Raw genomic sequence first — 48,925 nt, 5'->3', positions numbered from 1 at the left:
AGCATCTGACGGGCAAAATTTTCACCCAACGCATTGAACGTAATAACCTGACGCTCCGCACCCGCATTAAACGGTTGGCTCGTAAAACAATCTGCTTTTCGCGCTCAGTTGAGATCCACGAAAAAGTCATTGGAGCGTTTATCGAGAAACACATGTTCTACTAATTGGAGGCATCACCCTTTAATGCCATGGAAGCCAATAACAATCCGTATAGCATGATAGAAGGCCAGAACGGCGCGGTTTACGTCGATGAGGAAGAGTAATTCAATCGAAACAGAGTGAACCGGGCAATAATGACGCAGCCAGAGACACATGTTGTTTTATCAAGCCCCGCACGCCTGATGCTTGCGGGGCTTTTTTTTGTTTTTTAACTGTGAAAAGTGTTATCACTCAATTAATTATAATGATGGTTAATACATTTTAATACAAAAATGGCGTTAACGGTCTGTTAGCTCAGAAATCAGATAAACCACCGGTAATTGATTTGAGGCAAAGTTTGCTGGTGATTTTTTTGTCTTAAACACCATAAATGTGCTCTGGATCAAAAAAATATCCCTAATAATGTACAGGAAAAGTGCGATCTTTCTGTCAGAATATGCCTGGTCCTTGTGAGGCGACTGCCTGCGTAGCCGCCGCAGGGATCTTTTCTATCCTTAAGCACTGACTCGATTAAGCCAAATTTCTTCGCATCATCTGTTAATAACCTGGTGTGTATGTAAATTAGCGTGTGGATGATTTTGTCCAGGTTGACAAAAGGTTATAGAAAAGGGTAAAAAACCCCATAAAACTGCTGGCTACTGGACAATTACCAGCACTATTTATAAGGTTTTTTTCCTTCCCTTGAATCGTTGTGGCAAGCGACACGCCGTTAATCAGGGCCTGACGCTAAACGTCACGTTTGATGAGTAAGCAATGAGTATGTCTACAACCACTGAAGTCGTCGCTCATCACTGGGCATTTGCTGTATTTGTTATCGCTTCTGTTGGCCTGTGTTGCCTGATGTTAGCGGGTGCCTGGTTCCTCGGTGGCCGGGCAAGAGGAAGAAACAAAAACACCCCTTTTGAATCGGGCGCCAATCCGGTGGGTAGCGCCAGACTACGTCTTTCCGCACAATTTTATCTGGTTGCCATGTTTTTCGTCATTTTTGACGTTGAGGCCCTCTTTTTATACGCCTGGTCGACTTCCATTCGCGAAAGTGGCTGGGTTGGCTTTACGGAAGCCGCTATTTTCATTTTGGTGTTGTTAGCGGGTCTGGTTTACCTGGCCCGTATTGGCGCGCTTGACTGGACCCCGGTTCGTTCACGTCGGATGCCAGAGATAACCGATCTCTCCCACACCAACCATCATACGCAGTAACAGAGAGGCATTCAGATGGACTATACGCTCACCCGCATAGACCCTAACGGTGAGGGCAACGGTAACGACCGCTATCCTCTGCAGAAGCAGGAAATCGTCACCGACCCCCTGGAGCAACATGTTCACCGCAGTGTCTACATGGGCAAACTTGAGCATGCCCTGCACGACATGGTGAACTGGGGACGCAAAAACTCTCTCTGGCCGTATAACTTCGGCCTTTCCTGCTGTTATGTGGAAATGACCACTTCATTTACCGCAGTGCATGATGTGGCGCGATTTGGTGCAGAAGTATTGCGTGCCTCGCCACGTCAGGCCGATTTTATGGTGGTTGCCGGCACCTGCTTTACCAAAATGGCCCCCGTCGTCCAGCGTCTTTATGATCAAATGCTGGAGCCGAAATGGGTCATTTCGATGGGTGCCTGCGCTAACTCCGGCGGGATGTACGACATCTATTCTGTTGTGCAGGGAGTGGACAAATTCCTGCCGGTCGATGTGTATATTCCTGGCTGCCCGCCACGTCCTGAAGCCTATATGCAGGCTTTATTACTGCTGCGTGAGTCAATTGGTAAAGAGCGTCGTCCATTGTCATGGGTGGTCGGCGATCAGGGCGTGTATCGTGCCAATATGCAATCTGAACGTGAAAGAAAGCGTGGTGAACGTATTGCGGTTACCAACCTGCGCACGCCGGATGAAGTGTAAAAAGAATTAAACGTTATCAGCGCGAATAAACATACCATGTAAAGCGCAGATTAGTTTACTTACGCCAACACTGAGCGCCTGACGTGTTCAGGCCAGCATGGTGAATAAATTATGACTGATTTGACCACGCAAGACCTCGCCCAGCCCGCATGGCAAACATGCGATCACCAGGATGACCCGGTGATAGGCGAGCTGCGTAACCGTTTTGGGCCGGAAGCCTTTACTGTCCAGCCGACGCGTACTGGCGTGCCGGTAGTCTGGATCAAACGTGAGCAACTGCTGGAAATTGCGGAGTTCCTGCGTAAACTGCCTAAACCCTATGTCATGCTTTATGACCTGCATGGCATGGATGAACGGTTGCGTACCCATCGCGCCGGTTTACCCGCTGCCGATTTTTCTGTTTTCTATCATCTGCTATCCATTGAACGTAATCGCGACATTATGCTCAAGGTGGCGTTGTCTGAAAATGATTTACACCTGGCAACGATAACCAAAATTTACCCTAACGCTAACTGGTATGAGCGTGAAACCTGGGAAATGTTTGGTATCACCTTCGATGGCCATCCCCATCTGACCCGCATTATGATGCCGCAGTTCTGGGAAGGACATCCGTTACGCAAAGATTATCCGGCGCGTGCCACCGAATTTGACCCCTATTTGCTGACTAAACAGAAAGAAGATCTGGAAATGGAGGCAATGACCTTCAAGCCGGAAGAGTGGGGGATGAAACGCAGCACGCAAAATGAAGACTATATGTTCCTCAACCTTGGGCCGAATCACCCCTCGGCACATGGTGCGTTTCGTATCATTCTGCAACTGGATGGCGAAGAGATTGTTGACTGCGTGCCGGACGTTGGCTATCACCACCGTGGCGCAGAAAAGATGGGGGAACGACAGTCCTGGCACAGTTATATCCCTTATACAGACCGTATTGAATACCTTGGCGGCTGCGTCAATGAAATGCCATATGTGCTGGCGGTTGAAAAGCTGGCGGGTATTACCGTACCTGACCGCGTCAATGTTATTCGTGTGATGCTGTCGGAACTGTTCCGTATTAACAGTCACTTACTTTATATCTCGACGTTTATTCAGGATGTCGGCGCGATGACGCCGGTATTTTTTGCCTTTACCGATCGCCAGAAAATTTATGATGTGGTTGAAGCCATCACTGGTTTCCGTATGCATCCGGCGTGGTTCAGGATTGGCGGCGTGGCCCATGATTTGCCGAATGGTTGGGAACGTTTGCTGCGTGAGTTTCTTAACTGGCTGCCAAAACGGTTAAAAGAGTATGAAACCGCGGCGTTGAAGAACACGGTATTAATTGCCCGCGCGAAAGGTGTCGCTGCGTACAATATGAAAGAAGCGCTGGAATGGGGAACCACCGGCGCCGGACTGCGGGCTACCGGTCTTGATTTTGACGTCCGTAAATGGCGCCCATACTCTGGCTATGAAAATTTCGAGTTTGATATCCCCACCGGCAATGGAATCAGTGATGCTTACAGCCGTGTCATGCTGAAAATGGAAGAGATGCGACAGAGTCTGCGCATTCTTGAGCAGTGCCTGAATAATATGCCTGCCGGGCCATTTAAAGCCGATCATCCGTTAACCACGCCGCCGCCAAAAGAGCGGACGTTACAGCATATTGAGACCCTGATTACCCACTTCTTACAGGTTTCCTGGGGACCGGTAATGCCTGCAAATGAATCATTTCAGATGATTGAGGCAACCAAAGGGATCAATAGCTACTATCTGACCAGTGATGGAAGCACCATGAGTTATCGTACTCGTGTACGCACCCCAAGCTTCCCGCACCTGCAGCAGATACCTTCGGTGATCCGGGGCTGTCTGGTATCCGATCTTATCGTGTACCTGGGCAGTATCGATTTTGTTATGTCAGATGTGGACCGCTAATAATGCACGATCAAAGAATTGAGATCGAAACGATCGACCCGAATGCGGATTTTGTGCTCAGCGCCAGCGAACGTGAGGCGATTGAACATGAAAAGCACCACTATGAAGATGCCCGAGCCGCTTCTATTGAGGCGCTGAAAATTGTCCAGAAACAGCGCGGTTGGGTGCCGGATGGTGCCATTAATGCTATTGCAGAAGTGCTGGGAATTCCTGCCAGTGACGTGGAAGGTGTGGCGACGTTTTATAGCCAGATTTTCCGTCAGCCGGTTGGGCGGCACGTTATTCGTTATTGTGACAGTGTGGTCTGTCACATCACCGGGTTTCAGGGGATTCAGGCCGCGCTTGAACAACAGCTGAATATCAAACCGGGACAGACAACCGCTGACGGACGTTTTACGCTGCTGCCGACCTGCTGCCTTGGCAACTGTGATAAAGGGCCAACCATGATGGTGGATGAAGATACCCATGTTCATCTGACCCCGGAAGGTATCCCTGGTTTACTGGAGCAGTATCAATGAGTGTAAAACAGATTATCCGTACGGCTGAAACCCATCCACTGACCTGGCGATTGCGCGAAGATAAACAGCCGGTCTGGCTGGATGAGTATCGCAGCAAAAATGGTTATGCCGGTGCCGAAAAAGCATTAAAGAGTATGACTCCGGACGACATTGTCACCGAGGTTAAGGATTCCGGCCTGAAAGGCCGTGGCGGAGCAGGTTTTTCCACCGGTCTTAAGTGGAGCCTGATGCCCAAAGATGAGTCGATGAATATTCGCTATCTGTTGTGTAACGCCGATGAAATGGAACCGGGGACGTACAAAGACCGCTTGCTGATGGAGCAGATGCCACATCAGCTGGTGGAAGGAATGCTGATTGCGGCTTTTGCCCTCAAAGCCTACCGGGGCTACATTTTTCTGCGCGGTGAATATATTGAAGCAGCTGTTAATTTGCGGCGGGCAATTGCTGAAGCAACTCAGGCTGGCTTGCTGGGCAAAAATATTCTCGGCAGTGGTTTCGACTTTGAGCTGATTGTGCACACCGGCGCGGGCCGCTATATCTGTGGTGAAGAGACGGCGCTGATTAACTCGCTGGAAGGCCGTCGTGCCAATCCGCGTTCAAAGCCGCCATTCCCGGCCAGTGCTGGTGCATGGGGTAAGCCAACCTGCGTGAATAACGTGGAGACGCTTTCCAACGTGCCGGCCATCATAGCTAATGGGGGGGAGTGGTATAAAAGCATTTCAAAAAGTGATGATACCGGCACCAAGATGATGGGCTTTTCCGGCCGGGTTAACAATCCGGGTGTCTGGGAACTTCCGTTTGGCATCACGGCGCGTGAAATTCTGGAAGATTATGCCGGTGGCATGCGCAATGGTCTGAAGTTTAAGGCCTGGCAACCCGGTGGTGCCGGTACCGATTTTCTCACTGAACAGCATCTCGATCTGCCGATGGAGTTTGCCAGTATTGGTAAAGCCGGCAGCCGTCTTGGCACCGCGCTGGCGATGGCGGTCGATCATGAAATCAATATGGTGTCGCTGGTGCGCAACCTGGAAGAGTTCTTTGCCCGGGAATCCTGCGGATGGTGTACCCCCTGTCGCGATGGTTTGCCCTGGAGCGTCAAGATCTTACGTGCGCTTGAGCGTAAAGAAGGGCAGCCGGGGGATATCGAAACTTTGCAGCAGCTTTGTCGTCAGTTGGGGCCGGGTAAAACCTTCTGTGCCCATGCGCCAGGCGCCGTAGAGCCGCTACAGAGCGCGATAAAATATTTCCGTGAAGAATTTGAAGCCGGTATTGCGCCGCAGGTTTTTGGCAACGTGCATGCCATAAATGGCATTCAGCCAAACCTGCTCAAGGCGCGCTGGTAACTTCACGCTCCGCCAGGCGGCAAATGAGGGCCGCGCCGGGAGCATACAACAGTATGTAACTGGTGGGACCGAATGCAGCCAACGCAGCAGCAGTGCAAAGGCGGCAGGAGAAAGAAGAATTGTGTTTAACGCTCGTCAATGACGAGACTTATGGAAGCATGTTCACTATGGCTACAATTCATGTAGACGGTAAAGAATATGAGGTGGATGGTGCAGACAACCTGCTTCAGGCTTGTCTGTCGCTGGGCCTCGATATTCCTTATTTTTGCTGGCACCCGGCGCTTGGCAGCGTAGGCGCCTGCCGTCAGTGTGCGGTGAAGCAATTTCAAAATGCCGAAGACACCCGCGGCAGGCTGGTAATGTCCTGCATGACGCCCGCTTCCGATGGTACTTTCATCTCAATTGAAGATGGTGAAGCGCGCGAATTTCGAGAAAGTGTCGTCGAATGGCTGATGACCAATCACCCGCATGACTGTCCGGTCTGTGAAGAAGGCGGCAACTGCCATCTGCAGGATATGACCGTGATGACCGGACACAGCTTCCGTCGTTATCGCTTTACTAAACGTACCCACCGCAATCAGGATCTTGGCCCGTTCATCTCTCATGAAATGAACCGCTGTATTGCCTGCTACCGCTGTGTGCGTTACTACAAAGATTATGCAGACGGTAAAGACCTGGGGGTTTATGGCGCCCATGACAACGTCTATTTCGGTCGGGCTGAAGATGGCGTGCTGGAAAGCGAATTCTCCGGTAACCTGGTGGAAATTTGTCCAACGGGCGTTTTTACCGATAAAACCCATTCCGAGCGCTATAACCGCAAATGGGATATGCAGTTCGCGCCAAGTATCTGCCACCAGTGCAGCGTTGGTTGTAACACCAGCCCGGGTGAACGTTACGGCGAGCTGCGCCGCATTGAAAATCGTTATAACGGCACGGTTAACCATTACTTTTTATGCGACCGTGGCCGCTTTGGTTACGGTTACGTCAATCGTAAAGATCGTCCGCGTCAGCCGGAACAACGTCGTGGTCATGATTTAATCCGGCTGAATGCCGATCAGGCGTTAGGTGGGGCGGCAGATATCCTGCGTCAGTCAAAACGGACGATTGGCATTGGTTCACCGCGCGCCAGCGTGGAAAGCAACTTTGCGCTGCGCGAGCTGGTTGGTGCGGATAATTTCTATACCGGGATGCCCGCTGATGAACAGCAACGGCTGACGTTAATGCTGGATATCCTGCGGGATAGCGGTATCTATACGCCGGCCCTGCGTGAAATTGAAAGCTATGACGCGGTACTGGTGCTCGGTGAAGACCTGACGCAAACCGGTGCGCGCGTGGCGCTTTCTGTACGTCAGGCGGTAAAAGGGAAAGCGCGCGAAATGGCTGCGGCGCAGAAAGTCGCCGACTGGCAAATTGCTGCCATCCTCAATATTGGTCAGCATGCAAAACATCCGCTGTTTGTGACCTGCGTTGATGAAACCCGACTGGATGATATTGCTGCATGGAGCTATCGCGCACCGGTTGCGGATCAGGCCCGGTTAGGCTTTGCGGTTGCCCATGCCCTGGATAACAGTGCCCCGGCAGTCAACGATCTCGACAGCAGTTTAGCAGGCAAAATCGATGTTATTGTTCAGGCGCTGGCTGGCGCGAAAAAGCCGCTGATTATCTCCGGGACCCACGCCGGCAGTGAAGCGGTGATTCAGGCCGCTGCCAACGTGGCGCGGGCATTAAAAAATCGCGGTGCAGAGGTTGGTATCACCCTGCTGGCCGCGGCAGCAAACAGCGTCGGTCTGGGTATTATCGGTGGCAAAACCCTTGATGAAGCGCTGGCAGATTTAACCAGTGGCGCGGCGGATGCGGCTGTCATTCTGGAAAATGATCTCTATCGCCACGCGCCAAAAGCCCTTGTTGATGCGGCGCTGAGCCAGAGTGAACGCCTGATTGTGATTGATCACCAGCGTACTGCCACCAGCGAAAAAGCCGGGCTGCTGCTTTCAACCGCCAGCTTTGCCGAAAGCGACGGGACGCTGATTAACCAGGAAGGCCGCGCCCAGCGTTTCTTCCAGGTCTACGATCCGGCGTATTACGATGAAAGCGTCGTGATGCTGGAAAGCTGGCGCTGGTTGCATTCGCTGGAAAGTATGGTCAATAGCCGCCATCCTGACTGGACCCAACTGGACCATGTTATTGATGCGGTTGTGGCGCAGTTGCCGCAGCTGGCAGGCATTAAAGATGCCGCACCCGATGCCAGTTTCCGCATTCGTGGACAGAAACTGGCGCGTTCTCCGCATCGTTACAGCGGCAGAACGGCGGCGCGTGCCAATATCAGCGTGCACGAGCCACGCCAGCCGCAGGATAAAGATTCGATGTTCGCTTTTTCAATGGAAGGGAACAATCAGCCGGGTGCTGCGCGTTCACAAATTCCATTTGCCTGGGCACCTGGCTGGAACTCGCCGCAGGCGTGGAATAAATTCCAGGATGAAGTCGGCGGACATCTGCGCCATGGCGACCCTGGGGTCAGATTGTTTGAGGCTGGTGATACCCGACTGGCGTGGTTTGAGTCGATTCCGGCAGCCTGGCAGGCTGATGCAGGCTGGACGGTAGCGCCTTACTTTAATTTGTTTGGCAGCGAAGAGATGACGCAGCGTGCGCCTGCTATTCAGCAGCGTATGCCGCAGGCTTATGCCATTGTTAGTCAGGAAGATGCTGCGCGGCTGGGTGTTAATGCTGGTGCCACTCTCGAACTGCACTGCGCGGGTGAGACGCTGCGGTTGCCGGTACGGCTTTCCGCCTCCCTGAAAGCCGGGCAGGTAGGCTTGCCGTTGGGCTTTCCTGGCATCCCGCCTTTCCTGTCAGGACAGCATATTGAAACGCTGCAGGAGGCTGCACAATGAGTTGCCTGACACCGGAAGTTATCGCTGTATTAATCGGTATACTGAAAGCGATCGTCATTTTGCTGGTTGTGGTGGTATGCGGCGCTTTCATGAGTTTTGCTGAACGTCGCTTACTGGGTTTGTTCCAGAATCGCTACGGGCCTAACCGCGTGGGCTGGGGTGGCTCATTGCAGCTGGCGGCGGACATGATCAAAATGTTCTTTAAAGAGGACTGGATCCCGCCGTTTACCGATCGGGTGATTTTTACCTTAGCACCGATGATCGCCTTCACCGCCATGTTAATGGCCTTTGTTATTGTGCCTGTTACTCCGGGCTGGGCCGCTTCAGACCTTAACATCGGTATTTTATTTTTCCTGATGATGGCGGGTCTGGCGGTCTATGCGGTGCTGTTTGCCGGCTGGTCAAGTAACAATAAATATTCGTTGCTCGGCGCAATGCGTGCTTCTGCACAGACTCTGAGTTATGAAGTGTTTCTTGGTTTGTCGCTGATGGGGGTGGTTGCGCAGGCCGGCTCGTTCAATATGATCGACATCGTCAATAGCCAGACCCATTTGTGGAACGTTATCCCGCAATTTTTCGGTTTCGTTACTTTTGCGATTGCCGGCGTTGCCGTGTGTCACCGTCATCCCTTCGACCAGCCCGAAGCAGAGCAGGAGCTGGCCGATGGTTACCACATTGAGTATGCCGGGATGAAGTTCGGTTTGTTCTTTGTTGGCGAATATATTGGTATTACAACGGTCTCCGGACTGATGGTTACCTTATTTTTTGGCGGATGGCACGGCCCCTGGCTGCCGCCATTTTTCTGGTTTGCGATTAAAACCGGCTTCTTCATGATGATGTTCATTCTGATTCGCGCTGCGCTACCACGTCCGCGTTATGACCAGGTCATGTCCTTCGGCTGGAAAGTCTGTCTGCCGTTAACGCTGTTGAACCTGCTGGCTACCGCCGCAGTGATTCTGTATAACGCGCAGTAAGGGGTTAACATTATGACATTAAAAGATATTGTCGTTGGTTTTGGAACCACGGTGCGCAGTATCTGGATGATTGGGATGCACGCGTTTGCCAAACGTGAAACCCAGATGTATCCGGAAGAGCCGGTGTATCTGCCGCCTCGTTACCGCGGCCGTATTGTGCTGACCCGCGATCCTGATGGCGCAGAACGTTGTGTGGCCTGTAATCTCTGTGCGGTTGCCTGTCCGGTAGGCTGTATTTCGTTGCAGAAAGCCGAGATGCAGGATGGCCGCTGGTATCCGGAATTTTTCCGCATTAACTTCTCGCGCTGTATTTTCTGTGGCTTATGTGAAGAAGCCTGCCCGACCACCGCAATCCAGCTAACGCCGGATTTCGAGCTGGGTGAATTTAAGCGTCAGGATCTGGTGTACGAAAAAGAAGACCTGCTGATTTCAGGGCCGGGTAAATATCCGGAATATAACTTCTACCGTATGGCTGGCATGGCGATCGAAGGCAAAGATAAAGGCGACGCAGAAAACGAAGCCCGGCCTATCGACGTCAAAGGCTTGTTACCTTAAGGAGCCAGAGATGGAATTTGCGTTTTACATATGCGGTGTCGTGGCAATACTGGCAACCCTGCGGGTAATTTCCGGTACCAACCCGGTTCATGCACTGCTTTATCTGATCATTTCGTTGCTGGCGGTCGCAGGGGTTTTCTTTGCGCTGGGTGCCGTCTTTGCCGGTGCGCTGGAAATTATCGTCTATGCCGGTGCCATTATGGTGCTGTTTGTTTTCGTTGTCATGATGCTCAATCTGGGTGATACCACGCAGGAACAGGAGCGACGCTGGTTACAGCCATCTGCCTGGGTTGGTCCGTCGGTGCTGTCTTTTATCCTGCTGTGCGTGATGGTGTATGCCATTCACTCGCTGAACGATCAGGGCATTGATGGCGTAATGATAGATGCGAAAGCCGTGGGTATCAGTCTGTTTGGTCCTTATGTACTGGCGGTTGAACTGGCATCTATGCTGCTGCTGGCCGGACTGGTTGTGGCATTTCATGTCGGACGCGAAGAGCGTGCGGCTGATGCACAGACATCCCGTCAGAATGATGGAAAAAGTAAAAAGGAGGAGCACGTATGATCCCTTTGCAACACGGGCTCATTCTGGCCGCCATACTGTTTGTGCTTGGGCTGACTGGTCTGATGATCCGGCGAAACTTGCTGTTTATGCTGATTAGCCTTGAGATCATGATCAATGCCGCGGCATTAGCGCTGGTGGTTGCAGGAAGCTACTGGGGACAAGCCGACGGTCAGGTCATGTATATTCTGGCTATCAGCCTGGCGGCCGCTGAAGCCAGCATTGGCCTGGCGTTACTGTTGCAGCTGCATCGCCGTCGTCAGAACCTGAACATTGATACTGTGAGCGAGATGCGCGGATGAATCTTCTTTATTTAACCATACTCTTCCCGCTGATCGGCTTTTTACTGCTGGCATTTTCACGCGGGCGCTGGTCTGAAAACCTGTCGGCAACGATTGGTACCGGTGCTGTCGGACTGGCAGCGTTGGTGACCCTGTATGTCGGGGTTAATTTTTTCAGTCAGGGGCAGCAACCTTATACTCAGGCGCTCTGGACCTGGATGCATGTGGGGCAGTTTGATATCAAAGTCAATCTGACGCTGGATGGCCTGTCACTGACCATGCTGTCAGTGGTTACCGGTGTGGGTTTCCTGATTCATATGTTTGCCTCCTGGTATATGCGCGGCGAAGAAGGGTATTCCCGTTTCTTCGCCTATACCAACCTGTTTATTGCCAGCATGGTGGTTCTGGTACTGGCCGATAACCTGATGCTGATGTATCTCGGTTGGGAAGGGGTAGGGCTGTGCTCTTATCTGTTGATTGGTTTTTACTATACCGATGCCAAAAACGGCGCGGCGGCGATGAAGGCATTTATCATTACCCGCGTTGGCGACGTGTTTCTCGCCTTTGCGCTGTTTATTCTTTATAACCAGCTGGGGACGCTCAATTTTCACGAAATGGCACAGCTGGCGCCGGCGCATTTTGCTGCTGACAATACCCCCTTGCAGTGGGCTACCCTGATGTTGCTGGGTGGCGCCGTGGGTAAATCGGCGCAGTTGCCGTTACAAACCTGGCTTGCCGATGCCATGGCCGGTCCGACTCCCGTCTCGGCTTTGATCCATGCCGCTACCATGGTTACCGCCGGGGTATATCTGATTGCACGCAGTCATGGCCTGTTCCTGCTGACGCCAGAAGTGTTACATCTGGTGGGTATTGTCGGTGCCATCACCCTGGTGCTGGCGGGTTTCGCTGCCTTGGTACAAACCGATATCAAACGCGTGCTGGCTTACTCCACGATGAGTCAGATTGGTTATATGTTTCTGGCGCTGGGCGTTCAGGCCTGGGATGCGGCGATTTTCCATCTGATGACACACGCATTCTTTAAAGCGCTGCTGTTCCTGTCTTCAGGCTCGGTAATTCTTGCCTGCCATCACGAGCAGAATATCTTTAAAATGGGTGGATTGCGCAAAAGCATCCCGCTGGTCTATACCTGCTTTCTGGTCGGTGGGGCGGCGCTGGCAGCGCTGCCGCTGATTACCGCCGGTTTCTACAGTAAAGATGAAATTCTGTTCGGGGCGCTGGCTAATGGCCATAGCCATCTGATGCTGGCCGGCCTTGTGGGTGCGTTTCTGACGTCAATTTATACCTTCCGCATGATTTTTATCGTCTTTCACGGCGAAGAAAAAATTCATGCGCATGCGGGTAAAGGAATCACCCACCATCTGCCGTTACTCATCTTACTGGTACTGTCCACTTTTGTCGGCGCGCTGATTACCCCACCGCTTGCCGGTGTTTTGCCGGAAAATCACTTTGGAGAAACCGGTAAAATTACCCTGGAAATTACCTCCGGTGCGGTGGCGATTATCGGCATTCTGATTGCCGCGGCATTGTGGCTCGGTAAGCGGCGTCTGGTTAGCCGTGTTGCCGGCAGCAGCGTAGGGCGTTTGTTATCAGCCTGGTGGTTTGCCGCATGGGGCTTCGACTGGCTGTACGATCTGATTTTCGTTAAGCCTTACAAAGCAATCGCACGGCTGCTGATGCGCGACCCGCTGGACGCACTGATGACCATTCCCGCGCTGTTTACGCGTATTACTAACAAGGGGCTGGTTTTAAGCGAAAACGGCCAGATACGTTGGTACGCTGCGTCAATGAGCATCGGGGCGCTGGTGGTGCTGACGTTGTTGCTGATGGTTTAAGTGTGTGGCGGGATGAAGCCTGTTCTTCATTCCTTAAGAATTTAAAAGAGAATATTCGGCTGGGCAGGTTTGAAGATGCGCCCGCCAGAATTTAAAGAAAGGGACATAAACTGCCATGTTATTACCCTGGCTAATCCTCATCCCGTTTATCGGCGGCTTTCTGAGCTGGCAGTGTGAGCGCTTCAGCATAAGATTACCCCGCTGGATCGCGTTAATCGCGATGGGACTGACGCTGGCTTTGTCGCTGCAGTTGTGGCTGCAAGGCGGCTATTCCCTGACTCAGCCTGCGGGCATACCGCAATGGCAGTCTCAATTTTTGCTGAGCTGGATCCCGCGCTTTGGTATCAGCTTTCATCTGGCACTGGATGGCCTGTCACTGCTGATGGTGGTATTAACCGGTCTGCTGGGTGTCATGGCTATCCTCTGCTCGTGGCAGGAAATTCAGGACCGGCAAGGCTTCTTTTACCTGAATCTGCTGTGGATCCTCGGCGGTGTTATTGGTGTGTTTCTTGCCATTGACATGTTCCTGTTCTTCTTCTTCTGGGAGATGATGCTGGTGCCGATGTATTTCCTCATTGCACTCTGGGGACACAGCTCATCGGACGGTAAAACCCGCATTTATGCGGCGACCAAATTTTTTATCTATACCCAGGCCAGCGGTCTGGTGATGCTAATCGCCATCCTGGCACTGGTGTTTGTGCACTACAATGCCACCAGCGTGTGGACGTTTAATTATCAGGATCTGCTGAAAACCCCGATGTCACATGGGGTGGAATTCCTGCTGATGCTGGGCTTTTTTATCGCCTTCGCGGTTAAAATGCCGGTGGTGCCGCTGCATGGCTGGTTACCGGATGCGCACAGTCAGGCGCCGACGGCAGGTTCGGTTGACCTGGCCGGCATTCTGTTGAAAACCGCGGCTTATGGTTTACTGCGTTTTAGCCTGCCGCTGTTTCCGCACGCCTCGGCGGCCTTCGCTCCGGTGGTGATGATTCTGGCGCTGATTGGCATTTTCTACGGTGCCTGGATGGCGTTTTCCCAGACCGATATTAAGCGACTGATTGCCTATACCTCAATTTCGCATATGGGCTTCGTGTTGATTGCGATTTATACCGGCAGCCAGCTGGCCTTCCATGGGGCGGTAGTGCAGATGATTGCCCACGGCCTGTCAGCGGCCGCCTTGTTTATTCTTTGCGGGCAACTGTATGAACGTTTGCACACCCGTGACATGCGTCAGATGGGCGGGTTATGGAAACGGATTAAATGGATTCCGGGGCTGTCACTGTTCTTTGCGGTGGCAAATCTTGGCATGCCCGGCACCGGTAACTTTGTCGGCGAGTTTATGATCCTGACCGGTAGCTACCAGGTGGTGCCGGTGATTATTGTGATTGCCACTTTTGGTCTGGTGTTCGCCTCGGTGTATTCACTGATCATGATGCAACGCGCTTACTACGGTGCGCCTAAGTCGGAAACGCCCCTGAAGGGAATGACGACCCGTGAATTTACCATGATTATGGTGCTGGTGGTTCTGCTGCTGCTGCTGGGGGTTTATCCGCAGCCGATCATGGATACGTCGCACGCCGCGATGAGCAATATTCAGCAGTGGTTTAATGCTTCAATTTCAACTACAAGGCCGTAATTCGCCATGACAATAACATCTCAACAACTGATCGCACTGCTGCCGCTGTTGATCGTCGGATTGACGGTGGTGGTGGTGATGCTCTCCATTGCGTGGCGACGCAATCATTTCGTCAATGCCACTCTGACCGTGATTGGCCTCAACCTGGCGCTGTTGTCGCTCTGGTTTGTTGGCCATGCCGGCCCGATGGACGTTACGCCGTTACTGCGTGTTGACGGCTATGCAATGCTTTACAGCGGGCTGGTGCTGCTTGCCAGTCTGGCAACCTGTACTTTTGCCTATCCGTGGCTGGTGGGGCTGCCTGATAATAAAGAAGAGTTTTATCTGCTGGTCCTGATTGCCGCGCTGGGCGGTTTGCTGCTGGCCAGTGCCAACCACCTTGCTTCACTGTTTCTCGGTATTGAACTGATTTCATTACCGCTGTTTGGTCTGACTGGCTATGCCTATCGTCAGAAGCGTTCACTGGAAGCCAGCATCAAATACACCATTTTGTCAGCGGCGGCCTCGTCGTTCCTGCTGTTTGGTATTGCGCTGATTTATGCTAATTCCGGCAATCTGGGATTCGCCGGGCTTGGACACAGTCTCAACGATGGCCTTATTGCGCAGCCACTGCTGCTGATTGGTGTCGGCATGATGATTGTTGGCCTTGGCTTTAAGCTGTCGCTGGTACCGTTTCATCTCTGGACACCGGACGTTTATCAGGGGGCACCCGCACCGGTTTCAACTTTCCTCGCCACCGCCAGCAAAATTGCTATTTTTGCCGTGGTGATGCGTCTGTTCCTGTATGCACCGGTAACCGATGATGAATCGGTACGCGTGGTGCTGGCACTGATTGCTTTTGCCTCTATTTTGTTTGGCAACATCATGGCTATTTCCCAGAGCAACATTAAACGTCTGCTGGGCTATTCCTCCATTGCGCATCTTGGCTACCTGCTGGTAGCGCTGATTGCCGTACAGCGTCATCAGCTGCCGCTGGAAACCGTTGGCGTGTATCTGGCCGGTTATCTGTTCAGCAGCCTGGGGTCGTTTGGTGTCGTCAGCCTGATGTCCAGTCCCTACCGTGGTCCCGATGCAGAATCGCTTTACTCTTATCGTGGTCTGTTCTGGCATCGGCCGATTCTGGCCGCCGTAATGACAATTATGATGTTGTCGCTGGCAGGTATTCCAATCACACTTGGCTTTATCGGTAAATTCTATGTGCTGGCAGTGGCGGTTAACGCGCATCTGTGGTGGCTGACTGCTGCTGTGGTCGTGGGCAGCGCTATTGGCCTTTACTACTATCTGCGCGTAACGGTCAGCCTTTACCTGAATCCGCCGGAGCTGTTGCATCGCAATACCCCGGATAACTGGGCGCTGACCGCCGGCGGCGTGGTGGTATTGATTTCGGCGATCCTGGTGCTGGCTCTGGGGGTGTATCCGCAGCCGCTGATTAGCCTGGTACAAATGGCTCAGCCGTTGATGTAAGCGATAAAAGTATACAACGGGCGCTCAGGCGCCCTTTTTTTATCCTTCTTTCGGGCATTGCGGCACGCTGGCTGGTGACAGGACGGCGTGGACAGATTCAGCCCTGTTGTTATCGACAATCAGGCTGCCGCCAGCGATGATAGGCGATGACGACATGACACCGGACAACTCAGGAGCATTATGTATGGATGTGACATGGCAGGATCTGCATCATAGCGAATTAACAACAGAGCAGCTTTATGCGTTGTTGGCGCTGCGCAACCAGGTGTTTATCGTTGAGCAGAACTGTGCATATGAGGATATTGATGGTCAGGACCTGCGCGGAGAGAACCGTCATATACTGGGAACGCTGCAGGATCAGATGGTAGCCTGTGCCCGGATACTGGTACCGGTGCAGGCGGCGAAACCGCTAAAAATTGGCCGGGTGGTTGTGTCACAGTCGGTCAGGGGGAGTGGTGTTGGTCAGCAGCTGATGAGACGCACCCTGGCATGTTGTCAGCACGACTGGCCGCAACGCCCGCTGTTTTTATCAGCGCAGGCACATTTGCAGCATTTCTATGGACAGTTTGGTTTCTATCCGGTTAGCGAGCCTTATCTGGAAGATAATATTCTGCACGTTGATATGCAGAACGGCTAAAAAATCGCCCTCATGATGAGGGCGACAGGGACGATCAGCTGTGCATCTGGCGGTCATCGACATATTTCCGCTTATCTGCTGACGGCGGAATGTACTGATAAAGCCAGGTTTCGCTAAGCGTTTCATTGCCGGTACGCAGATAAAGACGCATATCTATGGCCTCGGTCGCGTCGCTGGCAGGATACCAGTCAAACAGGATGCGATAGCCGTTAAAAGGCTCGACGTAGAGAATTTCCACTTGCTTAATACTGCCGGCACTGACGTCGATCACCGGGGTGATGCCTTTCGGCGCCGCCGCGTTGAGATCGCCACCGATAAAGTCAACGGCAAAGCGACGAGCCCAGACTTGCGGATAGTGCTCGCCCGGTGCCCAGCCTTCAGGAAACCCGCCCATGCCGGTCCGGGTGGCGTAAACGCGCGCCAGGTTGCTTTGCACCGGCGGCAGACCACTCCAGTAAAGTTTATAAGAGAAGCTGTGCTGGCTGCCGGCGACGATGGCATTATCCGGTTGCCAGAAGCAGACGATATTATCAAGCGTTTCACCGGTTGTCGGGATTTCCATCATCTCAATGGAGCCTTTACCCCATTTGCCAAGTGGCTCAACCCACAGACTGGGACGCTTGTTATACCAGCCAATCACATCCTGATAATCATCAAAATTATGGTCGGTCTGTAACATGCCAAAGCCGCGTGGATTTTCATCGGCAAAGGCGTTATAGGTCAGGCGCTGGGGATTATTCAGCGGCCGGCAGATCCATTCTCCTTTACCGGTCCACATGGCAAGACGGTCGGAGTCATGAATCTGTGGATGGATGGTATCGCACATTCTGCGCTCGTTAGTGCCACAGCTAAACATCGTCGTCATTGGCGCAATACCCAGCTGTTTTATATCTTTACGGGCGTAAAGATTGTTTTCAATTTCCATTACTACCCGTTTTTCTTCACAGTGGATAATGAAGCGAAACGCGCCGGTACAGCTGGGCCCGTCCAGCAAGGCATAGACGGTAAATGTGGTGTCGCCTGCCTTCGGCGTTTCAAACCAGAACGCGGTAAAGTCGGGAAACTCTTCTTCGCCGGTGCTGAAGGTGTTAATGGCGACGCCGCGCGCCGACAGACCGTACTGATAGGTTTCGTCCACCGCACGGAAATAGCTGGCGCCAAGGAAAGAGACGATATCGCGGCTGCTGAGTTGAGGTGCTTTAAATGCCCGGAATCCGGCAAAACCGAGATCGGTTTTACCCTGCAACTGCGCGGTGTCAACGTGGGCATCGTTGTAGTTAAACAGTTCAGGACGAAAGTGGATTTCACGCGCTTCCCGGTTTGCCGGATCGACGGAAAACATGCGTATCCGTCGTTTGAAGGCCATGCCAACATGGAAAAATTGCACGTCAATCTGACGGCCTTCAATGTTGTTCCATAAGGAATGCGCCTGGTCATAGGCAATTTCGTTGTAAGCCTGCGGTGTCAGGTTGGCCAGGGTGGCCGGCAACGGAGCGGGAACGCCGCTGTATGCTTGTCTGGCCAGGCTGGCAGCGTGCTTTTTCAGAACGTCGAAATCAAATTGCTTTGCGGTACCGTCGGCGATAGCCGCATCCGCCCAGGCGGAGCGTGCAAACAGTGTGGACAGGCCGGACATCCCGCTCAGGGTTGCGAAGGCCATCGACGCTTTCATAAACATTCTACGATTCATGCCAGAAGTATTTCCCTTTGCTGATCGAGGATTGGGGGACTGCGCTATGTGGCTCATTGCCGGTATTGCCGGGCGTGATCGGGCCACTGCACGTTACGACATTTTGCCAGTTTAAAAATTCAGTACAGAGAAAATTTATCAGATAAATCAAACAAAGGGCGTTTTTTTCCGCCCTGCGCCGCCGCTGGCAGGGATAGCAGAGCTGAAATTTGCCGAAACGATGCGGAATCAGTGCATTCCTGGTTTTTGCCCCGGCCGTCAGCGGGAAAAATTGTCTATAGTTAATAATCACCGGCCCGCTCAGCTTTTATGCTCAGGCATTAAAGGGGAGGGGAAGACATCGACAGTAAACACGGAGGAATATATGGCAACATCTGCTGAGCCGCTTGAAACCAATCTGGATGACGATCTGGCGTTGCTGACAGAGACGCTGGAAGAGGTTCTTGCCGCATCCGGAGACCCGGCGGACGAGAAATACCTTGCGCTGAAGAAAAAAGCGGAAAAGACGCTAAGCAATGTTAAAAATCGGGTAAGCAATGCGTCTGATAATTACTATGTGCGTGCCCGTCAGGCAGTGTACCGTGCCGATGATTATGTGCATGAAAAACCCTGGCATGGCATTGGCGTTGGTGCAACTGTCGGGCTGGTACTGGGATTACTGTTATCGCGACGCTAAATTTTTGTCTGTCGCGTTGTGCGGGGGCCGATTGGCCCCCATTTTGTTTTGTCGCTGATAACCGGTTGTATTTGTGCGCCGCCGCCAACACAATGGTCTGAACAAGTTTTGCAGACGGAGTGAAGATGATTCGGGTAGAAATGCTGGCAACCGGTGATGAGGTGCTGCACGGGCAGATTGTTGACACCAATGCCGCGTGGCTGGCAGAGCGACTGTTTTCCGAAGGCCTGCCGATGAGCAGCCGTATGACCGTCGGCGATCGGCTGGAAGAGCTGGTTGCCGCATTACAGCAGCGCAGTCAGATAGCGGATGTCCTGATCGTTAATGGCGGCCTGGGACCGACCAGCGACGACCTCAGTTCGCTGGCAGCCGCCACGGCGGCAGGCGTCAGACTCCAGCTGCATCCACAATGGCTGAAGACAATGGAAGCCTGGTTCGCCGCACGTGGTCGGGTTATGGCCGCAGCTAATCGCAAGCAAGCTGAAATTCCGGAAAATGCCGAGATGCTGGATAACCCCATCGGCACTGCCTGTGGGTTTGCTCTGCAACTTAATCGCTGCTGGGTATTTTTCACACCGGGCGTACCTTCAGAATTTAAAATGATGGTCGACCAGCAAATTATTCCGCGCATCAGGGAGCGGTTTTCACCCGATCCGGCACCCGTTTGCCTGCGGTTGACCACCTTTGGCCGCGGTGAGAGTTCGCTAGCCAGCGAGCTGGAAGGTCTGACTCTGCCCCAGGGGGCCGTCATGGGTTACCGCTCTTCAATGCCGATAATTGAACTTAAACTGACCGGTCCGGCCGCTGCCGCTGAGCAGATGGCAGCGGTCTGGTCTGAGGTTCAGCGTATTGCGGGCGACAGCCTGCTTTATGAAGGCACCACCCCGTTGCCGTCACGACTGGCAGCCGCGCTGACTGCCCGTCAGCTGACACTCAGCCTGTGTGAAAGTTATACGGCTGGCCTGCTTAGCTGGCATCTGACTTCGGCGGGTACGCCAGTATGCGATGCCCGTGTGAGTCCGGCGCTGGATGACTCGCCCGCGCATATGGCGGCCAGTGGCGGCAACGGCCAGCTGGCGTTAGTGGTCGGTCCGCTGCGGGCTGACGATACCATCGCTTTTCTTTTGCGTACACCACAGGGCAGTTTTTACCAGCGGGTGACGCTTAATCTGGCCCATTACGGCTTATCGGTGCGTCAGGAGACCGTGGCAATGACGGCAATGAATATGCTCAGGCGCTGGCTGGCTGGTGAACCGGCGACCGGCGGTTATGGCTGGGTGGGGGTGGTGGAGGAACAGCGCTTGTAAGTACATCCGCTGTTATGTGCGTGAGATTACATATCGATTTCAATATCCCCTTTGGCCTGACAACAGCACGGTAAAATTTCACCCTGCTGAATGGCGGCCAGTGGCTGGCTGGCGTAGCAGACTTCTCCCTTAAGCAGACGCGTACGACAGGCGCCACAGTAGCCTTCACGACACTGATACTCCACGCAGACCTGGTGTGACTCAAGTGCATCAAGCAGGGAGTCATGCTGCTCTTTGCAGTCAATCCTTGTGCCAGTTGAACGCAGGGTAATGGTGGAATGCGCCATAGCTGCTGCCATTTTTACAGCTGAAAATCATTAAAATCGTCGTCACCGACTTCTGCGTCTATCTGTCCAACCAGATAAGAGCTGACTTCCACCTCCTGCGGGGCAACCTGGACATTGTCGGAAACCAGCCAGCTGTTGATCCACGGAATAGGGTTGGAACGGGTTTCAAAAGGCAGATCAAGCCCGACCGCCTGCATACGGATATTAGTAATATATTCAATATACTGGCAAAGGATATCTTTATTCAGGCCGATCATAGAACCATCACGGAACAGGTATTCAGCCCACTCTTTTTCCTGATTCGCGGCGTCTTTAAACAGGTCGTAGCAGGTCTGGCGGCATTCTTCGGCAATCTGCGCCATTTCCGGATCGTCTTCGCCACTGCGCATCAGATTAAGCATATGCTGGGTGCCGGTCAGGTGCAGCGCTTCATCGCGGGCTATCAGGCGAATAATTTTGGCGTTGCCTTCCATCAGTTCACGTTCAGCAAAGGCAAACGAGCAGGCGAAGCTGACGTAAAAACGAATAGCTTCCAGCGCATTAACGCTCATCAGGCAGATATAGAGCAGTTTTTTCAGCTCATACAATGAGACGGTCACGGTTTTACCGGCGACCTGGTGAGTGCCTTCACCCAGCATATGCCAGTAGCTGGTCATTTCGATCAGATCATCGTAGTAGCCTGAAATATCTTCTGCCCGTTTCAGAATCTGTTCATTGGTGACGATGTCATCAAAAACCAGCGCCGGATCGTTAACAATATTGCGGATAATATGGGTATATGAACGCGAGTGAATCGTTTCCGAAAACGCCCAGGTTTCGACCCAGGTTTCCAGTTCAGGAATGGAAATCAGCGGTAACAGCGCAACGTTAGGGCTGCGGCCCTGAATGGAATCAAGCAGCGTCTGGTATTTCAGATTGCTGATAAAAATATGTTTCTCATGTTCTGGCAGGCTCTGATAATCAATACGGTCACGGGAAACATCAACCTCTTCCGGGCGCCAGAAAAAAGAGAGTTGCTTTTCAATCAGCTTCTCGAAAATATCATATTTTTGCTGGTCATAGCGGGCGACGTTAACCGGTTGACCAAAAAACATCGGTTCGCTGAGTTGATCGTTTTTGTTCTGAGAAAATGTGGTGTAAGCCATTATGTTGTCCAGCAGTCAGGGGCGGATAAAATCCGCCGCACCAGAAGGTCAGAAAGTAAGGAGAAAGCTGCTCCTGTCCCGCTTTAAATCTTACATGCGCCGCTCTCGCAGCCATCATCCTGAATAGAAGGGGCCAGATCATCCTGAGCATCTTCTGCGCCATCACGGGTGTTCTGGTAGTACAGCGTTTTTACGCCAAACTTATAGGCCGTCAGCAAATCTTTGAGTAACTGCTTCATCGGTACTTTACCATTAGCAAAGCGACCGGGATCGTAGTTGGTATTAGCAGAAATCGCCTGATCGATAAATTTCTGCATCACCCCTACCAGCTGCAGGTAGCCATCGTTGGAGGGCATTTCCCATAGCAGTTCATACTGCTGCTTAAGGCGTTCATACTCCGGCACCACCTGGCGCAGGATGCCATCTTTTGATGCTTTAATGCTGATATGGCCGCGCGGAGGCTCAATGCCGTTGGTGGCATTTGAGATCTGCGATGAGGTTTCCGACGGCATCAGTGCGGAAAGCGTTGAGTTACGCAGGCCGTGAGTTTTGATCGCAGTGCGCAGGCCTTCCCAGTCAAGATGCAGCGGCTCATTAACGATGCTGTCCAGATCTTTTTTATAGGTATCGATAGGCAGAATGCCTTGGGCATAGGTGGTTTCATTAAACCACGGGCAGGCGCCTTGTTCTTTTGCCAGTTCGTTCGACGCTTTCAACAGATAGTACTGAATCGCCTCAAAGGTTTTGTGCGTCAGATTATTGGCACTGCCATCAGAGTAACGTACCCCGTGTTTAGCCAGATAGTAGGCGAAGTTGATCACGCCGATACCCAGGGTGCGGCGTCCCATTGCGCCACGTTGCGCCGCCGGAATCGGGTAATCCTGATAGTCGAGCAGGGCATCAAGCGCCCGTACCGCCAGCGTTGCCAGCTCCTCGAGGTCGTCGAGGCTGTTGATGACACCAAGATTAAAAGCAGAAAGCGTACAGAGGGCAATTTCACCGTTTTCGTCGTTGACGTCTTCCAGCGGTTTGGTCGGCAGGGCGATTTCCAGACAGAGATTGGACTGGCGCACCGGGGCAATCGTCGGGTCGAACGGACTGTGGGTGTTACAGTGATCAACATTCTGAATATAGATACGACCGGTGGAAGCCCGCTCCTGCATCATTAATGAAAACAGGTCAACTGCGCGTAAGCGCTGTTTCCTGATGCTGCTGTCCTGCTCATATTGGGTATAAAGGCGTTCGAATTCCTGCTGGTCAGCAAAGAAGGCATCATAAAGACCCGGAACGTCGGACGGGCTGAACAGCGTAATGTCCTCGCCTTTTAACAAACGCTGATACATCAGTTTATTAATCTGCACGCCGTAATCCATATGACGTACACGGTTACCTTCCACCCCGCGGTTATTTTTCAGCACCAGCAGACTTTCCACTTCAAGATGCCACATCGGGTAGAACAGCGTAGCCGCCCCGCCGCGTACGCCACCTTGTGAGCAGGATTTTACCGCTGTCTGAAAGTGTTTATAAAAAGGAATACACCCGGTGTGAAATGCTTCACCGCCGCGAATCGGGCTGCCTAACGCGCGAATACGCCCGGCGTTAATGCCAATTCCGGCACGCTGAGAAACATATTTCACAATTGCGCTGGAGGTGGCGTTAATCGAATCAAGACTGTCCCCGCACTCAATCAGTACGCAGGAACTGAACTGGCGGGTTGGGGTACGTACTCCTGACATAATCGGTGTGGGCAGCGAGATTTTGAATGTCGACACCGCATCATAGAAGCGTTTAACGTAATCGAGACGGGTTTCACGCGGGTAACCGGAGAACAGGCAGGCAGCCACCAGAATATAAAGGAACTGGGCGCTTTCATAGATTTCGCCGCTGACCCGGTTCTGCACCAGATATTTTCCTTCCAGCTGCTTGACCGCGGCATAAGAGAAGTTCATATCACGCCAGTGGTCAATGAAACCGTCCATCTGCTCGAACTCTTCTTTGCTGTAGTCTTCCAGCAGATGGCGATCGTATTTGCCCAGCTCGACCATACGCACCACCTGATCGTAGAGCGCCGGTGGCTCAAACTGACCGTAGGCTTTTTTACGTAAATGAAAAATGGCCAGACGGGCGGCCAGATATTGGTAATCCGGCGCGTCGCGCGATATCAGATCGGCGGCTGATTTGATGATGGTTTCATGAATATCCGCCGTTTTAATCCCTTCATAGAACTGGATATGGGAACGCAACTCCACCTGGGAGACGGAGACGTTGTTCAACCCTTCGGCGGCCCAGTCAAGGACGCGGTGAATTTTATCAAGATTGATGCGTTCGGTGCGGCCATCGCGTTTAGTGACAAGCAGACTCTGATTCATGTCGCGTTTTACCCTGTCCGTCAGAAGAAAGTATCCCCGGCTTATGCGCACAGCGTTCTGGTCTGAGTAACGTTGTGGATAAACACAATATATAGGGGGTACCGGAAGAAAGAATCACTAGATGGTGAATATTTTAGTAATTTCCCTGAGTGCTACAAGCCTTGATTTTTAGAAAATTTTGAGGTTAGTAATGCTGAATTATCTCAATGCCGCATCGCTAAAGGGCTGTGATTGCTGTCAAGCGCGATTATGAATCTTTTAAAATTTGATCAAGCGCTGATTTCTTGCTCATTCAGGCGGCCAGCTGGCCGGTTTTTTGGACATAACAGCCCTGGCGCTGAAAACAATGACGCTTTTCAACGCGTTTAACCTTGTTGCAGTCTGATGACAAGTCGTCGGCCTGTAAAACAACAAAACGATCTGTCAGCCGGGCTGGTGCTAAGAATTTATTATGGCCGCCGGCAGGATGCCGGTGGCCAGCCGGGGCTTAGCTATCCTGTGCCGGATACTGGGTATGCAGCATGTAATTCACGTCAACGTTGCGGCCAAGATAAAATGTATTACGCAGCGGATTAAAATGTAATCCGATAATGTGTCGTTCCCGCAGCGGGGTATTATCGACCCAGTCCAGCAGTTCGGCAGGACGAATAAATTTCTTAATATCATGGGTACCGCGCGGCACCATCCGCAGCAGGTATTCTGCGCCGACAATCGCCAGTAGCCAGGCTTTGCTGTTACGGTTAATGGTTGAAAAGAATACGTCGCCGCCGGGTTTCACCAGCCGGGCGCAGGCGGCCACCACCGAGCTGGGGTCCGGAACGTGTTCCAGCATTTCCATGCAGGTGACCACATCATAGTGACCGGCATACTGGCGGGCATGTTCCTCAACGGTTTGCTGGATATAATCGATCTTCAGGCCACTTTCCATTGCATGTAAACGTGCCACTTCCAGCGGCTCTGCACCCATATCCAGCCCGGTGACATCGGCGCCTTCACGCGCCATGCTCTCACTCAAAATGCCGCCACCGCAGCCGACATCCAGCACCTTTTTAGCAAACAGGCCGTTGCTACGACCGGCGATATAATTCAGTCGCAATGGGTTAATACGATGCAGCGGTTTAAATTCGCCTTCCGGGTCCCACCAGCGGGAAGCCACCGCTGCAAATTTTGCGATTTCCTGACTATCGACGTTATTTATACTCATAGGCTTACCACTCCGCTCGATTTTGCGCGAGTATATCGCGTTATGGGTTAAATGGGCAGGACAGCGCGAGGCGCTATTTCCGGTTTTAACCTCGCTTTTCGTTCACCCGCACCGCACAATGTGGTATGATTTTGCACCTTTGAATCCGGGAATAATTTAGAAGGAAAGCGCCTACATGAGCGACCTGGCCAGAGAAATCACACCGGTTAATATTGAAGAAGAGTTGAAAAACTCCTATCTGGATTATGCGATGTCGGTTATTGTCGGCCGCGCGTTACCCGATGTTCGTGATGGGCTGAAACCGGTACACCGTCGCGTGTTGTATGCGATGAATGTACTGGGCAACGACTGGAATAAGCCTTATAAAAAGTCGGCGCGTGTAGTGGGTGATGTGATTGGTAAATATCACCCTCATGGCGACTCGGCGGTTTATGACACTATTGTCCGTATGGCTCAACCCTTCTCCCTGCGCTATATGCTGGTGGATGGTCAGGGTAACTTCGGTTCTATTGATGGCGACTCAGCCGCCGCCATGCGTTACACCGAAGTTCGTATGGCGAAAATTGCCCATGAACTGCAGGCGGACCTGGAAAAAGAAACCGTCGATTTCGTGCCAAACTATGACGGCACTGAACAAATCCCTGAAGTCATGCCGACGAAAATCCCTAACCTGCTGATTAACGGCTCGTCAGGTATTGCGGTCGGCATGGCAACCAATATTCCTCCCCATAACCTTACCGAAGTCATTAACGGCTGCCTGGCTTATATTGACGATGAAAACATTTCGGTTGAAGGATTGATGGAATACATTCCCGGACCCGATTTCCCGACAGCCGCTATTATCAATGGCCGCCGTGGTATTGAAGAAGCCTATCGGACCGGTCGTGGCAAAGTGTATATTCGTGCCCGTGGTGAGGTTGAAACCGACGCAAAAACCGGTCGTGAAACCATCATCATTCATGAAATTCCCTACCAGGTAAACAAAGCGCGTCTTATCGAAAAGATTGCCGAGCTGGTGAAAGACAAACGTGTCGAAGGCATCAGCGCATTGCGCGACGAGTCCGATAAAGACGGCATGCGCATTGTTATCGAAGTAAAACGTGACGCGGTGGGTGAGGTGGTTCTCAACAACCTTTATTCACTGACGCAGCTGCAGGTCTCGTTTGGCATTAATATGGTTGCTCTCTATCAGGGGCAGCCGAAAATTATGACCCTGAAAGAGATCCTTGAGGCTTTCGTACGCCACCGGCGTGAAGTGGTGACGCGTCGCACCATCTTTGAATTGCGTAAAGCGCGCGATCGAGCCCATATCCTTGAAGGGCTGGCGGTGGCGCTGGCAAATATCGATCCGATCATTGAACTGATTCGTCGGGCCCCGACGCCAGCTGAAGCGAAAACCGGCCTGATGGCGCAGTCCTGGGCATTAGGGAACGTTGCGGCGATGCTTGAACGCGCGGGGGATGATGCCGCACGTCCGGAATGGCTCGAAGAGCAATATGGTATCCGTGATGGCCAGTATTATCTGACCGAACAGCAGGCGCAGGCGATTCTTGATCTGCGACTGCAAAAACTCACCGGGCTTGAGCACGAAAAGCTGCTGGATGAATATAAAGAGTTACTGGCGCAGATTGGCGAACTGTTGCGCATTCTGGAAAGTGCCGAACGGTTGATGGAAGTGATTCGCGAGGAGCTGGAGGCGGTTCGCGATCAGTTCGGTGACCCACGGCGCACAGAAATTACTGCTAACAGCGCCGATATTAACATTGAAGACCTGATTAATCAGGAAGATGTGGTCGTTACGCTGTCGCATCAGGGGTATGTTAAGTATCAGCCGCTGAGCGATTATGAAGCGCAGCGTCGCGGTGGCAAAGGGCGTAGTGCTGCCAGAATTAAAGACGAAGACTTTATTGATCGCTTACTGGTTGCCAACACACACGATACTATCCTGTGCTTCTCCAGCCGCGGACGTCTCTACTGGATGAAAGTCTATCAGCTGCCGGAAGCCAGCCGCGGTGCACGTGGCCGGCCAATCATTAATTTGCTGCCCCTTGAAGCTAACGAACGTATTACCGCCATTCTGCCGGTACGGGAATATGCTGAAGGCTGCAATGTGTTTATGGCAACCGCCAATGGCACCGTGAAGAAAACCGCGCTGACTGAATTCAGCCGTCCGCGCAGCGCCGGTATCATCGCGGTGAATCTGCGTGAAGACGATGAGCTGATTGGCGTTGCGCTCACCAACGGACAGGATGAAGCGATGCTGTTTTCTGCCGGCGGAAAAGTGGTGCGCTTTAGCGAGCTGGCAGTCCGTACTATGGGGCGTACCGCATCCGGTGTGCGTGGTATCCGGCTGGCTGAAGGGGATCGCGTGGTATCGCTTATTATTCCACGTGACGAGGGCGCAATTCTCACCGTCACCCGCAATGGTTATGGTAAACGCACCGGTAATAGTGAATACCCGATCAAATCCCGTGCGACTCAGGGGGTCATATCTATCAAAGTGACCGAGCGAAACGGGCCGGTGGTTGGGGCGGTGCAGGTGGTGGACAGCGATCAGATTATGATGATCACCGACGCCGGTACGCTGGTACGTACCCGGGTATCTGAAGTCAGCGTGGTTGGCCGTAATACCCAGGGCGTTATTCTGATTCGCACCGCCGAGGATGAAAGCGTGGTCGGTCTTCAGCGCGTAGCTGAACCGGTTGAAGACGAAGAACTGGATGCGATCGATGGTAGCCTGGCAGAAGGTGAAGATGACATTGCCCCTGAAACGGACAGTGATGATGAGCCGGTTGCTGATGATGAGTAATCTGTGCTGCTTGCGCTAAACGTGCTAAAAAAGAGGAGCTTTTGCTCCTCTTTTTTTATCCGCTGATTACAGGCCAGCTAAGAATGAATGAACCCGGTGATAGTGTTCAATTTTGGTATCTTCGCTCGCTACCGCGATATCTTTGTAGGTGAAATAAACCAGCAGGCCATCTGAGCGGTCAGACGGTTTTCTGCTTCATCGAAGATGACTGAGTTACCTGATTCCATCACTTCGCGCGTGCATTCTCGCTGATCGTTTGCCGGCAGGCAGTGCATGAATAAGGCCTTCGGACCGGCTTTGTTCATTAATTCTTCCGTGACCACATAATCGGGGATAAAGGTGGACAGTCGAATATCTTTTTCATCTTCCTGACCAAACCAATAAAAACTATCGGCAACGACGACATCACAGCCTTTAACCGCATCGGTATCTTCGGTAATCACCAGTTTTCCGCCGGACGTTTCGCAATTGCCCAGTGCGATTTCAATCCATTTTTGCGGTGCTTTAAAGCGGTCAGGGCAAATATGTTTGAAGGTCATCCCGAACTGGGTGCAGGCAAACATCAGCGAAGAAGCGACGTTGGTTGCATCACCGACAAAGGCTACCGTCAGATCGCTGAGCGTTTTACCTTCCGGCAAGTGTTCATGCATGGTAAACAGGTCAGCCATGATTTGTGTCGGATGCAGCCAGTCACACAAGCCATTGATGACCGGAACGGTGGAGTGCTCTGCCAGTCCTGCTACGGTTTCATGATGATTTACCCGTGCCATAATCACGTCCACCATACGTGACAGTACCCGTGCGGTGTCTTCCAGATTTTCTTTGGCACCGAGGTGAATATCTTTTGGTGAAAGAAACAGCGCGTGACCGCCAAGAGCCGTAGCGGCAGTTTCAAATGAAACCCGCGTACGGGTTGAGGGCTGTTCGAAGATCATGGCAACAGACTTATTCTTAAATAGCTGTGGCACGGCATTATCGCGCCGGGCTTGCTTGAGCAGCGTCATCAAATGCAAAATATCGCTCAGTTCCTCTTTAGTAAAGTCCTGGGTGTTGAGGAAATGGCGCAAAGTGGGTTTGTGCAAATTGGTTGCGCTGGAGGACGGTAATCTCATAAACAGCTCCTTTGTTGTCAACAAATAAATGCCGGTGAGGCATATACAACGATTACAAAACACATTATCTGCCGGCTGAAATTCACTTTCTTCAATCAGAATCAGAAATCGGTTTTTTAGCGCTACTTTTTAAATAATCTTGACTGCGTTCATATAATTTCCCTGAAAAAGCAGGAGTTGTTCGATAGCATTTTTTAATCATACTGGCTGAAATATAAGTAATGCTTCATTTAACGAGATGAATTTAATTAGTATGATTAAAGGATTTATTTATGAGCAGATGTTTTTTAAATCTATATGGCGGAAAATACCCGTCGATTTTTCATCCGATAGAATAATTTTTCAGGCAGCATGTTAATTAAAATAATAACCATTATTGATAGTTTTATTACGGAACTATATTGCTCTTGTCATGTTTTTTGGCAGATAGGTGCCTAAATAGGCTTCGGTGATAATGATCGCTTCGCGTTCCATCTCCGCGGTAATTGTGCCACCCTCACGAAAGTTCATGGCATACACCTTATCAGCCAGCTGAAGTGCAATACAAAATATATTAACGTCTTGCGGTAATTCCGGCAGCTGAAAATAGCTGCGGTAAATGCTTTCTACCTGCTGGCCTAGCAGAATATCATTTTCGGCATCGGCATCGGCATCGGCATCGGCATGGCTGACGGAAGTGTATGTATGGTGTCCTAACAGAATATGCTGAACAAGGGGGGTGTTGCGGTAATGCTCGACGAAACTTTGTTCTATCATACGGTTTATATCGGTCCAGTGGTTGACCTTGCTGTCATCGACCGCGTGATGTAAAACCCGGGAGAACTCACTGAAAACATCATTCATTAACTCGCAGAACAATGCTTCAATATTTGGATAGTGATGGTAGACGGTAGAGGCTGCAATAGCAGCCTCGCGTGCGACATCGTAAATTGAAATGGTATTTATACTACGTTGTGTGGCTAACTGAATAGCGGCCTGGCGAATTCGCTTCAATCGATGTTCTGTTGGTTCTTTTCTCATATTTTCTTCTGTTAAGGATGAATATGGGTACCCGACTTCCCTTCCATAATCAATGCCGCTTTATGCAGTGAACCAATATGCCCGGTACCTGAAGTCAGGCGGGCAAAATCACAACAGGCAGCGACTTTTGGACCCATTGAACCGGCAGCAAATTTATACCGCTCAATCTGTTCAACGGTGATGTCGTATAACGGCTTTTCGTCAGGTTTTCCCCAGTTAACACAGACATTATCACCATCAGTCAGAATGAGAAAGTGCTCAGCATTCAATTGCTTAGCTAATGTTGCGGCGGAAAGGTCTTTGTCAATGACGGCTTCTACGCCTTCAGGACCCTCGGGATGATATACCACAGGACAGCCACCGCCACCACAGCAAATGACCATATTTCCGGCCGCTAATAGTGCGTGAATACTGTCGATTTCAACGATACTTTGTGGTGCGGGTGAAGGAACCACCCGGCGCCAGTATTCGCCATCGGGTTTAATATCCCAGCCAAATTCTTTTGCTCTCTCCCTGGCTATCTGTTCACTGTATACCGGACCAATAAATTTATTAGGATCTTTAAATGCGGGATCGTTTTTATCTACTCTTACTTGAGTAAGTAACGTACTGACTGTCATTTCAGGTATATATTTTTTTAATGACTGTGCCAGCATGTAACCTATCATTCCCTGACTTTCTGCGCCTAATACATCCATCGGATAAGGTGGTACGTCACGATACGATAACCCTTGCAATGCCAGTAAACCAACTTGTGGCCCGTTACCGTGAACAATGACAACGCGCCAGGATTTATTCAGCTCAGCCAGAGAATGCGCGGCGACATCGATGTTTTTTTTCTGATTTTCATAGCTCATTACTTCTCCACGTTGTAATAAAGCATTTCCGCCTACAGCGACGACTAATACAGGTTTTTCTTTGTTCATTTCGGTTGCCTTTTTCAGTATTACGTCATAAGAAAATACTGTTAATACCCCATTTTGAATTTTGATTAGAATCAATGATGCTTGTTAAAAAAAATAGGTTGTCGGTAATTATGGTGTTGTTCACGAAATTAACTTTGGGGTGTGATTATTTTTCGATAATTGATTCTGGTTTTCACCTGCCTGTGGTCATGAATCTATATTAACCGCATGAGGCTTGTCCGGTTAGAAATCTAAATTTCATGATAATTATTCACGGGGAGAAAATCTATGGATACGCAAGGTTCTGATAAGAAACTCGGGGTTGGCAGCCTTGCGCTGTTCAGCCTTTGTGCGGTTATAGTCATTGATACGTTAACTGCTTCGGCTTCTATAGGCGTCAGCGCAATTGGCTGGTGGTTAGTGACATTCATTATTTTTGTTATACCTTATGGCCTGATTACTTCTGAACTGGGAACCACTTATCTAGGGGAAGGTGGAATATATGATTGGGTGAAAAAAGCATTCGGTTACCGCTGGGCAGTCCGTACTACATGGTTTTATTGGGTAAATGTTGGTCTGTGGATGCCGGCGGTTTATATTATGTGTGCAGGAATGTTTGCTAATTTATTCTTTCCTGAATTGCCCTTATTATGGATTATTGTCTTATGTGTTGCTCTGACATGGTTGACAATCTGGATATGCAATATCTCTGTTGACGTTGGTGTCTGGGTATCAAATATAGGTGCAATCCTGAAAGTGTCAGTCATCGGCGTACTGGGTGTTTGTGGCTGTATTTATGCCTACAATCACGGTGTCGCCAATAAATTTAGTTTTTCTGCCATGTTACCCAGTCTGGATACCGGGGCCTCATTTTTACCGGCGTTAGTGTTTAACCTGATGGGGTTCGAACTGGTCGCAACCATGACCAAAGAGATGAAAAACGTTAACGATATGCCGAAATCCATTTTTCTGGCGGCAGGGATAACGGCATTTTTATACGTTTTCGGTACCGTCGGTATTCTGATGGCACTGCCGGTTGACAATATCAGCCTGGTGGGTGGCATTATCGACACCTTACATAAGTTATTTGGTGATTCGGCGCTGGGTTCTGCGATGGTCTATCTGGTAGGTACCATGGCGTTGCTGACTTTTCTCGGTAACATGGTGACATGGACAATGGGTGCCAGCCGCGCGGCCGCCGAAGCAGCAGGCGAGGGTGAATTACCTGCCGTATTTGCTAAAACATCCGCAAAGCATGGTACACCGGTGGGGGCGAATATGCTTACCGGCATTGTTTCTACACTGGTGATTGCCGCTTATGCGCTTTTTGCCCAGGACAGTGATGAACTTTTCTGGTCAGTTTTCGCCTTCTCCAGCTGTATCTTTTTGCTGCCTTATCTGTTCATGTTTCCTGCCTTTATCAAACTGCGTATCAGCGACGCTGCCACGCCACGCCCGTTTAAAGTACCCGGAAGCAAACTGGTGCAGTGGATTTTAAGCTGTATTTGCTTCCTGGTCATCCTGCAGGCAGTGGTGATATTTATCTTCCCTGAGCTCACCAAATGGCAGATGGATTGGGCATACAGTGGTCCGGTTCTGGCAGGGGTTGTGGTCACCGTTCTGATTGGTGAAATCCTGCTGCACCTGGCTGTGATGCATAAAAACCAGGAGGGAAATTCACATACTGCTTATTCTCAACAGAAACATATATGAAAAGGAATTTGTCATGAGCAAAAGAATTAATTCAACACCACGCCGGGATGGATTCAGAATGCCTGGTGAACATCAGCCCCAGCAGGAAATCTGGATGGTCTGGCCGGAACGTACCGATAACTGGCGTAACGGCGCTAAACCCGCACAGAAAATTTTTGTTGAAGTGGCAAAAGCAATTGCACAAACCACCCCGGTAACCATGGTGGCAAGTGCCGCACAATTCGCCCATGCACGTGAACTGTTGCCAGCCAATATTCGCTTGCTGGAGATGAGCAGTAATGACTCCTGGATGCGCGATATTGGCCCCACTTTTGTTATGAATGCGGAGGGTGAACGCCGTGGGGTGGACTGGCATTTCAATGCATGGGGTGGTTTAGTTGATGGACTTTATTTCCCCTGGGACAGAGACGATCAGGTTGCACAAAAAGTGTGTGAAGCCGGCGGCTTTGACAGCTACCGGGCGCCGATTGTACTTGAAGGTGGCTCTATCCACACGGATGGAGAGGGGACGTTATTTGTCACTGAAGAGTGTTTATTACACCCCAGTCGTAATTCGCAGCTGAACCGGCATGAAATTGAGCATGTTCTCTGTGAGTATCTGGGCGTGGATAAAGTTATCTGGATCCCTAACGGCCTGTTTAATGACGAAACTAACGGTCATGTTGATAACCTGATTCATGTGGTACGGCCTGGCGAAATTGTCCTGACCTGGTGTGATAATCCTTCAGATCCGCAGTATGATATTTCGCGCAAGGCGCTGGACGTGCTGGAAAGCCAGAGCGATGCTAAAGGCCGCAAAATTAAAGTACATAAGATTCCTCTGCCAGGTCCTCTTTACATTTCACAAGAGGAAGCCGACGGGGTTGACGTTTCCGAAGGGATGCAGCGTGAATCAGGCGAACGTCTCGCGGCTTCATATGCTAATTATCTGATTACCAATGGTCAGATAGTCTATCCGCTGCTGGATCCTAAACATGATGCTGAAATGGCTGCCCTGTTTAAAGAACTCTATCCAGGATACATGATAACCGGCGTACCGGCGCGCGAGATTCTGTTAGGCGGCGGCAATATTCACTGCATAACGCAACAAATTCCGGTTAAGTAACATGGCTAAAGACAGCGGCTAAAGGGCCGCTGTTATTTTATCCGCTGAGTTTGCATCGCCCGGTTAATTTTTGCCTTTATCCTGTTAACTGCGCCGCTGATTGCGCATTTTTTGCCTTGTGTTACTGGCTTTTTTAAACAGATAAAGTTAGTGTGTTTTTCTAATAACACCCGTCTTTTTGTCACGCATACCGCAGTGAGCACTGTTTGAAATATCTAGTCTCTTTTCGTACCACGCTTCGTATTTCCCGTTACTTGTCACGGGCAGTGGCGCTATTACTCTGGCTGCTTGGGGCTCTCGTCACAGTTTTTTACCTGATTAACGTATTGCACGGACGTGAAACAGCCATCCGACAGGAGCTGACGGTCAACTATGAACAGGTTGCATCCTTTGTTCGTGATTCCGCCAGCATCACCCGCCAGCTAAAATTTATTGCGGAAAATCGTCTCAGTAATACGGCAAACGTTTCGGACAAGGTGACGACTGGCAGCGCAGATAAGAATGTCAGTCTGCCTGAATTTTATCCGTTGTATTCCAGTTCAGACTGCAATGTCATGAGCAGTACCTGGCATAATTCGCTGGCTTCGCTGAGCTATTTTTTACAGTACTGGAAGTCCAACGTGACGACCTCTTATGAGCTAAACCGGGTGTTTTTTACCAGTAGCGACAGCCAGTGTCTGGCGGACTATACCCTGGGTAATAGCGCCTTTGAGCGGGAGAAAAGTTTTAAATCGCTGCAGGAGCACATTCTGCGATATCGCAACGGCAGCGAGGTTGACCGTAAAAACAGCATGACATGGGTGTCACCGGCAGCACAGCCGGGTATCGGATCATTTTATATGATGATGCCGGTTTATCTGGCCAATAAAGTGGCGGCGTTGCTGGGGGTGGAGCAGACATTGCGTCTGGAGGATTTTATTGCCCCAGGCAGCCTGGCGGTAGTGGCCACGCTGGTGGATCAGAATAATCAGCCTGTATTAAGCTCTTCCCGTAATAGTCCGGTTAATCAGAACAATTTGCCGGCCGATCATAGCTGGTTCGGTTACCTCAATAATTATGACCAGCTGGTATTTAAGCGGGCCCTTGTACCCTCAAATCTCAGTATCGTTTATTCCATACCCGGCGCCGTCCTGTTTGAACAACTGAAAATGGTGCTGATTAATGCCTTGTTGCTTAACCTGGTCAGTGCATTGATGCTGTTTACGCTCGCCTGGTTATTTGAGCGGCGTATGTTTCTGCCAGCCGAAGATAATGCCCATCGCCTTGAAGAACATGAGCAATTTAACCGTAAAATTGTTGCTTCCGCACCGGTGGGAATCTGCATTCTGCGTATCAGTGATGGCACCAACATTCTCAGTAACGAGCTGGCGCATAACTATCTGAATATGCTGACCCATGAAGACCGCCAGCGACTGACGGAGATGATCTGCGGTCAACAGGTCAATTTTGTTGATGTGCTGACCGGCAGTAATACTAACCTGCAGATCAGTTTTGTGCATTCACGCTACCGTAATGAAAATGTGGCTATTTGCGTGCTGGTTGACGTCAGTACCCGCGTGCAGATGGAACGGTCGTTGCACGAAATGGCCCAGGCCGCTGAACAGGCCAGCCAGTCAAAATCGATGTTTCTTGCGACCGTCAGTCATGAGCTGCGTACGCCCCTGTATGGCATTATTGGTAATCTGGATTTATTACAGACAAAATCATTGCCAAAAGGCGTGGATACGCTGGTCACTGCGATGAATAATTCTTCCAATCTGTTGCTGAAAATTATCAGCGATATTCTCGATTTTTCTAAAATTGAATCGGAACAACTGCGTATTGAACCCCGTGAATTTTCACCCGTCGAAATTCTTACGCACATAACCGCCAACTATTTATCGCTGATTGTTAAAAAACATCTGACGCTGTATGTTCTGATTGAACACGACGTTCCCGCTACGCTGGATGGTGATCCGATGCGGTTGCAGCAGGTCATTTCTAACCTGTTAAATAATGCCATTAAATTCACTCACACAGGCGGAATCACTCTGCATGCCTTTGTGCATGAGGGCTATCTGGCCATCCGGGTTCGTGACACCGGGGTAGGGATACCGGGTAGAGAACTGACGCGTCTTTTCGACCCCTTTTTTCAGGTGGGCACCGGGGTACAGCGTAACTTTCAGGGGACCGGCCTGGGACTGGCTATCTGCGAAAAACTGGTCAATATGATGGATGGCGACATTCAGGTGGATGCGGAACCTGGTATGGGAAGTCAGTTTATTGTCCGTATTCCATTATACAATAGCCGGCGGGCAGCCCCTGTACTGCATCAGTCTCTGGCCGGTCAGCGCGTCTGGCTGGTGATGCGCAACGACGTGCTGGCGGCGTATCTCACCCGCCTGCTCGCCGCCGAGGGTATGGCGGTATATCGCAGTGACTCTCCTTGTACCAATAAAGAAGATGTGCTGATCAGCGATTATCTTTTACCTGACGAACCGCTTTCACGGGCCACTATTCTGTTTGATAATCGCCACATTGAGGCGCCGGTTGAACGGGCCCCAGGTCACTGGGTTATCAGTACCGTTGCGCCACATGAACTGCCGCTGTTACTGGCGAAGATATATGGTGCGGATGTTGATGCAGCCGATGCGCGTGTCAGGTCAATGCCAGTGGTACAGCCTGATTCTAACGAGGATATTCTTATTCTTGTGGTTGATGACCATCCAATCAACAGGATGCTGCTTTCGGAACAGCTGAACACGCTGGGTTATCAGGTGAAAATGGCTCAGGATGGGATGGATGCGTTGAATGTGATGGGGCGCTCTGAGATTGATATTGTGCTTACTGATGTCAATATGCCCAATATGGACGGTTATCGTCTGACTCAACGCCTGCGTGAGAGTGGCTGGACATTCCCCATCGTTGGCGTTACGGCTAATGCGCTGGCGGAAGAAAAACGGCGTTGTATCGATGCCGGGATGGACAGCTGTCTTTCTAAGCCGGTGACGCTGGATACGCTGCGTCATGCATTGGCGCGTTATGCCGAGCAGGTGCGGCGCAGTCGGCAACAGCCTGACAAGCAATCAATTTGAAGTAATAAAATAAAAAGCCGGGGATAACCGGCTTTTTACTCTTATTCTGAAAATTAATCTCTGTCCGGCAGTGCCGTATTTACAGAGGAAAGATAATTAAGCAGCGCAATATCATTATCAACACCAAGTTTCATCATCGCTGATTTTTTCTGACTGCTGATAGTCTTAATACTGCGATTGAGTTTTCTGGCAATTTCTGTCACCAGAAATCCTTCGGCAAACAGGCGTAAAACTTCACTCTCTTTCGGTGATAAACGTTTGTCACCGTAGCCACCAGCGCTAATTTTTTCCAGTAATTTAGCAACGCTATCAGGGGTATATTTCTTGCCTTTTTGCAGCGCAGCCAGCGCTTTTGGCAGATCGGTCGGGGCTCCCTGTTTTAATACAATGCCTTCTATATCCAGGTCCAGCACTGAGCTGAGAATCGCCGGGTTATTGTTCATGGTGAGCACAATAATCGACAGATCTGGATAGTGGCGTTTGATGTATTTTATCAGCGTGATCCCATCACCATACTTTTCTCCCGGCATCGAAAGATCGGTAATCAGGACATTTGCGTCCAGCCTGGACAGACTATTAATCAGCGCTGTTGAGTCTTCAAACTCACCCACTACATTGACCCATTCGATTTGCTCCAGTGACTTACGGATACCGAACAGAACAATAGGATGGTCATCGGCGATAATTACGTTCAGATTATTCATATTATTGGTTACCCTGCTGCAGCAGTTCATTGACGTACTGGTCAATTTGACTGGTGGTATTTTCAATGTTTGATGTATCACATGCTTTGATGTGCTGTTCTAAAATTTCACAAAGTCGCTTGCCCTGAGTTAAATTTAACATGGCAAACACACCTTTTAAACGATGTGCTGTCAGAGCAAGCGAACTGTAGTCCTCATTCGTGGCTTCATTATACAGTCTCTTTACATCATCTGGTACTGTGTCAACAAATAGTTGGAAATATCCACTGGCAATTTGCTGTGAGGTGACCTCCTCCGTTTCCGTTACACCCTCTTCGGAAAGTTGTTGTTCAATCAATTGCAGCAGGGCGTCCTGCATTGCGCCAGTAATATTAAAGTTAACGCGAAACTGGCCGGGGCCAATTGCAGTAAAACCTGGTTCATCATCAGTGAGCAGTAACGACCATGCGGACAGATTCGCCGGGTCGTCAGTCAGTAACAGATCGTATTCCTGACTGGATAGACGCTCATCGGGCATCAGGCAGATGGCCCCCCAGTTCTCCAGCAGTCGAATGACGATTTTACGGATATCTTCCACGGCGATATCAATCAACGTGGTGACACCTTCCAGTAATTTTTCTTCCCGTTCCTGCTGTGGTTCCTGCGGGGCGTGAAGAGTGACATTGTAGCGTGTACCGATGTCAGGGCGTGCCTGAATTTCCAGCGCGCCGCCCAGCTGTTTGCACAGCTGTTTGCACAGGAAAAAGGCCAGACCGGAAGCGGCACCAAAGCGGTCTGCACTGGTTTCGCCAAGAAAAGGAAAGTCGGTATTACCGATTTCCTCTTCCTTTAGCCCGCTACCGGTATCAACAATCTGCATCACCAGCTGGTCCGGGCGTTCGGCGGGGCTGCTGATTTTCATGCTGATTCTGCCCCAGGCCGTGGTGGTTATGGCGTAATGCAGCAGGGTTGACAGGACTTTGTGAATCGCACGGCTGTCACCAAAACGCATCTCTTCGCTGGAAAGCTGATTATCAACAATCAGTTGCAAGCCTTTACGGGTAATTGAGGGCAGGATTTCCTGCGTCAGTGCATCTAACAGCTGCTGCAGATTAAATGAGGCAGCATCCGGTGCCCAGTCCTGAATTTCCAGCTGGTTTAACAACACAATATCATCAACCAGACGGCTGAGTCCCTGGGAAGCGTCGATAGCCTGCGCCTGGGTTTCTTCCAGTCGTGATGGCGCAATGGCCTGCAATTTTTCAACTAATAGTTTCAGCGGTTTTTGCAATGAATGGCCAAGATTTTGCAATAACTGCTGACGAATCTGATGATTTTTATCCAGGATTTGCTGGGCGCGCTGGAGTTTTTTATTCACCAGCAGTTCCCGATCCTGATCACGCATTAAAAATAACTGGGTCTGCGGGGCAATCATGCTGCGGGCGTGACGAATTTCATAGACTTCATTATTGACGGTTGCCTGCAGAACGCCCTGATGCTGGTCCGACATATTTATGATTTTTTGCAGATTTAAATGTGGCAGCAGATGTTCGGCGATTTTATTGCTGATGATGGTACGGTTAGCGGCAAAGTCATATACCAGTAAGCCGAGCGGCAGGCTGCTGACAATTTCTTCATTCAGCATACGAACTGAATCCAGTTCGGCGCTCTGGTGTTCCCCCGGTCGCAGAGACTGTTGTCGTAACAGAAAAAGTCCGGCTAACGACAGTATCAGTAGTATAAAATCTGCCAGCAGTGGCCAGAGCAGGTTGCGTAGCGTGTCGGCAATCAGGTTTGTGACTGATACCCGATAAAGTAGCTGTAATGGCGTGCTGGGTAATGATGCAGTGATTTCAATATTGGGATTAGTAAACGCAACGTGCGTATTGTTACTCATCTCATCATCATCATCGGCGTCATCATCCTCATTGACTGCCGAGTTATCCTGCCTGAGCTGAAAGTTTTCCAGCGGCATGGTGGCGGGAATCAAATCGTTGATGGGAAGATCGAAAGCAACAACCGTTGCCAGGTGGCCCGGCTGATTAAAAGTCGTCCGCAGGGTAAAATAGTGATCGTTTTGCCAGGTGAAACGGCGCAATGGCGAAAAACTTTCCCGTTCATCCAGTGCCGTTGCCTGTTGCAACATCTCAGCCCGCCGGGCATCGACCAGATTATTTATCGCGGTTTCTTTATAGCGTGTGGCCATATCTTTCAAAGGCAGGGTGGAAATCACGATCAGGCTGTTATCCTGGCCGTTAAGAAAATACATTGACCAGTTGCTGTTTTCAGCGCCCCACAGCGTATCAAGGTAATCAGATATGCGTTGGGTCATGTCCAGGGTATTGCCGTCATGCGAGCCAAAGATCAGGGCTTCGGTTTTACGCCGGTTTTTTTCAAGGTAGTAAACGTCAGGGCGCAGGCGGGTTTCCTGCAGATTACCCGGTGTGGCTCCCGCTGCACTGGCTGCCAGATTTTCATAAATCTGCCAGGTGGCAAAGCGGTAAGTATCGATACGTTTTTGCATGCTGTGCGCGATACTGGCCATATCATAGCGCTTGCTCGTCAGCCATGAATTGACCGCGCTGTTTACCATAAAGCCCAGAGCCAGAAGTAACACCACAATGAACAGCACGAAAAATCGTGTCACGTTGCCTGAGGTAAATGAAAGCTTGTAGGGCAGCATAGTGTCTCTGTCAGAGGCAAATTAATGGATAACCAGCTGGGCGTTTGCGCCGCCGCAACCAAGACTAAAAAAACAAAAATAAAGGCTGTTGGCGGCACGGAACCGTCGCCAGAGCGAAAATCCTGCAGAGCATAAGCATATTGCATCAGAACCGATTGGTCAGAATACCTGTATATTCGCAGGATGTCATGACGGAAATTTCCCATTACTGTAAGCGGTGACACCGTCTTGCTGGCGGGAAGTTTTCTGCCGTGGCATTTCCGCTGTAACCTCACTCGCTGTGTCTGCTACCGATCGGTGAGTGAAGGCCGATCGCGTTGACTGGTCACGCTGTCACTGCGACAACCAGACAAGGCGCTATTTTTATCAGCGGCAATATTAACGCTTCGCTTGCTAATGTGAAAGCAGCTTATTAAAGCAGGCTGAGGCATTTTTTTTGTGGCAGAAAGGCGAACGTAAAAAAATAAGAATTATCCGTATATTTAGAAAGGTTGAACTAACTTGACATTTTCTGACAAATTAAGCAAAACAAAAAAATGCCGGATACTAAGATCCGGCGATAAAAATAAGGGTAAAACAACTCATTCGGGGTGAATGAAGGTAATAACTAAAAAAATGATGATAGCGCGTTAAATTTTATGGGTAGATTAGTCTTTTGTTTTATCATTCAGTGCGCCATGAAATGAAATATTATAACTTACTGATATGTATAATTATTTATATAATGTTTGTTTTATGATAATTATTTTTTGCCAAATTGTGCTGATTGAAAGTTCCGCGTAATTTACACTCTGAAATACCTTTCATACTCAATGAAACATATTTGGAAATTTAGTAGCAATTACGAAGTAGATTATTACTCCTCGGGTATTAACATGAATGCGCCGGTTGAATATTCAGCATTCAGCTTGCAGTGGCAATTAAGGCACATAACTAGAGGGTAATTAAATGAAAATTCGTATTCTGTCTCTGATGGTTCCTGCGCTTTTAGCAGCAGCCGGGAGCGCCAGCGCAGCGGAAGTTTACAATAAAGATGGCAACAAATTGGATCTTTACGGTAAAGTCGACGGCCTGCACTATTTCTCCAAGAACGACAGTTCAGATGGCGATAAATCATATATGCGTTTAGGCGTTCAGGGCGAAACGCAGATCTCTAATCAGCTTACTGGTTATGGTCAATGGGAATACCAGTATAATCTGAATAATTCTGAAGGCAGCGATTCTAACTCTGGCAATGCGACCCGTATCGGTTTTGCTGGCCTGCGCTTTGGTGATGCCGGTTCATTCGACTACGGCCGTAACTATGGTGTTATCTATGACGTAGCCGCCTGGACCGACGTACTGCCAGAATTCGGTGGCGATACCTATGGCGCGGATCAGTTCATGTTCCAGCGTGGTAACGGTATGGCGACTTACCGTAATAATAACTTCTTTGGCCTGGTTGACGGCTGGAACTTTGCCGTGCAGTACCAGGGTAAAAACAACAGCCCGTCAGGTGAAGGCGGTCGTGACATGCTCAATTCCAACGGCGACAGCTGGGGTCTGAGCACCACTTATGACTTGGGTGCTGGTGTCAGTATCGGTGCGGCAATGTTCCAGGCCGACCGTACTGATACGCAGAACGCACCGGGTGCACTGGGTCGCGGTAAAAAAGCTGAAGCCTACACCGGCGGCGTGAAATATGATGCCAATAATATTTATCTGGCAGCGCAGTACACCCGTTCCAACAAGGCGACCCGTTTTGGCGATAGCACTAACGGCAGCTCGGCTTATGGCTATGCGCACAGCGCGGATAACTGGGAACTGGTTGCTCAGTATCAGTTCGACTTCGGTCTGCGTCCGTCACTGGCCTTCCTGTCTTCTCGCGGTAACGATATTGAAGGTTATGGCAACCAGGACCTGAAAAAATATGTTGATGTGGGTGCCACTTACTTCTTCAACAAAAACATGTCTACGTATGTTGACTATCAGATCAACCTGATGAAAGACAACGACTTTACACGCAGTGCCGGTATCAATACCGACAACGTTGTGGGTCTGGGTCTGGTTTATCAGTTCTAAGACTGACCGGTGGCGTAGCCTCGGTTACGCCGCCAGTAAGCCTTTCAGAGCCTGTTGCAGGCTCTTTATCACCTCTTCACTGTTTTTTCCAATTTGCGCCTGAACAATTGCCCCCTCAACTAACATGCAAACGCTCTGAATGACCCATTGTGGTTGTGCGCGAAGTGCGGAGGCTATTTCACTGTACATCTGCTGCTTGTGCATCTGAACCAGTGCCATACATTGCGGATTGTCATTCCCCAGCTCGGCTGCGGCGTTAATAAATGCACAGCCGCGGAAACGTTCTTCCTGAAACCAGCTGAGCAGAGTGGTGCCTAATGCGCGGTCGAAGCTCTGGCCCTGTGCCAGTGCTTCGGTCAGTTGCGCAGAAAAAGCGGCTAACCAGCACTGATGTCTTCGCTGAAGGAAGGCAATGATCAGGTCTTGTTTAGACGGAAAATGACGATAGAAGGTAACTTTCGTTACGCCCGCCTCGGCAATAATTCGATCAATTCCGGTTGCCCGTATTCCCGCCTGATAGAAAAGCGCGCTGGCCTGATAAAGAATACGTTCCCGCGCCGGTGCGCTGGCATCAAACTGACTATCAGCAAGCATTATTCTCTCCGTTAAACGCAAGTAGACAGAGTGGTCTACTTGTGATTAATATCCATGTAGACAGATTAGTCTACATACTAAGGAGTAAATGATGTCTTTGCTACCCCCTTTTGATTTCAACAGTGCGCAACAGAAAGTACGCTTTGCCGAAGACGCCTGGAATAGCTGCGATCCGGCGCGTGTTGCCAGCGTTTATACGCTGGATACCCGCTGGCGCAACCGCAGCGAATTTATTGAAGGGCGTCAGGCCGTTGAGCAATTTTTACAGCGTAAATGGCACAAAGAACAGCACTACCGGCTCATTAAAGAACTCTGGGCATGGCACCAGCAGGTGATTGCCGTGCGTTTTGCTTATGAATGGCAAAATGACCAGGGGCAATGGTTTCGTAGCTATGGTAATGAAAACTGGCGCTTTAATCCCGACGGACTCATGGCAGAACGTTATGCCAGTATTAATGATGTGCCGATCGGTGAATCACAACGTCTGTTTCGCTGGTCTGGTGCTCGCCGTCCCGATGATCATCCCGGGCTGACGGCGCTGGGGTTGTAAACAGACGCTGAGCAATATGATGGTAAGCAGGTAACGCCCCTGCTTTCACCTGGGCGGTGAGAGCAGGGGGCTGTTTAGCGATGACGCTGGTTGCGCAAAGGATGTTTCAGGAATCCCTTACGGTTGGTGTGGTGGTGATGTTTGATCCCCGAGTATACAAGCACGGCGATTGATGCCGCCAGGAGCAGATAAAAAGCCATGAAATTCTCCTGCTAATTTAAGTTATAGTGACGCTGTCTTTAATAAATTGTCAGGCGCCAGATTGCCGTAACTGACGAAGTTTTTAACTCGGAATTATCTCTAATTTCCTTAGGTAACAATAAGATAGTTCCATTTAATAATCAGGTTTGATGCAGCAGAATGAAGAAAAAAGTCATTTATTTTATTGGTTTTTGGTCAATTCTTGTACTTTCTGGCTGTGATAACAGTCAGCCTGTCCGGCAACAAAATGGTCTGGTTTTACAAGGGAAAACAATGGGAACCGTCTGGCGGGTTAGTCTGGCGGGTGTTGATAGTCAGCGCCAGCACGCGCTTCAGCAGGCGATTCAGCAGCAATTAGATCAGGATGACCAGACGCTCTCCACCTGGAAATCCGACTCGGTACTGTCGCGATTTAACCAGTATCAGGGCACGTTACCACAACCGGTGAGCGATGATATGGCGGATATTATTACCACGTCGCTGCGTATTGGACGCAAGACCGCAGGGGCAATGGATATCACCGTAGGTCCGCTGGTCAATTTGTGGGGTTTTGGTCCGCAAAAACAGCCGGTATCTACGCCAGAACAACGTCAGATTGATGCGGCGCGCGCGCTAACCGGCTTGCAGCATCTGAAGGTGATTGAACAGGGTAATGGCGCTTTTATACAAAAAGATATACCTGGGCTGTATGTCGATCTGTCAACTATCGGCGAAGGCTATGCCACCGACCACCTGGCGCGGCTGATGGAACAGCAGGGCATCACCAATTATCTGGTGTCGGTGGGGGGCGCGGTATTATCACGTGGGCTCAATGCGCAGGGTAAGCCGTGGCGCGTGGCGATACAGAAGCCAACCGATCAACAAAATGCGGCGGAAGCGATTGTTGATTTACAGGGGCATGGCATCAGTACGTCGGGCAGCTATCGTAACTATTATGAACTTGATGGTAAGCGTATTTCGCATATCATCGACCCGGCCAGCGGACGACCGATCCAGCATCGACTGGTATCAGCGACCGTTATTGCCACCACGGCAATGGAAGCCGATGGCTGGGATACCGGTTTGATGGTGCTGGGTGAACAGCGCGCTCAGGCGCTGGCATTAAAGGAAAAACTGGCCGTATTTCTGATAATGAAAACCGACAGCGGATTCCGCAGCTGGATGTCACCGCAGTTTAAGACCTTTCTGCGTCAGCAGGACCAGCAGGATCAGCATGACGGAGGGAGTTAATGCTTGATTTATTTAGCGGTGAAGCGCCCTGGTCTGAACCGCTGGCAGAAGGGGCGCTGATTTTGCGCCGCTTCGCGCTGGTGCAGGCGGGTGACCTGCTCAAGGAAATTGAGCATATCGCCGCGCGTAATCCGTTTTATCACCGCATTACGCCGGGAGGACATCGTATGTCTGTGGCGATGACAAACTGCGGCGATTTTGGCTGGTCGACCGATAGCCGCGGTTATCAGTACCGTCGTGAAGACCAGCAAAGCGGGCACCGCTGGCCAGCAATGCCCGCATGCTTTCGTGCTCTGGCCGTGCAGGCTGCCGGAGCGGCAGGTTTTCGCGAATTTAATCCCGATGCCTGCCTGATTAATCGCTATGCGCCAGGGGCAAAACTGACGCTGCATCAGGATAAGGATGAGAAAGATCTGCGCCAGCCGATTGTCTCGGTGTCTCTCGGTTTACCGGCGGTTTTTCTGTTCGGGGGGTTCGAACGCGAAGCCGCCACCCAACGTCGGTTGCTCGAACATGGTGACGTGGTGGTCTGGGGAGGACCTTCCCGCTTGCGTTTCCATGGTATTTTACCGCTAAAAGCGGGCATTCATCCGCAATGCGGCGCTTTTCGCTATAACCTGACCTTTCGCCGGGCTTTCTGACTGGCTGCCTGAATATGAGAATAATTATTGCTATCGCTTAGCATCTGATTAAACTGCTGGCAGTTTATCACTCCTGGGGTGTTGTTATGGCGTTATTGCTCGTGGTGTTGAAACAGTACCGCTGGCCCTTTATCGCAGTCATTTTACTCAGCTTGCTGAGTGCGGGCCTGGGCATTGGTATGATTGCGTTCATTAATCGTGAACTGATTGTCACCGCCGATGCTTCTTTTCGCGTTTTACCGGCGTTTTTATTGTTATTACTGTTGTTGCTGGCCATTACGCTGGCGTCGCAACTGGCGCTGACTCAGCTCGGACATCATTTTGTCTATCGTCTGCGCGGTGAATTTATTAAACGTCTTCTCGATACCCAGGTCGCGCGTATTGAACAGATTGGTCAGGCACAATTGCTTGCCGGGCTCACCAGTGATATCCGCAACATCACCCTTGCCTTTGTGCGTCTGCCTGAACTGATTCAGGGTATTATCCTGACCATTGGCTCAGCGGCTTATCTTGGCTGGCTTTCTCCTGCCATGCTGGCGGTAACATCAATCTGGGTCGCCGTTACCCTGGCAGGCGGCTGGATGCTGGTCAGGCGGGTATACCGACATATGGCATCGCTACGGGAAATTGAAGACCGCTTGTATGCCGATTACCAGACGGTGATTGATGGCCGTAAAGAGCTGGCTTTAAATCGCCAGCGGGCTGAGCAGATTTATCAACAGGTGTATGACGCTGATGCCCGGGCATATCGTCACCATATTGTGCGCGCCGACACTTTCCATCTGAGTGCGGTTAACTGGTCAAATATCATGATGCTCGGCGCTATAGGACTGGCTTTCTGGCTGGCAAATGGCCTGGGCTGGGCAGACACTGCCGTTGCTGCGACCTATTCCCTGACCTTATTATTTTTACGCACGCCTTTGCTTTCTGCTGTCGGGGCGCTGCCCACGCTGCTTAGCGCCCAGGTGGCATTTAATAAGCTTAATACCTTCAAACTTTCCGATTATCAGCCTGCCTTTCCATGCCAGCCGGCGCCAGACCGCTGGCAGACGCTGGAATTACGTAATCTGCTATTTCATTACGGCGCACAGGGTTTTTCGGTTGGTCCGCTTAATCTGACGCTAAAACGCGGTGAGCTGGTTTTTTTAATCGGTGGCAATGGCAGTGGGAAGTCAACGCTGGCAATGCTGCTCACCGGCCTTTATCAGCCGCTGTCCGGCCAGATCCTGCTGGACGGACAACCGGTGGCAGCTGAAAATCTGGAAAGTTACCGCCGGCTGTTTTCTGCGGTATTTACCGATGTCTATTTGTTTGACCGTCTGATTGGAGCACAAGGCGAGGCGGCTCCGGCCGGCCTGGTATCAGACTGGCTACGCCGCTTAAAAATGGACAACAAGCTACAGTTACAAGACAACCGGGTGATGAATCTGAAGTTATCAAAAGGGCAGACTAAGCGTCTGGCTTTGCTGCTGGCGATTGCCGAACAGCGCGATATTTTGTTGCTGGATGAATGGGCTGCCGATCAGGACCCGCATTTTCGCCGGGAGTTTTACCGCCAGCTGCTGCCACAGCTGAAAGCACAGGGAAAAACCGTGCTGGCAATCAGCCATGATGATCACTATTTCATCCATGCTGACCGGCTGCTGGAAATGCGTGGCGGACAGCTGTATGAGCTGACGGGTGAAGAGCGGGCACAAGCTTCACTGGATGCCGTACAGCGCACGGAAATGTCTGATGTACGCCAGTAAGTGACAACAGTAATGCCCGCTCAGCCGGTTTTTCAGGCTGGTGGCGAGCGAAAATCTGTAATAGATTGGGAAAACCGATTGCGGTTGTCTGTAGAGCAAGCCATAGCGCATAAAGCGGTCTGGCCTGCCTGCTGACATTATTCATTAGGGGGAACGGAGAACCCTTTCAGCGATACCACGAAATAGCGGCTGCTGCGGGAAATCTTTGCACCTCTTTCACACCAGTGACTTGCCAGCCGGAAAAAATCGTCAGAGCCAATATCATAAGCCAGCTCGACTTTGTTGGCGCCCGAGAGCAGCAGCATTTCAGCATCGCCTGCGCTTTTTGCCTTTACTGTGGCCATGGAATTACCTGTAAGTTTGTTTAATGCTGGTTTAGTTTAAGTTAATCAGATGATGATTTTGTGACAAATTTATGACAATTAATTAAAATAACCGCTCTGGCGAATAAACAGACTGAGCCAGTTAAAAATAAGTATATTTTTTCTACACTTTGATTTTAAAAACAAAAAAATAATAAAGCCTTCAATAACCAGGCGCATTCTGAACGCTTTTTATTCTGTTAACATATTGTAAATGGCACGATGGAAAACCAATATCCCGCAAGCCCTTATTCGCTGAAAATAGCGCCAGATCGGGTTCATCATTTATTGCGCCTGGCCGGCGTGCATTTTCAGGCCGACTCCTTGTTAGAAAGCCTGTCTGTGTATTGCTATGGTGCAATAAATCCCTTCGCTGCACTGCTTCTGTGCGCAGATCTTTGCCGCCAGACCGCCGCTGATTTTTTATTATTGCTTTAAATTAATAAGTTACAAACATTTTACTATTTGGCACATTTCATGCAACACGTTATAACATGTTATAGTGAGTGGGTGGAAAATAGCCAATATGGAATCAGACAAAGTGAGTGCCAGTGGACTGGAAGAGCTGCAGGCCTTTCAGTTCGATCCGTCAAACCCGATGTATATTCAGATCAAAGAATATCTGCGGTCACGGATCCTGGAAGGCAGTTACAGCCCGAATCAGAAGATGCCTTCTGAAAGTGAAATGATGGACGCTTTCAGCGTCAGTCGTATCACTATTCGCCAGGCACTTAACGATCTGCAAAGCGAAGGGCTGGTGTTTAAAGTTCATGGTAAAGGAACTTTTGTCGCGGGGCCACGGGCCACTCAGGATTTGGGGCAGTTGCAGGGCTTTGGTATTGCAATGCGTCAGATGGGCTATGAAACCTATTCACGGTTGCTCTCATTTCAGGTGATGCCTCTAATTGGTTGAATCTGATGTATAATGCGGGCTTTTGAGGTTCTCTTATGGCCAGCGTTAACGTTCATTGTCCCCGTTGTCAGTCTGTTCAGGTTTACCGCCATGGTCAGAACCCTAAAGGCTATGACAGATTTCGCTGCCGTGACTGCCACCGCGTGTTTCAACTCACTTACGCTTA

41 protein-coding genes are annotated in these 48,925 nt (G+C 50.6%); 28 read left to right on the top strand and 13 right to left on the bottom strand.

Annotation, left to right across the window (positions count from 1 at the left end):
- From BL249_RS04610 to BL249_RS04540, 15 genes are all read left to right on the top strand, one after another.
- On the top strand, positions 1-164 hold a 164-nt coding region (locus tag BL249_RS04610), incomplete at its 5' end, for an IS1 family transposase (RefSeq protein WP_241898819.1).
- A gap of 748 nt (positions 165-912) precedes the next feature.
- Positions 913-1,356 (top strand): NADH-quinone oxidoreductase subunit A, encoded by a 444-nt coding sequence (locus BL249_RS04605; protein WP_099706097.1) that lies wholly within the window; start codon positions 913-915, stop codon positions 1,354-1,356.
- A gap of 15 nt (positions 1,357-1,371) precedes the next feature.
- Positions 1,372-2,055 (top strand): NuoB/complex I 20 kDa subunit family protein, encoded by a 684-nt coding sequence (locus BL249_RS04600; RefSeq protein ID WP_099706096.1) that lies wholly within the window; start codon positions 1,372-1,374, stop codon positions 2,053-2,055.
- Between the two features lie 111 nt (positions 2,056-2,166).
- Positions 2,167-3,966 (top strand): NADH-quinone oxidoreductase subunit C/D, encoded by a 1,800-nt coding sequence (gene nuoC / locus BL249_RS04595; protein WP_099706095.1) that lies wholly within the window; start codon positions 2,167-2,169, stop codon positions 3,964-3,966.
- Between the two features lie 2 nt (positions 3,967-3,968).
- On the top strand, positions 3,969-4,484 hold the full coding sequence (nuoE, locus tag BL249_RS04590) for an NADH-quinone oxidoreductase subunit NuoE (RefSeq protein WP_099706094.1): 516 nt from the start codon (positions 3,969-3,971) through the stop codon (positions 4,482-4,484).
- Entirely contained in the window at positions 4,481-5,827 is a 1,347-nt protein-coding gene (nuoF, locus tag BL249_RS04585) for an NADH-quinone oxidoreductase subunit NuoF (RefSeq protein ID WP_099706093.1), read from the top strand. The genes nuoE and nuoF overlap by 4 nt, the downstream gene beginning before the upstream one ends.
- A 167-nt stretch (positions 5,828-5,994) precedes the next feature.
- The gene (nuoG, locus tag BL249_RS04580) at positions 5,995-8,718 is read left to right on the top strand and encodes an NADH-quinone oxidoreductase subunit NuoG (RefSeq protein ID WP_099706092.1); all 2,724 of its coding nucleotides are present in this window, start codon (positions 5,995-5,997) and stop codon (positions 8,716-8,718) included.
- On the top strand, positions 8,715-9,692 hold the full coding sequence (nuoH, locus tag BL249_RS04575) for an NADH-quinone oxidoreductase subunit NuoH (RefSeq protein WP_099706091.1): 978 nt from the start codon (positions 8,715-8,717) through the stop codon (positions 9,690-9,692). The genes nuoG and nuoH overlap by 4 nt, the downstream gene beginning before the upstream one ends.
- Before the next feature lie 12 nt (positions 9,693-9,704).
- Entirely contained in the window at positions 9,705-10,247 is a 543-nt protein-coding gene (gene nuoI / locus BL249_RS04570) for an NADH-quinone oxidoreductase subunit NuoI (protein ID WP_078004583.1), read from the top strand.
- 10 nt (positions 10,248-10,257) lie between these two features.
- Positions 10,258-10,809 (top strand): NADH-quinone oxidoreductase subunit J, encoded by a 552-nt coding sequence (gene nuoJ / locus BL249_RS04565; RefSeq protein WP_099706090.1) that lies wholly within the window; start codon positions 10,258-10,260, stop codon positions 10,807-10,809.
- The gene (gene nuoK / locus BL249_RS04560; RefSeq protein WP_099706089.1) at positions 10,806-11,108 is read left to right on the top strand and encodes an NADH-quinone oxidoreductase subunit NuoK; all 303 of its coding nucleotides are present in this window, start codon (positions 10,806-10,808) and stop codon (positions 11,106-11,108) included. Before nuoJ ends, nuoK begins: the two co-directional genes overlap by 4 nt.
- Positions 11,105-12,940, top strand: a complete 1,836-nt coding sequence (gene nuoL, locus BL249_RS04555) for an NADH-quinone oxidoreductase subunit L (RefSeq protein ID WP_099706088.1) — start codon at positions 11,105-11,107, stop codon at positions 12,938-12,940. The genes nuoK and nuoL overlap by 4 nt, the downstream gene beginning before the upstream one ends.
- 115 nt (positions 12,941-13,055) lie before the next feature.
- Entirely contained in the window at positions 13,056-14,576 is a 1,521-nt protein-coding gene (gene nuoM / locus BL249_RS04550) for an NADH-quinone oxidoreductase subunit M (protein ID WP_099706087.1), read from the top strand.
- A 6-nt stretch (positions 14,577-14,582) separates the two neighbouring features.
- The gene (gene nuoN / locus BL249_RS04545; RefSeq protein WP_099706086.1) at positions 14,583-16,040 is read left to right on the top strand and encodes an NADH-quinone oxidoreductase subunit NuoN; all 1,458 of its coding nucleotides are present in this window, start codon (positions 14,583-14,585) and stop codon (positions 16,038-16,040) included.
- Positions 16,041-16,224: 184 nt separating this feature from the next.
- Positions 16,225-16,677 (top strand): GNAT family N-acetyltransferase, encoded by a 453-nt coding sequence (locus tag BL249_RS04540; RefSeq protein ID WP_099706085.1) that lies wholly within the window; start codon positions 16,225-16,227, stop codon positions 16,675-16,677.
- Between the two features lie 34 nt (positions 16,678-16,711).
- On the opposite strand, the gene BL249_RS04535 is transcribed toward BL249_RS04540, so the two are convergent.
- Positions 16,712-18,367, bottom strand: a complete 1,656-nt coding sequence (locus BL249_RS04535) for a glucan biosynthesis protein D (protein WP_099706084.1) — start codon at positions 18,365-18,367, stop codon at positions 16,712-16,714.
- Between the two features lie 364 nt (positions 18,368-18,731).
- Here BL249_RS04535 and elaB point away from each other — a divergent pair, with 364 nt between their 5' ends.
- Both elaB and BL249_RS04520 read left to right on the top strand, forming a co-directional pair.
- Positions 18,732-19,043, top strand: a complete 312-nt coding sequence (gene elaB, locus BL249_RS04525) for a stress response protein ElaB (RefSeq protein ID WP_099706082.1) — start codon at positions 18,732-18,734, stop codon at positions 19,041-19,043.
- 125 nt (positions 19,044-19,168) lie between these two features.
- Positions 19,169-20,350: a nicotinamide mononucleotide deamidase-related protein YfaY gene (locus tag BL249_RS04520; protein ID WP_099706081.1), complete on the top strand. Its 1,182-nt coding sequence runs from the start codon at positions 19,169-19,171 to the stop codon at positions 20,348-20,350.
- A 26-nt stretch (positions 20,351-20,376) separates the two neighbouring features.
- Here the strand turns inward: BL249_RS04520 and yfaE are convergent, their stop codons facing one another.
- The 4 genes from yfaE to ubiG all read right to left on the bottom strand — a co-directional run bounded on the left by yfaE (position 20,377) and on the right by ubiG (position 25,355).
- Entirely contained in the window at positions 20,377-20,637 is a 261-nt protein-coding gene (gene yfaE / locus BL249_RS04515; protein WP_099706098.1) for a class I ribonucleotide reductase maintenance protein YfaE, read from the bottom strand.
- Between the two features lie 14 nt (positions 20,638-20,651).
- Positions 20,652-21,782 carry a class Ia ribonucleoside-diphosphate reductase subunit beta gene (nrdB, locus tag BL249_RS04510; RefSeq protein WP_099706080.1) on the bottom strand — a complete coding sequence of 377 codons (1,131 nt, stop codon included), beginning with the start codon at positions 21,780-21,782 and terminating at the stop codon, positions 20,652-20,654.
- Between the two features lie 83 nt (positions 21,783-21,865).
- Positions 21,866-24,151, bottom strand: coding sequence for a class 1a ribonucleoside-diphosphate reductase subunit alpha (gene nrdA / locus BL249_RS04505; protein ID WP_099706079.1), 2,286 nt, complete (start codon positions 24,149-24,151; stop codon positions 21,866-21,868).
- 487 nt (positions 24,152-24,638) lie between these two features.
- Positions 24,639-25,355: a bifunctional 2-polyprenyl-6-hydroxyphenol methylase/3-demethylubiquinol 3-O-methyltransferase UbiG gene (gene ubiG, locus BL249_RS04500; protein WP_099706078.1), complete on the bottom strand. Its 717-nt coding sequence runs from the start codon at positions 25,353-25,355 to the stop codon at positions 24,639-24,641.
- A gap of 175 nt (positions 25,356-25,530) precedes the next feature.
- Between ubiG and gyrA the strand changes: the two genes are divergently transcribed.
- Positions 25,531-28,164, top strand: a complete 2,634-nt coding sequence (gene gyrA, locus BL249_RS04495; RefSeq protein ID WP_099706077.1) for a DNA topoisomerase (ATP-hydrolyzing) subunit A — start codon at positions 25,531-25,533, stop codon at positions 28,162-28,164.
- Positions 28,165-28,292: 128 nt separating this feature from the next.
- Here the strand turns inward: gyrA and argF are convergent, their stop codons facing one another.
- From argF to arcC, 3 genes are all read right to left on the bottom strand, one after another.
- Complete coding sequence (gene argF, locus BL249_RS04490; RefSeq protein WP_199073431.1) at positions 28,293-29,276, bottom strand: ornithine carbamoyltransferase; 984 nt, start codon at positions 29,274-29,276, stop codon at positions 28,293-28,295.
- Between the two features lie 396 nt (positions 29,277-29,672).
- Positions 29,673-30,296 carry a TetR/AcrR family transcriptional regulator gene (locus BL249_RS04485; protein WP_099706076.1) on the bottom strand — a complete coding sequence of 208 codons (624 nt, stop codon included), beginning with the start codon at positions 30,294-30,296 and terminating at the stop codon, positions 29,673-29,675.
- Positions 30,297-30,307: 11 nt separating this feature from the next.
- Complete coding sequence (gene arcC, locus BL249_RS04480; RefSeq protein WP_099706075.1) at positions 30,308-31,222, bottom strand: carbamate kinase; 915 nt, start codon at positions 31,220-31,222, stop codon at positions 30,308-30,310.
- Between the two features lie 267 nt (positions 31,223-31,489).
- Between arcC and BL249_RS04475 the strand changes: the two genes are divergently transcribed.
- The 3 genes from BL249_RS04475 to rcsC all read left to right on the top strand — a co-directional run bounded on the left by BL249_RS04475 (position 31,490) and on the right by rcsC (position 37,093).
- A complete protein-coding gene (locus tag BL249_RS04475) occupies positions 31,490-32,914 on the top strand; it encodes an APC family permease (protein WP_099706074.1) in 1,425 nt (474 codons plus the stop codon).
- 13 nt (positions 32,915-32,927) lie between these two features.
- Positions 32,928-34,019: an agmatine deiminase gene (gene aguA, locus BL249_RS04470; protein WP_099706073.1), complete on the top strand. Its 1,092-nt coding sequence runs from the start codon at positions 32,928-32,930 to the stop codon at positions 34,017-34,019.
- Positions 34,020-34,225: 206 nt separating this feature from the next.
- Entirely contained in the window at positions 34,226-37,093 is a 2,868-nt protein-coding gene (gene rcsC, locus BL249_RS04465) for a two-component system sensor histidine kinase RcsC (RefSeq protein WP_099706072.1), read from the top strand.
- A 53-nt stretch (positions 37,094-37,146) separates the two neighbouring features.
- Here rcsC and rcsB read toward each other — a convergent pair whose 3' ends face one another.
- Positions 37,147-37,797 carry a response regulator transcription factor RcsB gene (gene rcsB, locus BL249_RS04460; RefSeq protein WP_099706071.1) on the bottom strand — a complete coding sequence of 217 codons (651 nt, stop codon included), beginning with the start codon at positions 37,795-37,797 and terminating at the stop codon, positions 37,147-37,149.
- A 1-nt stretch (position 37,798) separates the two neighbouring features.
- The gene (gene rcsD, locus BL249_RS04455) at positions 37,799-40,459 is read right to left on the bottom strand and encodes a phosphotransferase RcsD (protein WP_099706070.1); all 2,661 of its coding nucleotides are present in this window, start codon (positions 40,457-40,459) and stop codon (positions 37,799-37,801) included.
- Between the two features lie 948 nt (positions 40,460-41,407).
- On the opposite strand from rcsD, the gene ompC reads away from it, so the two are divergent.
- Positions 41,408-42,520, top strand: a complete 1,113-nt coding sequence (ompC, locus tag BL249_RS04450) for a porin OmpC (RefSeq protein ID WP_099706069.1) — start codon at positions 41,408-41,410, stop codon at positions 42,518-42,520.
- Between the two features lie 24 nt (positions 42,521-42,544).
- Here ompC and BL249_RS04445 read toward each other — a convergent pair whose 3' ends face one another.
- The gene (locus tag BL249_RS04445; protein WP_099706068.1) at positions 42,545-43,114 is read right to left on the bottom strand and encodes a TetR/AcrR family transcriptional regulator; all 570 of its coding nucleotides are present in this window, start codon (positions 43,112-43,114) and stop codon (positions 42,545-42,547) included.
- A gap of 91 nt (positions 43,115-43,205) precedes the next feature.
- Between BL249_RS04445 and BL249_RS04440 the strand changes: the two genes are divergently transcribed.
- On the top strand, positions 43,206-43,664 hold the full coding sequence (locus BL249_RS04440) for a nuclear transport factor 2 family protein (RefSeq protein ID WP_168174289.1): 459 nt from the start codon (positions 43,206-43,208) through the stop codon (positions 43,662-43,664).
- Positions 43,665-43,738: 74 nt separating this feature from the next.
- Here the strand turns inward: BL249_RS04440 and BL249_RS19355 are convergent, their stop codons facing one another.
- Positions 43,739-43,864: a hypothetical protein gene (locus BL249_RS19355; RefSeq protein WP_256385425.1), complete on the bottom strand. Its 126-nt coding sequence runs from the start codon at positions 43,862-43,864 to the stop codon at positions 43,739-43,741.
- Positions 43,865-44,024: 160 nt separating this feature from the next.
- Between BL249_RS19355 and apbE the strand changes: the two genes are divergently transcribed.
- The 3 genes from apbE to BL249_RS04425 all read left to right on the top strand — a co-directional run bounded on the left by apbE (position 44,025) and on the right by BL249_RS04425 (position 47,484).
- Complete coding sequence (apbE, locus tag BL249_RS04435; protein WP_099706066.1) at positions 44,025-45,095, top strand: FAD:protein FMN transferase ApbE; 1,071 nt, start codon at positions 44,025-44,027, stop codon at positions 45,093-45,095.
- Positions 45,095-45,736: a DNA oxidative demethylase AlkB gene (alkB, locus tag BL249_RS04430; protein ID WP_099706065.1), complete on the top strand. Its 642-nt coding sequence runs from the start codon at positions 45,095-45,097 to the stop codon at positions 45,734-45,736. The genes apbE and alkB overlap by 1 nt, the downstream gene beginning before the upstream one ends.
- Before the next feature lie 86 nt (positions 45,737-45,822).
- Entirely contained in the window at positions 45,823-47,484 is a 1,662-nt protein-coding gene (locus BL249_RS04425) for a multidrug ABC transporter permease/ATP-binding protein (protein ID WP_099706064.1), read from the top strand.
- 137 nt (positions 47,485-47,621) lie between these two features.
- On the opposite strand, the gene BL249_RS04420 is transcribed toward BL249_RS04425, so the two are convergent.
- Positions 47,622-47,828 carry a hypothetical protein gene (locus tag BL249_RS04420; RefSeq protein ID WP_099706063.1) on the bottom strand — a complete coding sequence of 69 codons (207 nt, stop codon included), beginning with the start codon at positions 47,826-47,828 and terminating at the stop codon, positions 47,622-47,624.
- A 544-nt stretch (positions 47,829-48,372) separates the two neighbouring features.
- On the opposite strand from BL249_RS04420, the gene BL249_RS04410 reads away from it, so the two are divergent.
- Both BL249_RS04410 and BL249_RS04405 read left to right on the top strand, forming a co-directional pair.
- Entirely contained in the window at positions 48,373-48,759 is a 387-nt protein-coding gene (locus BL249_RS04410) for a GntR family transcriptional regulator (RefSeq protein ID WP_099706061.1), read from the top strand.
- Positions 48,760-48,794: 35 nt separating this feature from the next.
- The coding region (locus tag BL249_RS04405; protein WP_342633895.1) for an IS1 family transposase at positions 48,795-48,925 on the top strand (131 nt) is incomplete at its 3' end.

Source organism: Erwinia sp. OLFS4 (assembly GCF_002752165.1).
Classification (GTDB): Bacteria; Pseudomonadota; Gammaproteobacteria; order Enterobacterales; family Enterobacteriaceae; genus Izhakiella.
The sequence above is the reverse complement of the archived record's forward strand: the minus strand, read 5'-3'. Positions and strand labels throughout refer to the sequence as shown.

Bases quoted from the DNA above. Each gene is read 5' to 3' on its own strand.
- BL249_RS04445 (WP_099706068.1), bottom strand. From the start codon at position 43,114: ATGCTTGCTGATAGTCAGTTTGATGCCAGCGCACCGGCGCGGGAACGT.
- BL249_RS04535 (WP_099706084.1), bottom strand. From the start codon at position 18,367: ATGAATCGTAGAATGTTTATGAAAGCGTCGATGGCCTTCGCAACCCTG.
- nuoK (WP_099706089.1), top strand. From the start codon at position 10,806: ATGATCCCTTTGCAACACGGGCTCATTCTGGCCGCCATACTGTTTGTG.
- nuoG (WP_099706092.1), top strand. From the start codon at position 5,995: ATGGCTACAATTCATGTAGACGGTAAAGAATATGAGGTGGATGGTGCA.
- nrdB (WP_099706080.1), bottom strand. From the start codon at position 21,782: ATGGCTTACACCACATTTTCTCAGAACAAAAACGATCAACTCAGCGAA.
- nuoN (WP_099706086.1), top strand. From the start codon at position 14,583: ATGACAATAACATCTCAACAACTGATCGCACTGCTGCCGCTGTTGATC.
- ubiG (WP_099706078.1), bottom strand. From the start codon at position 25,355: ATGAGTATAAATAACGTCGATAGTCAGGAAATCGCAAAATTTGCAGCG.
- alkB (WP_099706065.1), top strand. From the start codon at position 45,095: ATGCTTGATTTATTTAGCGGTGAAGCGCCCTGGTCTGAACCGCTGGCA.
- nuoM (WP_099706087.1), top strand. From the start codon at position 13,056: ATGTTATTACCCTGGCTAATCCTCATCCCGTTTATCGGCGGCTTTCTG.
- BL249_RS04420 (WP_099706063.1), bottom strand. From the start codon at position 47,828: ATGGCCACAGTAAAGGCAAAAAGCGCAGGCGATGCTGAAATGCTGCTG.
- argF (WP_199073431.1), bottom strand. From the start codon at position 29,276: ATGAGATTACCGTCCTCCAGCGCAACCAATTTGCACAAACCCACTTTG.
- aguA (WP_099706073.1), top strand. From the start codon at position 32,928: ATGAGCAAAAGAATTAATTCAACACCACGCCGGGATGGATTCAGAATG.
- gyrA (WP_099706077.1), top strand. From the start codon at position 25,531: ATGAGCGACCTGGCCAGAGAAATCACACCGGTTAATATTGAAGAAGAG.
- nuoI (WP_078004583.1), top strand. From the start codon at position 9,705: ATGACATTAAAAGATATTGTCGTTGGTTTTGGAACCACGGTGCGCAGT.
- BL249_RS04425 (WP_099706064.1), top strand. From the start codon at position 45,823: ATGGCGTTATTGCTCGTGGTGTTGAAACAGTACCGCTGGCCCTTTATC.
- apbE (WP_099706066.1), top strand. From the start codon at position 44,025: ATGAAGAAAAAAGTCATTTATTTTATTGGTTTTTGGTCAATTCTTGTA.
- rcsD (WP_099706070.1), bottom strand. From the start codon at position 40,459: ATGCTGCCCTACAAGCTTTCATTTACCTCAGGCAACGTGACACGATTT.
- elaB (WP_099706082.1), top strand. From the start codon at position 18,732: ATGGCAACATCTGCTGAGCCGCTTGAAACCAATCTGGATGACGATCTG.
- nuoJ (WP_099706090.1), top strand. From the start codon at position 10,258: ATGGAATTTGCGTTTTACATATGCGGTGTCGTGGCAATACTGGCAACC.
- rcsB (WP_099706071.1), bottom strand. From the start codon at position 37,797: ATGAATAATCTGAACGTAATTATCGCCGATGACCATCCTATTGTTCTG.
- yfaE (WP_099706098.1), bottom strand. From the start codon at position 20,637: ATGGCGCATTCCACCATTACCCTGCGTTCAACTGGCACAAGGATTGAC.
- BL249_RS04605 (WP_099706097.1), top strand. From the start codon at position 913: ATGAGTATGTCTACAACCACTGAAGTCGTCGCTCATCACTGGGCATTT.
- ompC (WP_099706069.1), top strand. From the start codon at position 41,408: ATGAAAATTCGTATTCTGTCTCTGATGGTTCCTGCGCTTTTAGCAGCA.
- nuoH (WP_099706091.1), top strand. From the start codon at position 8,715: ATGAGTTGCCTGACACCGGAAGTTATCGCTGTATTAATCGGTATACTG.
- BL249_RS04520 (WP_099706081.1), top strand. From the start codon at position 19,169: ATGATTCGGGTAGAAATGCTGGCAACCGGTGATGAGGTGCTGCACGGG.
- arcC (WP_099706075.1), bottom strand. From the start codon at position 31,222: ATGAACAAAGAAAAACCTGTATTAGTCGTCGCTGTAGGCGGAAATGCT.
- nuoF (WP_099706093.1), top strand. From the start codon at position 4,481: ATGAGTGTAAAACAGATTATCCGTACGGCTGAAACCCATCCACTGACC.
- BL249_RS04600 (WP_099706096.1), top strand. From the start codon at position 1,372: ATGGACTATACGCTCACCCGCATAGACCCTAACGGTGAGGGCAACGGT.
- nuoC (WP_099706095.1), top strand. From the start codon at position 2,167: ATGACTGATTTGACCACGCAAGACCTCGCCCAGCCCGCATGGCAAACA.
- BL249_RS04410 (WP_099706061.1), top strand. From the start codon at position 48,373: ATGGAATCAGACAAAGTGAGTGCCAGTGGACTGGAAGAGCTGCAGGCC.
- BL249_RS04475 (WP_099706074.1), top strand. From the start codon at position 31,490: ATGGATACGCAAGGTTCTGATAAGAAACTCGGGGTTGGCAGCCTTGCG.
- BL249_RS04485 (WP_099706076.1), bottom strand. From the start codon at position 30,296: ATGAGAAAAGAACCAACAGAACATCGATTGAAGCGAATTCGCCAGGCC.
- nuoL (WP_099706088.1), top strand. From the start codon at position 11,105: ATGAATCTTCTTTATTTAACCATACTCTTCCCGCTGATCGGCTTTTTA.
- BL249_RS04440 (WP_168174289.1), top strand. From the start codon at position 43,206: ATGTCTTTGCTACCCCCTTTTGATTTCAACAGTGCGCAACAGAAAGTA.
- nrdA (WP_099706079.1), bottom strand. From the start codon at position 24,151: ATGAATCAGAGTCTGCTTGTCACTAAACGCGATGGCCGCACCGAACGC.
- BL249_RS19355 (WP_256385425.1), bottom strand. From the start codon at position 43,864: ATGGCTTTTTATCTGCTCCTGGCGGCATCAATCGCCGTGCTTGTATAC.
- nuoE (WP_099706094.1), top strand. From the start codon at position 3,969: ATGCACGATCAAAGAATTGAGATCGAAACGATCGACCCGAATGCGGAT.
- BL249_RS04540 (WP_099706085.1), top strand. From the start codon at position 16,225: ATGGATGTGACATGGCAGGATCTGCATCATAGCGAATTAACAACAGAG.